Genomic DNA, 57,671 nt, shown 5'->3' on the forward strand with positions numbered 1-57,671 from the left:
AACAAAAAGTTCTTTAATTCTTCAATGATTTTTACATTTACAGACAGCATTGGGTTACAGATTTTGGTTTTAAGATTCGATACCTCAAAACTATAAATTCTGTAACCTTTGCTATTTTCTTAACTTAATGACATTGCTCTATGAGGCAAAAATATCTTCTGTTGAAATTTCTACAAAGCGATAGACCCTACGGGTCAGGTCATCAAAAGTTTCGGAGGACTTAAATACAATATCTGAGGAAACGATCACTTTAATACCAAATCACTACAGACAGGATAATGGTCCGATAAACGCTTCTCAATAATGGCATAATTTAGCACGTCAAATTGCTGACCTGCCATAATATAGTCGATCTGGTAATTTGGAAAGCTGCCGTTGTAAGTACGACCAAAGCCCGAGCCCTTTTCACGAAAGGCATTTTTCAGTCCTTTGCTCATTTGATTGACTGCAAATGATGTTGGCGTATCATTAAAATCACCCGAAATAATATATGGATAAGCACAGGAATCGGCATGTTGTTTGATTTTGAATACCTGTTCACTTCGTCTCTGGAAGGCGATCTTTAGCTTATAGCCCAATCGTTTGGCCGAGCCAACTTCCGGCTTGCCCTGCTGTGAAATATTATTCAGGTAACGGTAATCATCCGGATCAAAGCGGATAGACTGCAAATGCACGCTGTATACCCTGAATATTTTATCGCCCTTTTTTACATCAACATAAATACATTGGTTCTCATTTCTTCTATCAGTCAGTTGTATATAGCCATGAGCAACTATGGGTAGTTTGGAAAATAGTGCCAATCCAATAGCTTCTGTATTATTTTCAACCACCGATTCAAAGAAATAATTGTTGGACCTCAGTATTTTTTGAATGGAGTCGAGCATATTATACTGCCCTTTGTTTCGTGTATAAAACTCCTGGAAGCCGATAATATCAGGCTGCTGATCTGCTATGATGGACAATATTTCGTGTTTGGTGGGGATGTCATTCTTCGAGCCATAACGCTTAAAGTTGTGTACGTTGTAAGTCATTACCCTTATGGCTTCAGCCTTTTTTATACCATAGGCTGATGGAAAGCGCAAGCCGATATTCTTATTCAATATCCCCCATCCCAGGGCGATGACAATTATAGATAAGACCATCCATTTACTTCTTCGCAATAACCAATAAGCAATGAGTATAATGTTGGCGACTAATAAGAATGGATAAGCCAAACCAAAGAAGGCGATGGGCCAGAATTTTTCGGGGTTGACAACAGGTGCAAGGTAACTTATCAATAAACCAATGCAGCAGACCACGTTGACCCAAAGAAAAAGTTTATCAATAAAATTTAGTCCTTTTTTAGGCTTCATTGTCCTTGCTGGCCCTGGATAAAGTCTCTTTTTCCTGTTTGCTCAGGCTTTCATAGCCTGCTTCTGTAATCTTGTCTAATATACGGTCTATTTCATCCTGGCGGGGTTTCCCGCTTGTGTTTTTATCCGAATTCCGGGATACCACCTTCATTTTTGACCTTTTCCTGAAGATTCCGGTAATGGCGCCTATCCAATCGTTGCCACGTTGTAATTGCTTGACATAGATAAAGCCGAATAATGCGCCACCCAGGTGAGCAAATTCGCCGCCTGCGTTGGGGCCTGCAATGCTTAGGAAATCAAGGATAACATAAAATAAAGCTATCCATTTCAGCTTTATTGGACCTAAGAGGATCAGGTTCAAACTATAATCAGGCAACAACGTAGCTGTGGCAACAATAATTGCCATTACGCTGGCTGAAGCGCCTACAACCGTGCTGCTGGCTAGGACAGAAGCAAAAAATGGAAAAACATTATATGCCGCTACGAAAAAAATAGCCCCCGTCAATCCACCTAGAAGATACAGACCGATAGTTCGTTTATTGCCAAGATACTCCTCAAATATTTGCCCTATCCAGTATAACCAAAGCATATTGAACAGGATATGAAAAATACCTGCATGCATAAACATGTAGGTAAGCGGTGTCCAGAAATGGCTAGCTAAACGGGGCAGAAATGAAGGCAACAAAAGCAACTCGCTGGAGTAAAAATCTATAAAATCGCTACGGAAAACCAACCTGTCGATTACCCCGGCAATATTGACCAGTAAAAAAACAAGCACGTTGATGCCGATCAGCAGGTTTACCCTGCTGCCCGATCTGAGCATTTTATATTGAATTTGTTGCCAGGTATTCATAAATAATTTAACCTAATATCAGCATAACGCACCAACATCAGAAATAGTTGTTAGGTCTGTTCAATCTCCAGAATTTTACAACAAAGAAACCGAAAAGCGCACCACCTATATGTGCAAAGTGTGCGACATTATCGCCACTCTGCTGACCCACACCCGACCATATTTCTATTAATATATAACCAGGCACAATATATTTTGCTTTGATCGGAATGGGAAGAAACAATATCATCATTTCCATATTCGGATAAAGCATGGCAAATGCTACCAGTAATCCGAAAATAGCACCGGAAGCACCTACAACGGGGGCAAAATAAATATCAATAAGGCGTTGGGCATTAGCGCCGTATTCTATATATGATGACTTTAACTCGGGGTGCGAAATAACGAAACCACCGGTTAGACTGTGTACCTGGAAAGCCTGTACAGCCCATTGCAATAGTATAGCCCCGATCCCGCATATAAAATAGAGGTTCAGAAAGCGCTTAGGACCTACACTGTATTCCAGTATCGGTCCAAAGAAAAAGAGGGCAAGCATATTGAAAAGTATATGCATTATATTGGCGTGCATGAACATATAGGAAATGATCTGCCACAATTTAAATTCCGGCGAATTGAAGTAATATACCGCCAGCCACCTGTCCATGTCAAATACGTTACGCAGCAGGAAAGAGGCGACAAAGAAGATAACATTGATGATCAGCAGGTTTTTTACAACCGGTGTTATATTGGAAAATGGCGATTGCCTGTATGCACTCATAGGTAAAATTTAGTTCTTTTTATTTTTCAAACCGTTCGGCTAATTCATTCATGGTAAATGTACTGATTACAGGCTTACCGTTCAATGCCAGGTTTGGCATCTGGCAGGCAAAAAGCTGATCGATCAGTAAGTTCATTTCCTCCAACGACAACTTTGCACCCGTCTTGATCGCACCATTCCGGGCAAGCGACCGCGCCAGGTTATCGCGCTTATCCAACTTCACGATGGCGAGGTTGTTTTTAAAACCCTCCAATAAGTGTTCCAGCAAAGCATGTTCTGCTACATTACTCAAATCGGCGGGGATGCCTTCTACCACCACCGTATTTTTTCCAAACTCGCGTATATCAAATCCAAGTCCGCGGATATCCGGCAAAAGCTCTTTCAGCAATTCAAAGTCCCCGGCATTGAGTGTTACTGTTTGCGGGAACAGGCTTTGCTGACTGGTTCCTGAATGATTATCCAGCTGCTGCAAAAAACGCTCGTACAATACTCTTTCGTGTGCGGCCTGCTGATTGATCAGCATAAAACCCGACTTGATCTGCGAAAGAATGTACCGGTTATGTATCTGGAACAATTGCCGCTCGCTCGATTTGCTTACTTCCTGCTCCTGAACCGGAATAGTTACTTCCCCATGCATTTCCTGTTGAACGGATTCTTCACGTTTGGCTATCTCATACAATGTATCCCAGTTTTCCGGAACGGGCGTGCGACGATGATCGCTTACATCACGGGCATAGGAAGGCGACGATGATCGCTCGGCTTTAGGCCCTTGTGGTTCGTTTGCAAATGGGTTAAAATCCGGGTTGAACGAGATCGTCGGCTGAACGATCTGCTCCAGCGGTTTCTCGGTTATCAAATGCCCGATGCTGTTTTCCTGGTCGAAATCCAGTGTTGGTGTGATATTGTATTTCCCGAGGGAGCGTTTTACCGCCGAGCGGATGATGGCATAGATCGATTTCTCGTCCTGGTATTTTATTTCCGTTTTTGTCGGATGAACATTGATATCAATTTTGGATGGATCGATATCGATGAATAACACATACAAAGGATAACTCTCATCAGGCAGTAATTCTTCAAAGGCCGTCAGCACCGCATGATTCAGATAAGCATCCTTTATAAAGCGGTTGTTCACAAAAAAGAATTGCTCGCCGCGTGTCTTCTTGGCAAACTCAGGCTTGCCTACATAACCATGCAGTTTGATGATAGAGGTATCCTCCTCAACAGGAACCAACCGCTGGTTATAATTGTTCCCAAACAGGTGAATAATACGCTGCTTTAACGATGCCGCAGGCAAATGAAATACCTCCTGCCCGTTATGGTGCATTGAGAAAAATATATTCGGATTGGCCAGCACCACACGCTGAAATTCATCTACAATATGGCGCATTTCAACCGGGTCGCTTTTTAAAAAATTACGCCGGGCTGGTGTATTGTAAAACAAGTTTTTGACGCATATAGATGTGCCCGCAGTAGTTGAACAGGCTTGTTGACTTACTACATCTGAGCCTTCTATCAGCAGGCAGGTCCCCAGTTCATCCTCATGACGACGGGTTTTTAACTCCACCTGTGCTATAGCCGCTATGGAAGCCATCGCTTCGCCGCGGAAACCCATGGTACGAATGGCGAACAGGTCCTCAGCTTTTCGTATTTTGGAAGTAGCATGACGCTCAAAGCACATACGCGCGTCGGTCACACTCATGCCACAACCGTTGTCGATCACCTGTATCAGTGATTTCCCGGCATCTTTCAGTATCAGTTGTATCTTGTCTGCCCCGGCATCTATCGCATTCTCAATCAGTTCCTTTACTGCCGACGCGGGCCTCTGCACTACTTCTCCTGCTGCAATCTGGTTGGCTACCGAATCTGGTAAAAGCTGAATTATATCTGGCATTTAATCAATTTCCCTTCTCCGATCGTCCGCTAGCTAGCGGACGGATCATTTATGATGCTAAATTAAATATTTGAGCGCATAACTTTACCTTTTGAAGGCGGTATATATACGATATGGTAATAAGTCGCTCATTATTATATTGGTGTGACATTTTAGAAAGTCTTAAGCCAAAAGTCGCAAGTCTGAAGTCGTCTTTAAAATCAATGACTTATGACTTTCGACTAAAGACTTACGACTCAACTAATACTTTCTGCTTTAAAAAACAACATAATATGCAGATAATTGTATATCTGTAAAACCTACGCTTGCCAATGAAAAAACTTTTGCCTCTGCTGCTGTTTTTATTTGCCGCCTGTACAAAGCAGCAGGATTTCAATGCCGATCTGCTGGTAAAAAACGCGGTGGTTTACACTGTTGATGCTAAATTTTCTGTCGCGGATGCATTTGTGGTGAAGGGCGGAAAGATCATCGCAGTGGGCAAGGCGGATTCATTGGAAAACATCTACAAGGCTCATCAGGTGGTTGATGCCGGTGGCAAACCGGTTTACCCGGGCTTTATTGATGCCCACTCCCATTTTTATGAATATGGCCTGGGATTACAGGAAGTGAACCTGGACAGCACCAAAAGCTGGGATGAAATTGTCGATTCGGTGTTGGCAGGTGCAAAACGCAGCCCGGATGGCTGGTTAATTGGCCGGGGCTGGGATCAAAATAAATGGAAGGTTAAGCAGTTTCCTACTAAAGACAAGCTGGATAAATTATTTCCGGTAAGACCTGTTTTGCTTACACGTGTGGATGGACATGCAGCTATTGCTAACCAGGCCGCTTTAAACCTGGCCGGGGTAAAACCTGGGCAAACTATTACCGGCGGTGAGATTGAAACAGTGAAAGGAAAGCTTACAGGTATTTTGGTCGATAATGCCGTAGGAATTGTAACACGTAAAATACCCGCACCTACCGACCAGGAGACTGAAGATGCTTTCTTGTTCGCCCAAAGGAATTGTTTTGCCGATGGACTGACGACCGTTTCGGACTGTGGTCTCCCCTATACCATGGTTAACACCATCGCCCAATTACAGCATAAAGGTTCGCTGAAGATGCGCATGTATGTGCTGCTTTCAGACAGGCAGGAAAATTACGATTACTTGTTCAAGCGCGGCGTGTTTAAAACTCCTGGTTTGGATGTACGCGGCTTTAAGGTTTATGCCGACGGTGCGCTGGGTTCGAGAGGAGCGTGTTTATTGCAACCCTATGACGATCAGAAAAACTGGAAGGGTTTTTTGCTGAGTGATCAGAAACACTTCCAGGAGGTGGCAGAAAAGATTGCAGCTAAAGGATTTCAGATGTGTACGCATTGCATCGGTGATTCGGCTAACCGGGTCATCCTGAAAGTTTATGCAAGCGTTTTGAAAGGGAAAAATGATCACCGCTGGAGAATAGAACATGCTCAAGTAATAGCGCCGGAGGATTTTCATTATTTTGGCGATTATAATATCATTCCATCGGTACAGCCCACCCATGCCACATCAGACATGCGCTGGGCAGGAGCACGCTTAGGCGAAAAAAGATTAAAAACAGCTTATGCATATAATCAATTGCTACAGCAAAATGGCTGGCTGCCGCTGGGAACGGATTTCCCGGTAGAGAATATCAGTCCGATTTATACGTTCTATGCAGCTGTGGTGCGGCAAGACTTGAAAGGTTATCCCGAAGGGGGATTTCAACCAGAAAATGCGATAGGCCGCGCTGATGCGTTAAGAGGAATGACCATATGGGCCGCGAAGGCACAATTTGAAGAAAAAGAAAAAGGCAGTATTGAGCCTGGTAAATTCGCCGATTTTGTGATATTAGACAACGATATTATGAGGGTGAAAGGTTCGGACCTGCCAAATGTTAAAGTATTAAAAACCTACGTCAACGGAGAAAAAGTATATGAGAAAAAATAAATGGAGATTTTGTCTCCTTGCGCTTTCAGGATTTATTTTAGTTCATTCGGCCTGCGCACAAAATCCTCCTTTAATTGGTCAAGTCTTTGTTAATGAAGAAAAAGCTGTAGAAAAATCAACCGTCTTACTGAATAATGGTCAAAACCAGATCCCGCTAAAGGAGTTAGGGCAGCTTACCATTGCCAGTATCCATTTCTCGTATCCTCATTCCGCTGTATTTGATAGTCTTTTGAACAAGTATAGCGCGATCGAATCGTTTGACGGAATGGCCTATGTGGGTCTACCGGGACAGGGCGTGCTGGATTTCGATACCAAGCTATATAATACGCTGATCGTGCAAATCACTGATGCCGACATGGCTAATCCGCAGATCATAAGTTTTATTGGCGAAAACCGTCGTTCGAAAAACCTGGTGATCGCCTACTTTGGTGATGGCAGTTCGCTGGCGAAGCTGGAAAACATTAATTCGCCGATTATCTTTTCAAGTAAATCTTCACCCGTTTCAGCCATATTTAGCGCAGAGGCAATTTTTGGCGGGATAGCAGTTACTCAAAATCTGGATAAAACCTATTCGCAGAAATATCGTGCAGGTACAGGTTTTATCACTACCAAAACTCGTCTGCAATATACCGTTCCGGAAGAAGTGGGCATCAACTCCAACAATCTTACTGAGATTGATAAGATTGCTTATGAAGCCATTGCCAACCAGGCAACTCCCGGCTGCGTGGTGCTGGTGGCGAAGGATGGCAAAGTGATCTTCAACAAAGCCTACGGTTACCATACTTATGACCGGACCATACCTGATAAACTCACCGATATTTTTGATTTGGCTTCGGTAACTAAAATATCAGCCACTACCATCGAAAGCATGAGGCTAACGGAAGAAGGTCGCCTGAACATAGATTCGACCATCGGTACCTATATCCCGATGGCCCGTAAAACAAACAAAAACGATATAAAAATAAGCGAACTGCTGGAACACCAGGCAGGTTTGATCCCCGATATACAAACATATGAGAAACTGAAACCAACAGATATCAGTACGGATTCATCAGCAGCTTATCCTACTAAAGTTGCGTTGCACTTTTACCTGCGTAAGGATTATTTCCGCGATGTGATGTGGGCCGATATGCTCAACTCACCTTTAAATACCCGCGGGCAATATGTATATAGCGACCTCAGCATGTGTTTTATGAAGGAGATAGATGAGTCGATCACGGCAACACCGCTTAACGAATATGTTCAGGATAACTTTTATGAGCCGTTGGGCATGCAATTCGCCGGCTTTCTGCCTTATAAACGGTTCCCTACAAATCGTATAGTGCCTACCGAGGATGATGAAGTATTTCGTCATAGCTTATTAGATGGCTACGTACATGACCCGACTGCGGCTCTGCTGGGCGGTGTTTCGGGCAATGCAGGTTTGTTCGCCACAGCCAATGACCTGGCCATTTTATATCAAATGCTGCTGAACCGTGGCACTTACGGTGGTGATCAGTATTTCAAGCCTGAAACGGTAGATAAATTCACAGCCAAACAATCGGATGTAAGTCGCCGCGGTTTAGGCTTTGACCGTTGGGATCCGATTGCGGACCGCCATTACCCATCAAAACTGGCATCGCCAAAAACGTTCGGACATACAGGATATACCGGAATAGGCGTTTGGGTTGATCCGACCTACAACCTGGTTTATATCTTTCTATCAAACCGCGTAAACCCAAAGGTGACTGATAAGCTTTCCAGCCTGAACATCCGTCCACGGATACAGGATGCGGTTTACGAAGCGATAAAGAAAGGACTGTAGGATTTCGGAATGCGGATTTTCGATTTCGGAATTGGGATTGCGGATTTGTTTGTAATTTTAAATAATTCCGCATTCGAAAATCTGACTTCCGAAATCAAATGAAATACCTCACCATACCACCACCCGAAATACTTAAGCCCTATGTGCGGTGCTTTTGGGTGTACGAGTATGAGCTTTCATTAAATGAGCCATCATATGTGTATCGCTCAGTTGCGGATGGCTGTGCTGAGATCGTTTTTCATTACAAAGGTACTTTTGATGATTTAACCGGGAACGATCACCCGGCTAATTACCACTCAGGATTACATGCGCAAACCAACCAATTTTCGCGGTTTATAACCAATGAGGATTTCGGTATTTTCGGTGCTTATCTTTATCCCTATGCTATTCCGCGGCTATTTGGTTTGCCTGCTGAGGAAACCACTAATACACAGCTCGATCTGCAATTATTATTAGGCGACGAAGGTAAATTCCTGGAGGAACAGATCATGCTGGCTGTTGACAATAAGGAGCGCGTGACTATCCTTTCGGCATTTTTGGAAAAACAATTGCACAAAAGACAACTGCTCGAAAAAAGCATGATGATGGCCGTGCGGTATGCTGTTCATAATAATACAGGCTACAATGTGAATGACCTGGCATCAAAATTTGCACTCTCTACACGACAGTTCGATCGAAAGTTTAAGATTTATTCCGGCTTTAGTCCTAAGATGTATTTGCGACTTACCCGCCTGCAAAATGCATTGAAACAATACGGGCAAAACAAATCATTAACGCAGATTGCTTACGAATGCGGGTATTATGATCAATCGCATTTTATTCATGATGTGAAGGCGTTTACGGGCTATCATCCGGGTTTCTATTTTTCAGGTGATGCGGAGGGAACAGAATGGAAGAGCATCAATCAATAAATTGACCATCAGACTTAACTAATGATGAAATAATTTGGTGAACAAAAAACCTACTAACAGGAATGTTCCAAAGAATGTTATTGTGCAAATAACCAGCGTTAAAATGGTTATTCCAAGCCGTTGAATATAAACACGATTATCCGTATCAAAATAATAGTTTAACCATCTATATACCCAGATGTATTATATCCTGCAAGGAAAAGTAAAATGATTAATATTATAAAATACATTTAAAGGTTTTCCGAAGATACAAAACGTCATTAAATAATATAATTTCTTCTTTACCATCATCAGGAACGAAGCATATATTTCAATCTATTCTTTAACATTAATTACGGGCAAATGTCTCGTTTTTACAATTTCGTTATCCACATTCCACCCAATTTTGTTTAAAAACAAAACGTTATGGAAAATTTTAAAATCCCGGAAGGCTATCAACAGATCATGCCTTACCTCATAGTTGAGAACGCTGCTGAGTTTTTTGACTTTACAAAAAATGTGTTTGGCGCTGTAGAAAAGTACAAGGCCATGCGTACTGAAACATTGATTATGCACGCCGAACTCAGCATAGGCAGCAGTGTGATTATGTTTGCCGATGCTACTTCTGAGCACGCTAAACAAAACGCAGGTTTATTTATCTATGTAGACAATTGCGATAAGGTTTATGAGAAAGGATTGTCCCATGGTGCAACAACCAGGATGCCTCCTGCCGACCAGGGTTATGGCCGAAGCGCAGGTATCCTCGACCCGTTTGGCAATACCTGGTGGATCACAAGTGTTTGATTTCGGATTTCGGAAATTCGATTTCGGATTTATAATCGCTATTTCAAATTCCGACTTCCGAAATCATTTTACACAGCTATAACACTATTGACATAAATAGCTGTTAAACTTGCATCAGTGAAACTATTGCACGCACACCGGCGAGGTTTTAAGGCCGGCAACGTGCGATAGTTTCATTACTACTTAGCAAGAGAGAGAAACCAAATCAATGAAGATCGGAATAGTATGCTACCCCACATTTGGCGGTAGCGGGGTTGTTGCAACCGAACTGGGCAAGGCCCTTGCAGATAACGGTCACCAGGTGCATTTTGTCACCTATAACCAACCTGCCAGACTCGATTTCTTTTCAGAGAACCTCTTTTATCACGAGGTTGCTGTATCCAAATACCCGCTTTTTGAATACCCGCCCTACGAGCTGGCTTTAGCAAGCCGTTTGGTTGATGTGGTGCGATTCGAGAAGCTGGACATCCTGCATGTACATTACGCCATCCCGCATGCGTCGGCCGCGTTTATGGCCAAGCAGATATTGATGACCTATGGTATTTATATCCCGGTGGTAACCACGCTGCACGGTACGGATATTACATTAGTCGGTAAGGATAGAACCTATCAACCTGTCGTTACCTTCTCGATCAATAAATCGGACGGTGTTACCGCTGTATCTGAGAATCTGCGAAAAGACACCTTTGATTTCTTTGAGATAGAGAATGAGATCAGGGTGATCCCCAATTTTATCGATATGCAGCGCTTTAGTCTGAAAGCAAAAGATCATTTTAAAAAGGCTATTGCGCCTGCTGGAGAAAAAATATTGATCCACACCTCCAACTTCCGCAAGGTGAAGCGCACGATGGATGTAATTAAGATATTCGCCAAAGTGATCGAACGCATTCCATCAAAACTATTAATGGTAGGCGACGGCGGCGAGCGCTCGGAATGCGAACAGTTGGCGCGCGACTTAGGCGTAAGCGATAATGTGCGTTTCCTGGGTAAACAGGATGCGATAGAAGAAATTCTATCAGTATCCGACTTATTCCTGATGCCATCACAATCCGAAAGTTTTGGTTTAGCGGCATTAGAAGCTATGGCCTGCAAAGTCCCTGTAGTAAGCTCTAACGCCGGCGGTCTGCCAGAATTGAATGTGGATGGCGTAACCGGCTTCCTTAAAGATATAGGTGATGTAGATGGAATGGCCGAACGAGCGATCTACATTTTAGAAGACGAAAATCGCCTGAAAACATTTAAAGAAAATTCGCTGGCACGCGCCAAGGAATTCGATTTATCGATCATATTACCCGTTTACGAAAGCTATTATGCTGAAGTAATAGAGAAAAGCAGCGCACAAATTCTGTAAGAGGATAAAGGTGAAAGGCGAAAGGTAAGAGGCTTTTTTTAACACCTTTTACCTTTCGCCTTTTACCTTTCGCCTTTTAGCTTTCACCTTATTCTGCGGGAGTAAATTTCAAACAAACCGGGTTACCAACTTCGATTTTATTGCGGGTAAGGGATAGTTTGCCGGTAGCCTCGTCAATTTTGAAAACCAGTATATTGTCGCTGTCCTGGTTGGCTGCTAAAAGGAACTTACCCGATGGGTCGATAGCAAAATCACGCGGGTTTTTACCGTAAGTCAATTGGCGCTGAATAAAGCTAAGCTCTCCTGTTTCTTTGTTAATAGCATAAACCAGCAATGCACTTGCATCTAAGCGGTCTGATGCATACAGGAAACGGCCATCCGGCGAGATATGGATTGCTGCTGCACCATTAGTTCCTTTAAAACCTGCCGGCAACATATCTATACTTTGTACTTCTTTAGGATCTCCTCCATTAAATTTATACACGTTGATATTACTGCCCATTTCCTGCAACAGGTACAAGTATTTCTTATCCGGAGAAAACACAACATGCCGCGGACCTTTGCCTGGTTTTACACTTACCGAAGCAGGGTTAGCAGGTGATAACGGTTTTTCATCCAATGCATGGTAGCGACAAATATTCAGCTTATCGGTCCCCAGATCCGTGTATAACAAATATTTTTCATTAGGTGAGAAAAAGGCTGTATGTACGTGCGGCCCTTCCTGACGACTTGCATCAGGGCCTTTCCCCTGATCCTGTATATTTTGGGAAACCGGTTTCAATGATCCATCCTTGTTTACAGGAAGTACCACCAGGTTACCACTGGTATAGTTAGCCACGAATACATTTCTACGATCTTCGTCTACAGAAACATAACACGGATCATTCCCTTCAGACGATTGTTTATTTAAAAGCGTCAGTTTGCCCAGGTTCGGCTCGAAAGTAAATGAGCTTACACCACCGTCTTTGCCGTCTTCATTTACAGCATACACGAAATGATTATCTTTTGAAACGCATAAATAGCTTGGATTGCTTACGCCTTCAATTTGGCTCAGGTATGCCAGCTTTCCGGATTCAACATAAAAGCGGTAAACGAGTATGCCTTTGCTTTTCCCTTTGGTATAGGTACCTATCAGCAGATCATAAGTGGATGGCGTCTTGTCTTTCTTCTGTGCATAAAGCAACACCGGAAATGCCAAGGCGAGAATTAAGAGAAGTTTTTTCATTTTTAGGATGGTTAATAGTGCAAGTTAGTAATTAAGGCAGAAAAAGGCGAAGGGTGAAAGGTAAAAGGCGAAAGGCGCAGATAAGATCTTTAAATAATAAAGGTGAAAGATTTACAAAACCTTTCACCTTTATCCTTTCAGCTTTAACCTCCTTATATAAGGTGCTTTAATTGAATAATTTCTTTCTCATCCAAATAACGCCAGCGACCACGTGGCAGATCTTTCTTGGTCAGGTTGGCATATACTGCCCTGTCAAGTTTTACTACCTCATAACCCAAATGCTCGAATATACGGCGTACAATACGGTTTTTACCGCTGTGTATCTGTATACCTACTTCACGCTTGGTACCACCCTGAACATAGGAGATGGCATCTGGTTTAATTAACCCATCCTCCAGTTCCAAACCAAAAGATATCTTGTTCAGATCACCCTGGGTCAAACTTTTGCTCAGTTCAGCGTGATATAGCTTTACTATATTGTTTTTTGGGTGCGATAGTTTATCAGCCAGGTCGCCATCATTGGTCATCAACAACAAACCTGTAGTATTGCGATCGAGGCGGCCTACCGGATAGATACGCTCTCTGCTTGCTTTTTCAACCAACTGCATTACGGTGCGACGTTCCTGCGGATCGTCGGTAGTGGTGATATAATCTTTCGGTTTATTCAAAAGTACATACACCATCTTCTCGCGTTTCAGCAATTCACCGTTATAGCGTACGGAATCTTTATTTGGGTCGATTTTATAGCCCAGTTCCGATACTACTTCACCATTAACAGATATAACCCCTGCACTGATCAGTTCATCCGCTTTACGACGCGAACAAATGCCTGCATTAGATATATAACGGTTCAGGCGAATCAAACCTGCTTCTTCTGCTGATTTCTTTCTCGCACGTAATGGCTTATCTTCCGGACTGCGTTCTGTCTTGAATGATGGTTTATTATTATAAGATGAGTTAACCGATTTACGAAATGGCTTATATCCCGCATCTTCTGACGAACGGCTGCTGAATTTTCTATCCGAAGACCTTTCTCCGCTTTTGAAACTTGGTCTAGCAAAAGATTTTCTTTCGCCAGACTCACTTCCAAAACTTCTTTTTGGTTTGCCTTCTGACGTTGGTTTACCTGCGTAAGGAGTTTTTCCTCTTGAAGAATAGCTTCTTTTTTCGCCGGTCTGCTCGTCACCCCCAAAACTTCTTTTGGGTCTCCCCTCTGATGTAGGCTTATCTGAGTAAGGAGTTTTTCCTCTTGAAGAGTAGCTTTTTCTTTCGCCGGTCTGTTCATCTCCACCAAAACTTCTTTTCGGTCTGCCTTCTGAACTTCCGCGCGAAAATGAACTACCACCTGATGAGCGGCGTACCGGGGCATCACCGGATTCCGGTCTGCCCGAATAAGGCTTTCTTTTTGGTGAAGAAAAACTTTTTTGCGGATCACGTGTTTCACTTCCGTGGTTATTTCTCGCAGGTTTGTCTCCTGTTCTGTCGAAACCGGAATTTGATGATTTGCTGAGGCGGGAAGACCCCGATTTTTGGGGTCTGCTGTCCCCGGTTTTGCGCCTGTTTGGTGATCCGTTGGATCTGTCGTCGCGACTGTTCCCTGGTCTTTTAAATACCATAGTTTTTTGCTTTACGCTAGCTCTATAAGAGGGTCAAAGGTACGTTTTTCGGCCTGATTTTGCAATTTTTTTGAACGGTTCAAAAAGTTGGTTTAAATCATTTAAAGACGCTTTTTAGGGGTTATTTACACGATTTTCACACATGTGTGGAAATCCAAGTATTTGATAATCTGGCCTATTGGCCTTACTTTTGCACAACATTCACTTGAATAGATTATTTATTAACCAAAAAAAGAAATGATTAAAAAAGGCTTAATTACGTGCTCCGTAATATGGGTTTCTGTTGTCATTTCCGTGCTAACTGTTTACGGTAAAACCGACACCAAAAAGGTGAACAAAGACACCAAAAAGGTGGTTAAACGTAACACTGAATACAGATTTATTTACCCTAAAAACTATCGCAGCAGCGATTTTAGTTTTGCTGATGAATATGTTCCCGTTAACGATATCCGTGTTAACCGGAAAATGAAACACACATTAGTAAAAACCAGCTACACCACAGTACAATCGTATGTTCTGCAGGAAGAAGCGGCAAAAATATTCCCTGTTATTGTCCCGATCCTTCAATCATACGGCATTCCCGAAGACTTTAAATACCTTCCGTTGGTTGAGGCGGGCCTAAAATCAGGCGTTTCTAAAGCAGGTGCAGCAGGCTGGTGGCAATTTATGCCCGGCACGGCCCGCACTTATGGCCTGAAGGTTGGCGACGGAAAAGATGAGCGGTACAGTGTGCGAAAATCAACCATCGCGGCCTGCAAATACATCACGGAGTTGTATGCTCAATTTCACAGCTGGACACTGGCAGCAGCTGCCTACAATGTCGGCGAGATAAAAATGAGCAAAGCGCTCAGGGAACAAAGAGAGGCCAGAGCAAACTATTTCCGGATGCATTTTAACCCTGAAACGGGTGCCTATATGTACCGGATCATTGCCATGAAACAGGTGATAGAACAACCCGATCTATACGGTTACAAGATCAATAAACAATCATTGATCGCTAACCTGGAACCTACAGATTTAATGGCATTTGACAACTAAATCGTAATCATTTACGGAGCACTATAAGGGCCGGTTTTGCTTGGAGCAAACCGGCTTTTTTTATGTACCTTTGCACCATCAAAAAATGACCCGCTGACACAGCAATGTCATTATTGAATTTTACTCCTTATTCTGTCACAAATACTAATTAATTTAGTAAAATCATTAACTTAGCAGACCAGCTTTTTGGTCAATTAATTTATATATGATTACAAAACCTGTCGATCTGGGCGAGCAAAGTGAAGTGGAGGTGTACGGCGCCCGGGTACATAATTTAAAGAATATCGATGTTTCCTTTCCGCGCAACCAGCTGGTGGTAGTCACCGGGCTGAGTGGCAGCGGCAAATCATCACTGGCATTTGATACCATTTATGCCGAGGGGCAGCGCCGTTATATGGAAACGTTTTCGGCCTACTCGCGCCAGTTTATGGGTGGCATGGAGCGTCCGGATGTGGATAAGGTATCGGGGTTAAGCCCTGTAATTGCCATTGAGCAAAAAACGACCAGCAAAAACCCACGGTCTACTGTTGGTACCATTACGGAGATATATGATTTTATGCGTCTGCTATATGCCCGCGCAGGTGAAGCCTATTCTTATGTAACAGGCGAGAAGATGGAGCGCATGTCGGAAGACCAGATATTGAAGACGATAACTGAGAAATTCGATGGACAACCGGTAAATATTCTTGCTCCTGTTGTTAAAGGTCGTAAAGGGCATTATCGGGAATTATTTGAGCAGATACGCAAACAAGGATATCTGAAGGTTTGGATCGACGGTGCTATTGCCGATGTTGAGCCCAAAATGCAGGTTGACCGTTACAAAATTCACGATATCGATATTGTGGTTGATCGCCTGGTGATCAGTGATAAAGATCATAAACGGCTTCATACTTCCATTCAATCGGCCTTAAAGATTGCCAAGGGCATTATTCGCATTGCCGACAAGGATAACAATGTATTTTACTACAGCAAATACCTGATGGACCCGGTTTCGGGGATATCTTATGATGAGCCTCAGCCAAATACATTCTCATTCAACTCACCTTATGGCGCCTGCGAAAAATGCGACGGTTTGGGTTACATTTTTGAGGTAGATGAAAAATCGGTTATCCCTAATCCTAAGCTGAGCATTATGAATGGTGGGTTAGCCCCATTAGGCGAATACCGCGAAACATGGATATTTCAGGTGCTGAAAGCATTGGCCAAGAAATATGAATTTAATCTGTCTACACCCATAGAAAAACTTCCGAAAGAAACTTTGGATATAATTTTGAACGGTTCGCCTGAGATGATCACTGTGGCCGTAGAGTACAATAAATGGAATGTGCAAAACTACCAAATCAGTTTCGACGGTATTGTGCGCATGCTGGAAGAGCAGCAGGAACGCCGCGGCGAGGATGATCTGGACGACATGGAGAATTACCGCGTTCTGAAGACTTGCCCTGTTTGCGAGGGAGCCCGATTGAAAAAGGAATCACTGCACTTTAAGATCAACCATAAAAATATTTTCGAGCTGGCATGCATGGATATCCGCACGCTGGATGAATGGTTTACCAATCTGGAAGACCGGCTAAACGAGCGTCAGAATACAATCGCTAAAGAAATATTGAAAGAGATACGCGCACGTATAGTTTTCTTATTGGATGTAGGTTTAAGTTATTTAACACTCGACCGTACCGCAAGAACACTTTCCGGTGGCGAAGCTCAGCGTATCAGGTTGGCAACGCAAATTGGTTCGCAATTGATGAATGTGATGTACATTTTGGATGAGCCGAGTATTGGTTTACATCAACGTGATAATGAACGATTGATCAGCGCACTGAAAAACCTTCGCGACTTGGGTAATACGGTACTGGTCGTGGAACACGACAAAGATATGATCCTTGAAGCTGACCATGTAATCGATATGGGGCCGGCAGCAGGCGTGCATGGTGGAGAGATTGTAGCACAGGGCACGCCTCAGCAGTTGATGGCTGAACATACCTTAACTACCTCCTACCTGAATGGCGAAAAACAAATCGAAATACCGAAAAAGAGACGCGAGGGTAATGGTAAAATATTATCGCTCAAAAAAGCGACCGGGCATAATCTGAAAAAAGTGTCGGTTGATTTTCCTTTGGGTAAGTTGATTGGCATTACGGGAGTATCGGGCAGTGGTAAATCAAGTTTGATCACTGAGACCCTATATCCTATCTTGAATCATCATTTTTTCAGGGCGAAGAAACAGCCTTTGCCTTATGAAGCAATTGAGGGTTTGGAGAATATAGATAAAGTAATTGAGATCGACCAGACACCAATAGGACGTACACCGCGTTCCAATCCTGCTACTTACACTGGTGTATTTTCTGATATCCGTAATCTGTATGTACAGTTACCGGAATCGAAGATCAGGGGCTACAAGCCTGGGCGCTTTTCATTTAATGTAAAAGGCGGTCGTTGCGAAACCTGCCAGGGCGCAGGCATGAAAGTGATCGAAATGAATTTTTTGCCGGACGTACAGGTGCCTTGTGAAGAGTGCGGTGGCAGAAGATACAACCGAGAAACTTTGGAAGTACGCTATCGCGGAAAATCCATCAGTGATGTATTGGATATGAGTATCGAAACTGCTTGCGAGTTCTTTGAGCATATCCCATCCATCTACCGCAAAATAAAAACACTGTTTGATGTTGGCCTGGGATATATTACCCTCGGACAGGCATCAACAACTCTATCCGGCGGCGAAGCACAGCGTGTTAAACTGGCTACCGAACTTTCTAAAAAAGATACCGGTAATACCTTTTATATCCTGGATGAACCAACAACAGGTTTACATTTCGAAGATATCAATGTGCTGCTTGGCGTATTGAATCAATTAGTAGATAAAGGCAATACCGTATTGGTGATCGAGCATAATCTCGATGTGATCAAGGTGGTAGATCATGTAATTGATCTCGGTCCGGAAGGTGGCTCTGGCGGTGGTAAGATTTTATTCAGCGGCACACCGGAAGGATTGTGCAAAGTTAAAGAAAGCTTTACGGGACAGTTTTTGAAGAAGGAGATGGGAATAAAATAATTGTACAAAATCATGTACAATTATTTTATATTTCTTATCTTTACATAAAGAGTCATCATTATGCAGATTACCACATATTCCGCTTTCAGACAACAATTAAAGTCTTACCTGGATAAGGTACGTAACAGTCACTCGCCACTATATGTTACCACTGCCAATGGTGAAGATGTTGTCGTACTTTCAAAATCAGATTATGAAAGTATGGAAGAAACCTTCTATCTGCTAAAAAGTCCTGCTAATGCTTTACGGTTATTAAATGGTATCGAGGAGTATAAAAAAGGACTAGGAACAGAAAGAAATCTGATTGAAGAATGAAGATCATTTTTCTAAGTTCCGGTTGGGAAGATTATCTATACTGGCAAGGTACCGATAAATCCATGCTCAAAAAGATCAACTCATTAATAAAAGAAATTGAACGCGCCCCTTTTGAGGGTAATGGTAAACCTGAACCATTGAAACATAACCTTGCAGGCTGGTGGTCGAGAAGAATGAATCTTGAGCACCGATTGGTATATAAAGTCGAAGATAAGGCTATCATCATTTTGCAATGCAGATATCATTATTGATTAATATTCCTGCAAAACAAAAAGCATAAACATTACCTTTAGTCATTATGCTTCCTTTACTTGTTTCCTCACAGATCCGCGAGGCGGATGCCTATACTATTGAACACGAACCTATCGCTTCTATCGACCTGATGGAGCGGGCGTCCAAAGCTTTTGTGGGCTGGTTTGTTAACCATTTTCCGGATAAATTTCAAAGTATCTCTGTGTATTGCGGGACGGGCAATAATGGCGGCGATGGTTTAGCTATTGCACGAATGTTAAAGGATCACGGTTATCAGAAAATCGATGTTAAAATAGCCTTCTTCTCTTCCCGCTTATCGGATGATTTTAATACCAATTTGGATAGGCTATTTCCGTCAGGTATTGGCATTTTTGAAATTAAACCTGGCGAAGATCTGCCTGAAGAAAACAGCAGCATTATTATAGATGCACTATTAGGAACAGGCCTTAATAAACCTCTTGAAGGCGATTATAAACGATTGGTTAACTACCTCAACAATCTTCATAAAACCGTTGTGGCGGTAGATATACCTACTGGATTTTTCAGTGAAGGCGTAACCGATTCTGAAGCATCTGTTTTAAAAGCTGATCTGGCCATCACCTTTCAACAGCCTAAGATCAACTTCTTATTACCTGAATCAGGACCATATGTCCATTGCTGGGAAGCTGTTAACATTGGCCTTAACGAGGAATTTATACGGTCATTGGATTCACCATATCAGTTGGTGGAGGAAAAAGATATACGTAAAAGATTAAAACCACGCCATCGGTTTAGCAATAAAGGCACTTACGGGCATTCATTGATCATTGCAGGGGCAGCTGAAACTATGGGCGCGGCATTGTTGTGTGCATCTGCTTGTGCTTATGCCGGCTCGGGATTGACTACAGCCTGCATTCCGCAAAGTGGATTGGTTGCGCTCAACAGCTATCATCCCGAAATAATGGCCATCGTCAGAAACAAAGATGAGGAGCCGGAAATGGAGTGGGAAAAGTTCAGTACGGTTGCTATCGGACCAGGAATTGGTAAGGACAAGGATACATTGGCTTTATTGGTCAAACTTCTGCAAACGTATCAAAAGCCTATTGTAATGGATGCTGACGCGCTTAACCTGCTTTCAGTTCATTTTGGCTTATGGCGATATGTTCCGAAAGGAAGTATTATAACCCCGCATGTGAAAGAATTCGATCGTTTATTTGGCGAACATACCGGTTGGTGGCAGCGTTTGCAAACCGGCATCGATATGGCTCAGGAACACGGCATTTATATCGTTCTGAAAAATGATTACACGATGACCATTACTCCGCAGGGAAAGCTCTTTTTTAATTCCACCAGCAATGCAGCTATGGCCAGCGGCGGCATGGGCGATGTGCTAACCGGTGTCATTGCGGCATTGTTAGCTCAAAAATATTCTCCTGAAGATGCTTGTATTATCGGCAATTATATTCATGGTAAAGCGGGGGACGAATTGGCTTTGCCTAATCGCATGCATGTGGTGCTACCGGGGCGTTTGATTACTCAGTTACCCATTACCATTGCAAAATTAATGGCATAAAAAAAGCGACCGTAGTATTGCCCGGTCGCGTTTTTAATTAATATATTAACTGATCTTATAAAGAACGAATACTCTATTTGTTTATCTAAAAGACAAACCTAATACGCGTTTTGTTACAACATCGTATAGCGAATTTTTGTTTTTTAACAATAATTAACATTTCTATGGCATTTAACCTACCAATTCGTTAGAATAAGACAGGTTTGTTACGAAGAGAAAATATCAGAATTTGCCGATTACCATCATTTGATCCATTGTTGGCGTCAGGCTGCCGCCGCGGCGTTCGAGGGTTACAGCAAAGGCATCAGCAGAAGCAATAGATTTCATTTCCTTCATGCCTTTAGATGTGGTATCGGCATCAAATACACCCAAATCGACCGGTTTACCACTTACCATTGCCCACAGTTGGTATTGATGGTCCTTGTCATTAACAGGCATATCGGCATTGGTCATATCGATCATTACCTTTTTCTTTGCAGGGCTCCATGCCACCATTAATTTTGATGAAGGCGATTTTGGTGTACCCTGCAATTTGAGCATTTTGAAAGAAGGATCATGGAATATGCTTAGCTCATTATCCATCAGGCTGGCCTGGTTGGCAAACCGCTGATTTTGAGATTGTAGGGACGCTACCAGGTTATTTGATTCCTGCAACTTATTGTAAACGCTTATCAAAGCCACTATGCTCACTAGCAATAAGGCCAGGCAAGCCGCGAAAGCATATTTAAAGAAGGTATTTGAACGCGCGCGGGAAATTGGAATAACAACATTATCTTCCTCATTCGCTGCTGTTCTTGTTGAACTGAAAGTACGGTCATCGCCTAAATTAACAACAAGACTATTCAATACCCTGTTGCGCAGGTTTTCAGAAGGTTCAACAGCATTTTCTTCGGCATACAATTCCATTGAACGCCCGATCTCATCCAGTTCGGCTTTGATTGCCGGATGCTTTTGGGCCATGGCTTCCACCTGGGCCCGCTCTTCCGGCGTCACATCACCCAAAACATAGAGTTCGAGTATTCCTGATTCGATATATGCCTTAATATCTTCCAATTTCTAATTAAAATATTTCCTCAATTGTGTTATCGCCATCCTCAGTCTTGTTTTAATGGTACCCAAAGGCACGCCAAGTTCATCGGCAGCCTCCACATGGGTGTATCCCTTAAAGTAAACGAGGTCGAGTATGGATTTCTGTTCTGGCTTCAACTGCTCCACTAAATCCCTAACGCCAAGGAGTTCTGGCTTATAAACCGTATTTCTCTGTTCGTCAATGAAAGTTACGTTATTTTCAAGCTCCTGGTTTTTAGTCTGATTCTTAAAGTCTTTGGAGCGTATTTTATCGATAGCCAGGTTACGTGCAATATTCACCATCCAGGTAAACAGGCGGCCTTTTTCAGTACTGTAGCTGGAGAATGAATTCCATATCTTTACAAAAGTATCCTGTAAAATATCTTCAGCAAGGGCCTCGTCATTAACGATCCGCACGATCACACCAAAAAGCGATGAAGAATACATATCGTACAAAGCCTCTGCAGCAATCTTTTCCCGCCGCTGCAAAGCAAGTACAAGTTCTTCTTCAGAAAGGGATATTTTTCGCTTCTTACTCAAGGCTGAGTGAAGATAGAAAGTAATATTTAGATTTCAAACAGGTGTTTTTCGGCATGGTATGACGAGCGTACCAGCGGACCACTTTCCACATATTTGAAACCCATTTCCAGGCCAATTTCTTTGTAACGGGCAAATTGATCGGGATGTATCCAGTCAATTACCGGGTGGTGACTGCGGGTTGGCTGTAGGTATTGGCCAAGCGTAAGAATATGCACACCTGCATCAAACAGGTCCTGCATTGCTTCAATCACGTCTTCTTCTGTTTCACCCAAACCAAGCATAATGCCCGATTTGGTACGCAAGCCAGCTTTTGAGATATGTTTTAAACATTCCAGACTGCGGTCATATTTAGCCTGTATGCGAACTTCTTTAGTCAGTCGGCGAACAGTTTCCAGGTTATGAGATACAACTTCGGGGCGGACGGCTAACACACGTTCCAAATTTTCCCAAATGCCTTTAAAGTCAGGTAATAAAGTTTCCAGTGTAGTTTCAGGGCTTTCGCGGCGGATAGCGTTGATGGTTTCAGCCCAAATGATAGAACCTCCATCTTTTAAATCATCGCGGTCAACAGAAGTGATCACGCAATGCTTTACCTGCATTAGCTTTACTGAGTTGGCCACTCGGTTTGGTTCGTCTAAATCGACTGCTAATGGTCTACCAGTAGCAACGGCACAAAATGAGCATGAGCGGGTACAAATATTACCCAGGATCATGAAAGTCGCTGTACCTGCTCCCCAGCATTCACCCATGTTCGGACAATTGCCGCTTTCGCAAATGGTGTGCAGTTTATGGGTATCCACCAAATTACGTACATGCGCATACTCTTTTCCAACGGGAAGCTTCACCCTCAGCCAATCTGGCTTACGTTGCGTTTGGTTAGCAGGGACTACCGGCAATTCAATCATAAAAACAAAAGTAAGCAAAATCAACCTAACACCCTAAACGGGCATTTGGAATATTACAGTGGATTGATTTATTGATGTGCAGATGCGTGGATGTGCAGATGTGCAAATGAAAATCAATTAACTTCTTCGAGTGCTTCTTCGATAGAGATTGATTAATGTGCAGATGCGTGGATGTGCAGATGTGCAAATGAAAATCAATTGACCTCTGATAGTGCTTCTTCTATAGAGATGCCACTATGAGACTGGTCGAGGATGCACTCGCCGTCTTTTATCAATAATAACTGGGGTGATTCGTGGTGCACGTGGAAATCATGTGCTATCTGGTTGGATATATCGCGGTGTTTAATAAGGTCGAGGAAATAAACCGGCAGGGTTTCGGGCAAATGATCGCCATCTTTTTCGATGCGCCTTTTTGCCATCAGGCTGACGGCGCAGCGTGTGCTATGTTTATAAATAAGGCTATAACCCTGGTGATGTTTAATTCCGTTCAGCTGTTCTGCTGACTCCAACGATATCCAATTCATAAAAAGTTAAAATATACTAACCGACAAAAATACGGTTCGTAACCCAATTAGTTTTAACCAGGGAGAAAAATGACTTTTTGATGTTATCGGCTATGTTTAGGGTATGAAGCGTAAGCCGGGCATAATTTGTTTGAGCATGATGCGATGCTGCCTGCAAGAACTACGATGATGATAAAGTAAATTAATTTTTTCATGGTCTTAATATGTCTGTTAAACGAATTTTACGAATTTAAAGTTTCAGCCAAATTAGCCATTTTAATCGCAGTTACAGCCGCTTCGTCTCCTTTGTTTCCGTGCTTGCCGCCTGCTCTGTCGATGGCCTGTTGCTGGTTATCAGTGGTCAATACACCAAAAATAACCGGCTTTGAATATTTTATAGCTACGTTACTTATCCCGTTAGCTACGGCATCGCAAATAAAATCGAAATGCCTTGTTTCGCCTTGTATCACACATCCCAGGCAGATCACCGCATCTACGTGAAGATTCTTTAATAAGATATCCGCACCCGATGTCAGTTCAAAACTACCCGGAACTGAATAACTGAAGATATTATCCGGTAATGCGCCATTATTGATCAGGCTTTGATAGGCCCCTTCGTATAACGCATTGGTTATCTCCATGTTCCATTCGGCAACAACTATACCAAAGCGATAATTTATAGCTGATGGTATTTCTGTAGACGAAAAATCGGACAAGTTTTTTAGCTGAGTAGCCATTTTTTTAACGTTTAAGCAGATTTTTGAGTATAAATAAAAAATCCTAAAGGTTTATATCATATTACTATATAGGCCTTTAGGATTCAGTTAAATTGTGGAATATAATTCCCGAATTACATCTTAGCTTCCACACGTGCTATGTATGCATCCATGCTTTGTGCTTCGTTGCTTTCAGGATAATCTGATTTTATTTTCTTATAAGTTTCGTCGGCAGACTTGTAATCTTTCTGCTCTTCATATACCAATCCTAGCTTCTTCAAGTAGAAGGGCGACAGGAATTTGTTGCCTGCTTTGTCAGCTGCTTTCTTAAAGAAAGTAGACGCTTTGTCGTAATCTTTCAATTGGACATAAGCATCGCCTGTTCCGCCCAAAGCCTCTGCTGAAGCCATAGCATCGCTGCCGCGATAGTTGGTCAGGTCGTCGATTGCTTTTTTGTAATCGCCTTTATTAAGATAAGCGATACCTGCATAGAAATAAGCCAGGTTTGCAGCTTTAGTATTGCTGTAATCGCTGATAATCTTTTCAAAACCCGGATAACCTGCATCGCCTTTTAAAGCTTTATCCCAGTCTTTTTTAGCAAATGCATCCTGTGCAACATACATCTGGCTGGCAGCTTTTTCCTCACGTGGCGCGAGGTACATTTTCTGGTATGCAAAATAAATGATCACCATTGCAACAATGGCTCCTGCAATAAAAATTAAGCTTTTTTGGTTCTCGCGTACAAATTTACCGGTCTGTCCAAAATCGTTATCTTTCGCAATGACCTGGGTATTATTCGCCTGGGTTTTTGACATTTCTATTCTAAAATTAAGTTTGCAAAAATACAGTTTTCAATTTTGTAAGCAATAGGTTGATGGAAATATTTAATTAGTTGATTGAGTGAGTGGTTGATTATGTTAAATGGTTGATTGCGTTGAATAAATACGAACTGCTTAACCAATCAACTATTTAACCACTTAACCGCACAACAAAAACACTACCTTTGACAACCCTTATGTATCTGCAGCAATTATCCGTTATCAACTTTAAGAATTACAGCGAGGCTGAGCTGAATTTCAGCGAGGGTGTCAATGCTTTTACTGGTAATAACGGTGCCGGCAAAACTAATTTGCTGGATGCGATACATTACCTGTCGCTTTGCAAAAGCTATTTTAACCCGATTGACAGCCAGCAAATAAAAACCGGCACGGATATGTTTGTGATCAATGGCATGTTCAATAAGGACGGTCACAAAGAAACTATTGCATGCGGACTGAAGCGCAACCAGAAAAAGCAATTCAAGCGGAATAAGAAGGACTATCAACGCCTGGCGGATCATATTGGTTTGTTTCCACTGGTGATGATCTCGCCATATGATATCAGTATTATTATAGAAGGCAGCGAGGAACGCCGGAAATTTATCGATAACGTCATTTCTCAAACCGATAATAAATACCTGGACGAGCTCATCACCTATAATAAGGTATTGATCAACAGGAATGCATTGTTAAAACGCATTGCTGAAACCGGAAGATATGATCCTGAATTGCTGAATGTATTTGACGAACAATTGATCACTTCAGGCAACCTGATATTTGAAAAGCGTAAAGCTTTTATGGAGGCTATAACACCTGTATTTAATAAGCATTACCAGTTTTTGAGCGGTGATGCCGAGCAGGTTGAACTGGTTTACGAGTCGCAATTATTACAGGGAGATTTTGCTGATCTGCTGAAAAAAAGCACCGAAAAGGATCGTATATTAGAGCGGACCACAACCGGCATTCATAAAGACGAACTGCAGTTTGCTATTCATGGAATGCCGATGAAAAAATTTGGTTCGCAAGGACAGCAGAAGTCGTTTTTGATAGCATTGAAGCTGGCGCAGTATTCTTACCTGTATCAGCAAAAGGGGTTTAAGCCTTTGCTGTTATTGGATGATATATTTGATAAGCTGGATGACAACCGGGTAACCAAACTGATGCAGATGGTATCGAATCACGACTTCGGACAGGTATTCATTACTGATACCAGCGCCGCCAAAGTGGAAGGTATATTCGATAGACTAAATATCGACCTTAAACTATTTAATGTAACAGGAGGCGAGATTGATGGGCAGAACTAACGACAAGAGCCTGAAAGAAGCCATTGAGCAGATGCTGCAGGTGTACAAGATCAAGCGGAAGTATGACGAAACGGGCATCAAAGCTTCGTGGCCGCAACTGGTGGGCAAGTCGGTAGCTAATCGTACCAAGGAGATCTATATCCACGATAAGAAATTATTTCTGCGCATCGAATCGTCGGTCATTAAAAATGAGCTGATACTAATGCGTTCGCAAATAATAGAGAAGATCAATAACGAGACTAAGAGTGTATTGGTTGAAGATATTATCTTCCTCTAGACCATCTTGATCTGGCCAATGCTTTTTTCCTGAAATCGTCGCTGATGATCGAGTAACCTAATATCATAACTCCGGGAGTAATGAATACAAGCTGCACTTCAGGCGGGTGATGAAGGAAAAACAGGGAGTTAACAACAATGATTGCTGTTATCACCAGGGCGTACACTAAACATTTAATTAACAGTTTCATGGTGTATGTTTTTGCTGCTATTGTGCCAATAATCGTGCCATTTAATTTTACACGATCATAACTGCAACATTTCCAACTCCGTAAAACTATTACTTCAAGAGCAAAAAAGCAAGTAAAAAAGGGAAATATATCCCGGATATGGTTAGTGATACACACATCCGGGATGAAATAATTTAGAATTTCTCGAAAGCTGAGAAATAGAAGCTACCTTCAATTTGGGCGTTCTCGTCAGAGTCTGAACCGTGAACAGCATTTGCATCGATAGATTTTGCAAACAGGTTACGGATAGTTCCCGGCTCTGCTTTAGCTGGGTCGGTTGCGCCGATCAGCTTGCGGAAATCTTCAACGGCATTATCTTTTTCAAGAATAGCAGCAACGATCGGTCCTGAAGACATGAAAGTTACCAGGTCGTTGTAGAAAGGACGTGCTTTATGCACTGCGTAAAATTCGCCGGCTTTCTCAGGAGTAAGCCACAGGTATTTCATAGCGGTGATCTTAAAGCCACCTTTTATAATATGATCTAAAATAGCACCGATATGGCCGTTAGCCACCGCGTCGGGCTTAATCATAGTGAATGTTTTATTAGTTTCCATCGTATTTATTAAATTGCCGCAAAAGTAGCGTTTTAAACTTTATAAAATAAACCCTTTTCGCTTTATAATTAGATACTTCGTATTTAATTTATTTCTTTAGCTTTGCAGCTATTTTGAAAATTGATGCTGGATTTAGCTGCACTTAAAAATCTACTTAGCCAACCGCGTAAAATTGTGATCACCACCCATCATAAACCTGATGGTGATGCAATGGGTTCATCGCTCGGCTTATATAATTATCTGATACAGCAGGGGCATCATACACAAGTAATCACTCCTACAGATTATCCCGATTTTCTGGCCTGGATGCCAGGCAATGAGAATGTCATCATCTTTACGGAGCACCTGGAAGAATCAGCAGCTCTTGTTGCAGAGGCCGAGATCATATTCTGCCTCGACTTTAATACCCTGAGCCGGATAAATGAATTAGGCGAACTGGTTCGCGCCAGCAGCGCTGTTAAAGTGATGATCGACCATCACCTGGAGCCTGAGGATTTTGATGATTACCGTCATTGGGATATTAATGCCTGTGCAAGCGCGCAGCTGGTTTATGATTTCATCGTAAATCAATTACAGAACAAAGCGCTGGTGAATAAAGATGTGGCTACCTGTCTTTATACCGGCATCATGACCGACTCTGCGTCGTTCCGCTTGCCTAACACTACGCCTGCTGTACACCGCATTGCTGCAGACCTGATTGAAGCGGGCGCAGTAAACTGGCATATTCACGAATTGGTTTACAGCAACTCGTCTGAAATGCGCTTAAGATTCCTGGGACATTGCCTTAAAAATAAACTGGAAGTAATATACGAATACAATACTGCGTTTATCTCCGTTAATAGACAGGAATTAGAAGAGTATGATGTAATTACCGGTGATACAGAGGGAATTGTGAATTACGCATTGTCAATTACAGGGATCCGCTTAGCTGCTTTTATAGTGGAACGTCCGGATAAAGTAAAGCTTTCGTTAAGGTCGAGGGGTGAGTTTCCTGCGAACGAGATCTGTAAAAAATATTTTAATGGTGGCGGTCACCGCAATGCGGCGGGCGGCACATCAACCGATAGCCTGGAAGAGGTGGTCAATCAATTCAAACAAATTTTACCTGAATATAAAAAACTATTAATACAATAAATGATGAAGAAAAACTTAATGTTTTTAGCTCTTGCAGCGATTGGATTAGCAAGCTGTAACGGCGGATTTAAAAAGGGCAACGGCGGTATGCTATATGATATACACGTTGACAAAGGTGCGCCAAGAGTAAAAGAAGGCGACTTTGTTAGCCTTCAGCTTATCGCCAAAACCGATGGTGACTCCGTTTTGATGAGCACTTACGAGCAGGGACGCCCTATCCTTACCCTTTTGCAAAAAGCGCAAACCCCGGGTGATATTTTTGCCGGTGTTAAATTATTGGGTGAAGGCGATAGCGCGACTATCAAAACCAACATCGATTCGATCATGAAAAAAGGTATGCGCCGCCCTCCTTTAAAAGGCAAGTACATCGTTTATGAAGTAAAGATCGACAAGGTGATCCCGAAAGGTAAAATGGCCGATACTGCATTCAACAGCGCTATCACTGCATACCTGAAAGGCCAGGCTGAAGTTTTGAAAAAAGCCGAACCTGAAAAAATCAAAAAATATCTTGATGCTAATAAACTGACTGGCACAACTACTGCATCAGGTTTATTCTATACCATTACAAAACAAGGTGCTGGCGACAAACCTGCTACAGGCGATACTGTATATGTAAACTATGTAGGTAAATTTGTTACCGGCAAGTTATTTGAAACCAACGTGAAGGATGTTGCCCAGAAAGAAAAAACCTTCAACCCAATGATGCAGTACAAACCTATCCCGGTTGTGGTTGGTGTTAAAGCCGTTATACCTGGCTGGGATGAAGGCCTTCAGTTGATGAACAAAGGCGAGAAAGCTACTTTCGTTATCCCTTCTAAATTAGCTTATGGCGAACAAGGCAACCAGATCATTCAACCGTTTACACCATTGGTATTTGACGTTGAAGTGGTTAACATCGTTCACCCTGATCCAAATGCTAAGAAACCAACGCCGCCAGCGCCGTTAACCCTGCAGCAATTGCAGCAGCAGGCAAAACAACAGCAAGCGCCGGCTAAGAAATAACAACTAATACCTAGCCCTCTGCGTAAAACGGAGGGCTTTTATTTTAATACTATGATGAAGAAATTTGCTTTGTTAACTTTATTATCCTTAACTGCCGGAATTTGTGCAAACGCCCAGGATAATTCAGTGAAAACCCCAAAGGGGGCGCTTGTAAAAGTAGTAACCAGCAACCCTGGTGATAAGATCAAACTGAACGATGTAATCACTTTTGATGTGGTGCAAAAAACCGAAAAGGACTCCGTTCTTTTCAGCAGCTACATGCTTGGGCATCCGTTGAAAATACAAATACAAGCTAGCCAGAACGTAGGCGACCTGATGGACGCACTGCCTTTATTGGCTGCAAAAGATAGCGCTTATATAAAAGTACCTACCGATTCTGTTTTTAAAGACCATGAAGATCAACGCCCTCCTTTCCTGAAAAAAGGCAGCTGGCTGGTATTTAATGTAAAGATCGAAAAGATACAATCGCTACAGGAAGCTATGGACGAGAAAAATGCCGAGGCCGAAAAAGTAAAGGCATCAGAGGCTGCTGAACGTGATAAGTATATTGCAGGTCACAAGCTGATCGTTAAAACCACGCCGTCAGGGTTGAAATATGTAGTCACCCAGCCTTCCTTGAAGCCAAAACCACAATTGGGCGATACGGTGCTGGTTAATTATATCGGTCGTACAACCAATGACAAGGTATTCGATTCAAGCATACAGGCTGAAGCACAAAAGGCTGGACTGAACCAGCCTGGTCGCAATTATGAGCCTTTGCAAGTGATATTAGGTACTACCCCGATCATAAAGGGCTGGAACGAAGGCCTGTTATTATTAAATGAAGGATCAAAAGCAAAACTGATCATTCCGTCTGACCTGGGTTATGGCGCTGAAGGTGCCGGAGAGGATATAACACCATATAGCACATTAGTATTCGATGTGGAATTGGTAAAGGTTAAGCCGATAAAGCACGCGGCACCAAAGCCTGCTCCTAAAAAGGCTACGACGACGAAACACACCGTCGCAAAAAAGAAAAGCTAATATTTAGGCCCCGGTTCGCCGGGGCTTTTTATTTTTGCAGCATGATATTGACCGACACACATACCCATCAATATTACGAGACTGATCCGGCGAAAAGACAGGAATTGATGCAACGCTGTCTGGATAACGGTATCGGTCGTTTGTTTTTACCGAATGTTGATTCAGCATCTATCGATTTAGTGATGAGCCAGGTAGCCGCATTCCCTGAATACTGCTTCCCGATGCTTGGCTTGCACCCATGTGATGTAAAAGATAACTGGCAACAGGAGCTGGAAACCATTTTTAATGCTATTCCCAAATATGAGATATACGCTATCGGTGAAATAGGCATCGACCTCTATTGGGACAAAACCACGCTGGATAACCAAGTCGAAGCTTTTAAAATACAAATCAATTGGGCAAAGGAACTAAAATTACCTATCGTTATCCATTGCCGTGACTCCTTTGATGAAGTGCTTGCTGTTTTAGAAGATGAGAAAGATAACGACTTACGTGGCATTCTACATTGCTTTACCGGCAACCTTGAACAGGCAAATAAACTGGTTGATCTTGGCTTTTATCTTGGCATAGGTGGTGTACTTACCTACAAAAACTCCGGTTTAGACAAGGTAGTACAGGAAATTGACTTAAAACATATCGTTTTGGAAACAGATTCTCCCTATCTTACGCCCGTTCCGCATCGCGGCAAGCGCAATGAGAGCTCTTATCTGAAATATGTTGCTGAAAAGGTTGCCGATCTGCACCGGGTGAGCGTTGAAGAAGTTGCTGCCATAACCACCGCCAACTCAAAAATTGTGTTTGGCGTGTGAACATTTTATATTTACATTTTATTAGATTCCCCGATTCATGAACCAGATACTGATCATCTATACCGGAGGGACAATCGGTATGATGACCGACCCCAAAACCAAAGCGCTTAAGCCGATTAACTTCGAACAGATCATGGAGAATGTTCCTGAACTAGAGAAGTTAAACTGCAAGATACTGGTTCATTCTTTTGAGCACATCATCGATTCTTCCAACATGAACCCTGAGATTTGGTGCCAGCTGGCCCATCTGGTTAGGGACCACTATGATAGCGTAGATGGTTTTGTGATACTGCATGGCTCGGATACTATGGCCTTTACGGCATCGGCACTGAGCTTTATGCTCGAGAACCTCGCGAAACCGGTTATTTTCACAGGCTCCCAATTGCCTATCAGCGCTATCCGTACCGACGCCAAGGAAAACCTGATGACCGCCATCGAGATCGCCAAAGCAAAAAAACACGACCGTGCGCGCGTACCTGAAGTATGTATCTACTTTGATTATAAATTATTCAGGGGCAACCGGGCATTTAAGTATAACTCATCCAAATTCGAGGCATTCCGTTCGCCGAACTACCCTATTCTCGCCGAGTCTGGCGTGCACCTCAAATTTAGTTTGAACGATATAAGGCAACCGGTAGACGATCACTTTATAGTTCACAGCGATTTGGCCAATGATGTAGCAGTGTTGAAACTGTATCCGGGCATAAGTCCGAAGGTGGTAGAAAACATCTTATCCGCTGATGTTCGCGGCATTGTAATGGAAACCTTCGGTGCAGGTAATACCACTACCGACCAATGGTTTATTGATCTGCTTAAAAATGCCATCAACAGCGGCAAGGTGATATTGGACATCTCTCAATGTAAAGTAGGCACAGTAGAATTAGGTCGATATGAGACTAGTAAAGAGTTAAAAGACATGGGCGTTGCCAACGGTTACGACATGACCTACGAAGCGGCCATTACCAAAATGATGTACCTACTTGGTCAATACAAAGAACCTGCTGTTATCAAGGAATTGCTGGAGACGGATTTGCGCGGTGAGCTTACGATATCGTAGCGTTAAACTTTGTTAAATAAGTAGTACTGTAATGCTTATTTAATTCAAAGCTTCTATTTTTGAATGTAAACCTTCGCTTATGTTCAAAACCTATATCAAACTTGCGCTGCGCAACCTTTGGAAGCATAAAACTACTACGCTGATCAATGTATCCGGACTTGCCGTTGGCCTGGCTTGTTGTGCATTGGTATTTCTTTATTATCAGCACGAGACAAGCTTTGACAAAGGATTCGATAATGCGGAGAACATTTACAGGGTAACATCTACCTTTAGTGATGGCAGTAAGGCCCCTACCGTGGGTATGCCCTACGCTAAGCATCTGAAGGCTGAAATCCCAGAAGTAGAGGAAGTGGGCCGCCTGGATGCTACCAACGGTACGGTCATAGTACAGGCACAAAACACTGGTGTTTCCACTCCTTATGCAGAAGATTCCGGTTATTGGGTCGACCCGGAGTTTTTCAATGTACTATCATTCCACTTTTTATATGGTGACAGGAGTTCTGCTTTCAAAGCACCCAACACGGTTGTTTTATCACAAACACTCGCAAAAAAGCTTTATGGCAATACCTACCCAATTGGTAAAGCCGTAAAAGTCGGGCCTGTCATATATACAGTGTCAGGGGTCTTTAAGGAAGACTTTCTAAACCATATCCAGGCTGATTTTTTTGCATCAAACGACAGTGATGGTGCCCGGGAGCACATCGCTAATAATAACAGTTGGGTGGTTAACGACAATTTCTATACCTATGTAAAGCTGAAACCTAACAGCAACGTTCAGCATGTTATAAAAGAGTTGAATGATTATCTGCAGCGTCATGGTGGTGCTGAAATGAAGGAGCACAGCGACCATATCACCAACTCCTTGCAGGCTCTAAAAGATATCCATCTTAACTCCTCAAATTTCATGGATTACCTTGCCTATAAACAGGGCAATATTAAATATATCTTCTTGCTGGCCTCAGTTGCCTTTCTGATTTTATTGCTGGCCAGCATCAATTACATGAACCTGACTACAGCCCAGGCAATGAGTCGTGCTCGCGAGGCTGGGGTGCGCCGCGTTCTGGGTGCAGCTAAGTCTGCTATCCGATACCAGTTTTTAACAGAATCAAGCATCATCAGTATCTGTTCATTATTGATATCGGTTGCTTTAGCATTCCTGTTTTTACCTGAATTTAATAGTCTTACGGGGCAATCGTTATCCTTCTTTGCAAAAGAGAACAGCAGTCTTATTTTATGGATGGTGTTGATATCTGTAATAACCGGACTTGCATCAGGTTTGTATCCCGCATTTTATCTTTCAGGTTTCAATCCGGTTAAGGTATTAAAAGGTAAGATTACCGACTCTCCGGGTATGTTTAATATCCGAAAGGTCTTGATTGTTACGCAATTCATTATTTCAACCTGCCTGATATTTTCTACCATTGTGATCTGGAAACAACTGCATTTTATGATCAACGCCAAAACGGGCTTTGATCAGGACCAGCAATTGGTGATCAATCTTAACAGCTATCAATCGCAGAAAAACAGTGATATCCTGATGAAGCAAATGAGCGGCAATGCAAACTTTAAAACCATTACCCGCGCCACTGCACCGCTTATATCAGGCGATATGAATCTGTATTCAGCTACCAAAACGATCAGCGATAAGCAAATCGTTTTTATGGATTTTGCAGATGAGAATTATCTGAAAACTCTGGGCCTGCAACTGATTTCAGGCAGCAATATTAATCCCGAAACATTTACCAATACCAACATGCAGGAGGACATGGAACTGCATGATTTTGGCAAGGAAATTATATTAAACGAAGAAGCTACAAAGCTATTAGGCTTAGACCCCTATACCGCGCCGGGCAAATATGTTTCGCACTTACACAATGGCATTGTATACAATTATAAGATAGTCGGCGTAGTGAAAAATTATCATTATTTCTCGCTGCATGCCTCAATCGGACCATGCGGTATCATGGCTTGCAATCCTTTAAGGTGCACATCCATAGTTGCCAAAGTAAATGGCCATCAGGCTGCATCTGCCGTACAGTTTGTTTCCGACCAATGGAAGAAGCTGAATCCGGATACGCCATTCTCTTATGGATTCCTCGATGCTATTTTCCAAAGCGATTATTCGCGCGACCAAAGCACACAGAAAATGACCGGCATATTTGCAACAATGGCAATCTTTATTTCTTGCTTAGGTCTTTTGGGACTAATTACCTATAGCCTTACCCGCAAGGCCCGCGAAATAGGCATACGCAAAGTTCTTGGAGCAAGCGTAAGCAATATCGTGGTGTTGTTTTATAAACAATATTTCAGGCTAGTTCTTGTTGCTAATCTGATCGCCCTGCCATTAGGCTGGTATTTTATGCGCAGCTGGCTAAGCGATTTCCCGTATAAGGTTACCATCAGTTGGTGGGTATTTGCAATTTCTTTATTGTCTGGGTTGATCGTTGCTTTCTTCACCATTTCTTTCAAAACCATTAAAGCAGCGACTATTAACCCCGTTGAAAGCTTGAGAAACGAATAGATAAAACAAAGCGACAGGTATACAACCTGCCGCTTTATAATGTACCCAATTGTATCGGGCAGGTGCCTCACCGCACCGCCCTCAACAATACCGATACTCAGGGGTATTAGTCTCTTTTACATCCGGCCTATATTCCCTTCTTCGACACGCTTTTTGTAAGCGCCGTAGAATATGATCGGGAAGATGAACAGGTTAAATGTTGTATTGGTGATCAACCCGCCTATCACCACAATAGCCAGCGGTTTTGATGCTTCCGAACCAATGCCGTTTGACATAGCCGCTGGCAATAGACCAATAGCAGCCATAAGGGCTGTCATTACCACTGCACGTAGACGGTCTGCAACGCCTAATCGCAATGCATCTGAGAAGCGGCGGGCTGAATGGAATCTCAACTCTTTAATATTGCTCTTGAATTTGGTGATGAGGATCACCCCGTTTTGAACACATATCCCAAACAGGGCTATAAAGCCAATACCTGCCGAAATATTGAAGTTGACACCCGTTATCAGCAAGGCCAGGATACCACCGGCTATCGCGAACGGTACGTTGTTCAACACAAGCAGCGAGTCCTTCACATTACCAAACAGGATAAACAGGATAAAGAAGATAATAAGCAAACTGATTGGCACTACCTGCGCCAGTCGTTTTGAGGCACGTTGCTGGTTCTCGAAATCACCTGCCCATTCAAGGAAATAGCCTTTTGGTAATTTGATCCTGGCATTTACTTTATCCTGCGCTTCTTTGATAGTACTACCCATATCACGGCCGCGAATAGAGAACTTGATGGCCCCATAACGTTTATGGGCATCGCGGTAGATCATACTAATACCGGTAGTTTTGGTAATATCCGCAATTTCGCGAAGCGGAACTTTATTGCCGCTAATGGATGGCACGCGGAGGTCGCCGATGGATTGCGTATTATTTCTAAAATCTTCAGGATAACGGATACGTAGATCGAATTTCCGTTCACCTTCATATATCTGTGTGGCCGCTTTACCTCCAATGGCAGTTTCGATCACCGCATTGGCGTCCGCGGCGGTAACCCCATATTGGGCCATCTTTACCTGGTTCAGATTGATCTGCAATTCAGGCTGTCCCATATCGCGCAAAACTCCCAAATCTTCGATGCCTTTAACGCCTTTCAGGATATTAGAAATCGTGTCTTCTTTGCCTTCTATGAATTTGTAGTCATCACCAAATAGTTTTACAACTATAGAACCCTTTACACCTGATACAGCCTCTTCCACATTATCCGAGATCGGCTGCGAGAAGTTCAGATCGACCCCTGGGAAAAATTTTAGTTTCTCCTGCATCCTCTGAATTAATTCTTCCTTAGTTTCGCCCCTCGCCCATTTGTCCTGCGGGTATATATCAACGTGAAACTCGATGTTGTAAAAGCCAGTTGCATCCGTACCATCGTTCGGCCGACCAGTTTGTGAGAGCACCTGTTTTACTTCTGAAAAGCTCAGGAATATCTTACGCATCTCATTCGCCAGTTTTACCGATTCACCAAGTGAAGTGCTTAATGGACCGGTCGCTCTTACATATATTGCGCCCTCATTTAACTCTGGTAAGAACTCTGTTCCCAGCAATTCAAAACAGGCCAGGCAGATGAATAAAGTACCGATGGTAAACGGCAGCATCAATTTTCTGAATTTGAAGCACCATGAATAAATGCTCATGCAAAAACCACTGATAAACTCGACAAAGACATTGTGCTTTTCCTTTACATTTTTATTGAGCAGCACGCTTGCAAAAGCAGGCACAAAAGTGAAGGTCATGATCAAAGCGCCCAGCAATGCAAAGCCTAATGTCCAGGCCAGAGGCGAGAACATTTTGCCTTCTACCTTCTGGAAACTGAAGATTGGCAGTAATCCTGTTATGATTATGGCTTTGGCGAAGAATATACCTTTACCGTTAACCAGACAGGCTTCCTTGATCATGCCCAGTTTACTCAGACGGTTGTATTTCTCCATCCCCACTTCCCTGGCACGATGATCAAGCACCACGAATATTCCCTCCACCATCACCACAGCGCCGTCTATGATGATACCAAAGTCGATAGCACCCATTGAAAGCAGGTTGGCCGACATTCCTTTTAACTTAAGACAGATAAAGGCGAACAACAAAGCCAGCGGAATAATCAACGATACAATCAGCGTAGTACGCCAGTCGGCCATGAAAAGGAACACGATCACGGTTACGAAGATGATCCCCTCGAACATGTTGTGAAGTACCGTATGCGTAGCGAAGTTTACCAGGTCCTCGCGGTCGTAAAAGGTTTTGATCTTTACGTCGGATGGTAAAATATTGTAGTTCAGGTCGTGTATTTTCTCTTTCAGCGCCGCAATCACCAGGCTTGGATTTTCGCCTTTGCGCATCACTACGATACCTTCTACCACATCGGGGTCGCGGTCGCGACCTACTTGTCCTAGTCTTGGCAATGCGGATTCCGTTACTTCGGCAATAGTCTTCACATAAATAGGCGTACCTTTTACGTTATTGATGACCACGTTCTTGATCTCGTCGATATTGTTCAATAAGCCGATGCCACGCACTACGTAAGCCTGGCCGCTTTGCTCGATCACATCCCCGCCCACATTTACGTTGCTTTTCGATACCGCATCATAAAGCTCCAGTGCCGATACACCATATTGCAAAGCTTTCTGGGGGTCGACAGTGATCTGGTAAGTTTTTACTTCGCCGCCAAAACTGTTCACATCAGCTACACCGGGCACGGCGCGTATCTCGCGGTCAACTACCCAGTCTTCAATCGTTTTCAGATCGCGCACTGATCGTTTATTGCTGGTCAATGTAAAGCGGTAAATCTCACCTGTTGGGCCATAAGGCGGCTCGATGGATGGGTTGACCCCATCGGGCAGATTGGCATCGCCGATGTGGTTATTGATCTGCAGACGTGCAAAAGCATAGTCTACGTCATCATCAAAAGTTACTTTAACTACTGACAAACCAAACAAGGAAGACGACCGGATGCTGGTTTTCTTTTCTGCCGGGTTCATGGCAATTTCCAGCGGACGGGTTACAAATTTCTCCACCTCCTCAGCGCTGCGTCCCGGCCATTGTGAAATGATAGTCACCGAAGTATTGGTCACGTCCGGGAAAGCGTCGATACTGATATTTTTAAAGCTGATATACCCTCCGGCTGCAAGCAAGGCAGTCACGAAGAATATAAAATACTTATTTGTTAATGCAAATGATAAAACCCTTTTTATGAATCGATTCATGTTGTGATTTCGAATTTCGGATGTCCGATTTCGGATTTACTTTTTTATGTTCTATTTCAATTTATTCACGCCAACCACCTTGCGCCTCGCATCAATCCTTAAGCGATTCAAAAAGATACACTTGTCTTGACGCCACTATGCGGTCGCCGGGTTTTAAACCTGCGCGGATATAGGCGCGGTCTTCCACCCTTTTGGCAATGTCGACCTGCTGGATATGCACATGTGCCTTACCATCAACCACCACCACATAGTTTTTATCATTATCGAAAATCAAAGCACGGGTATTGATAACAGGCAAGTTTTCACCCGATTTAGCTTTGATAGTCACGCTGGCAAACATGCCCGGTTTTAGTTTATTGCCGGGGTTGTTAATTTTTACCCTCGCTTTGATTACCTTATCATCAGGATCAAGCATATCGTAGATCTTATCGATCTTACCATCAAAAACCTTATCAGGATAAGACAGCGTAGTGATCTTTACCGGGTCGCCGGTTTGAATATTGGCGATATCAGATTCATAAATATTGATGAGTACATACACATCTGACAGATCGGCAATCGTAAACAGGTTGGTACTGTTATCGGCTCTCACCTGGGTATTATCCGTCAGGTTTTTTTCGATGACATAACCCGAAATAGGTGACTTTACAACGTACCCTTCTGCATTGCTTTTGTTGATACCAACCACCTCGCTGGCACGTTTATTTTCGGCTACGGCCTTTTGGTAATCAGATTGTGCCTGTTCAAAATCCTTTTGAGAGGCCAAACCACTTTTATACAGATCCTGAGTGGATTCTAAAGTCCGCTTGGCACTTCTCAGATCAGCTTCGGCAGAAATATAATCCTTGGTAAAGGCGGCCATTTCAGCACTCTTCATAATGGCTAAGGTTTGGCCCTTGCTTACCACATCGCCTAATTGCACATTAACATCTTTTGCCACGCCGCTTACCATTGGGTAAATTTTAACTGATTTATTTTCATCAGGTGCAATGCTGCCGGTCAGTTTTATCTCAGATAGCGCGCTGGCCTCCTTTACGGTATCTATCAGCAGGCTTCTCAGGAGCGTATCCGTCACCTGGAATTTTTCGTCTTTCTCGCCGCCTGTATTTTCAGAACGGTGACAACTTTGCAGCATTAACACTGCAGAAACTGCTACGACAGCAGCCATAAGGTAGTATTGCGGTTTTAACATATCGCGTGGCGCTTTTATAAAATATATTTTATCCTTTATATGAGTCATTGCCGTGGCAAGTGCAGCTAATAGCTGCACCGCCTTTGGCAACCTTAATACGACTAGGGGTATTAAGTATCATTAGTAGGGGTATTTTGAAAATTAGTGTCCCTGTTATTCGCTCTTGTAAAAGGCTGATTGCCTGGCAGTGGTCTGCCAGGGCAATCGATCCGTTTTTTGCGAACATTTTTGTCATCGTTATTTTAATAGCAGGGGTATGCATCTATTTATTAAAAAATGATGTGCCTGTTGCGTAATTCAATTGCTCAAGCGAGAGTACACGGTTGAGTTGCAGGCTATTCATTTGCAGCGTGTTGGTTTTGTAGGAATCGTAAAAATCCAGGAACTCCAGCATGCTGATATTACGTTTCTCGTAATTCTTAAATACCTCCTGAATCAGGTGGGTAAAATCATCTTTAAACTGCGGATCGAAACTGTTGTATAGTTGTTCAAGGCGCAATGCACCTTTGTAATTGGTAGCCACGTCGCTCTCCACCTGGTCCTGTTGACTTTGCAGCTGTACCTTGCTTTGGTCGACAGCGATATGCGCTTGTTTGATAGCTCCCTGGTTGCGGTTAAAAAACGGCAGACTGAAAGCTATGCCAGCACTCATAAAGTTGTTGCCGTACGAGCCCAGTTTATCGTAGTTGAAGGAAAGCGACACATCAGGAATAGCCGTTGCTTTTTGCAGCTTCAGGTTCATATCGTTGTAATCAACAGTTGCTTTGCTTAACCTCAGGTCGTAACGATTGATGTAGGCTGAGTCCAGCAATTGCTGATAGGGCACCTGCGATACCATGTCTTTGCTGTCCAGTGTAACGAGGGGTTCTACATAAGTCTTGGGTGATACTTTGATCAGCAGTTTTAACTCGCTCTCAGTAGTATCGATACCGGCTAACAGGCTATTATACTCGGTTTGGAGTGAGTAAAGCTGTGATTGGATACGCAGCACCTCTTTTTGGGCTATATTACCTTTGGTATATTGTTCTTTAAAAACAGTCAGCGTTTTGGATAATGAGGTGATCTCCTCGTTATAAACTTTAGCTGATTGCTCGTTATAGTAAATAGTATAGAAATCATTTCTAAGCGTGAATTTTAGCGTACGCAACAGGTCGAAAAATTGGTATTTAGCCTGCTCCACACCAATCTTGGCTAACTGGATATTCTTATTTCGTTTACCGGCCGTATAAAAAAGCTGTGATACACTTGCCGATTGCTCGCTGAACGCATTAGGCACACCAGTAGCATGGATACCGTTAGAGAAACTGAAATCAGGATTTTGGAACAGTCGGGCAGTGATGATCTGTGCACTGGCATTGTCGATGTTGTATCGGGAAATGATCAGGCTCAGGTTATTCTTTATGAATTGATCCTCGGCTTGCCGTACTGTCAGCTTTAGGGTATCGCTAACCGGGGTTTGTGCAAACGCAAACACAGGGACCCCGGCAGCAACACATGCTATTTGCAGCAATACGATAGTCTGGATATATTTTAGAAGCATAGATTATTATTTGTGCAAAAATATCCGGGAGGTGTTAGAGGACAATTAAAGCCACATTAGAATGGGATTAGAATTTAAAATAGCAGGCAATAATGGCTTCAAATCAATGATTCTACTTTAATTTTCGGTGTTTGTTGCAACGGCCACTGCTAACTTTGGGGGCTTATTAGTAAAGTATCGGAGAATATTCTATACTTATTTTTTGAAAATATAATATGGGTAGTATTTACTGGCTGGCCTTTTCGTTAATTTCAAAAGTGATGGTAACAGTAGTGCCCATACCCGGTTCTGATTTAACATCAATATGGCCATTATACAATTGTATTATCTTGCCGGTAATGTATAACCCGATGCCGCTTCCGGGAAGGCTTTTCACATTTGTTGCTCTGTAAAAGGATTCAAAAACCCGTCCCTGCTCTTCGAGAGGTATACCAACACCTGAATCAATTATTGTGACAACTATCTGGCTATTATCAGCATACAAATCACATTGCACCCGTTGGTTATCAGAAAATTTATAGGCGTTACCAATGATATTATTAAAGGCAATAGTAAGCAGGGCTTTGTTAGCCGGGATTTGCAATCGCTCCGGTTCAGCAGGCAAATGTTTAACGCTTACTGCGAAAAGCCCCTTACCTAGCTTATTCGTCCAGTAGTCAGCCAGTTCCCATATCAGTTCGTCAATAGCAACCGGATCGAGAGCTGCCTGGGTGTAGCCCATATCTACTTGAGCCAATTCCATTAGTCCGGCGATGGTTTCATTCAGGTCTTCGGCATCGATCAATACCGATTTTAAAACCCTTTCATATTCTTCATTTGATCTCGCTTTATGTAAGGCCACCTCTATTTCACCAATAATACTCGTCACCGGCGTTTTTAGCTCGTGCGAAGCATTGGTAACATAAGTTTCCTGCACCTCAAAGGCATTCTCCAAATGCTTTAACAAACGGTTAAAGTTTTGGGCGAGCACGCTTATCTCATCTTTACCGTTGCCCTCGTTTACCCTGAAACTTAAGTTTCGGGCATTTACCAGCTGCATTTGGCCCACCACATCATCCAATGGTTCAAGGGACTTTTTGGCAAACCAGCGTCCTATAAAAAATAGGCCGGTAATTACGAGTACAAACATCCCCCCCATAATCTCGATCAGGTCATCGATACGCCTGCGTCCCTGTATATCCGAGGCCGACGTAAGGATTACAAAATTTCCCTGGTTATCATTATAGTAAATGCCTACGGTTTGGCGCGTTCCTTCAGCAAACTCTACCTCTTTTCGTTTCCTCACCATGTCGATCACATTGCTTCTCCAATATTGCTGCTTATCCCTGATGAATGAAGCTGCGTTTTTATCATTATAGAAGCGGGTTACTTCTCCCGGCAGTTGTTTCAGGTAACGTTCGCGGACACGGTTTAACGAATCCGGAGATATCTCATCCGCCTCAAGATATAACTGTGCTGCAACCTTGGCACGGTCAACCAGGCGGCTATAAAAATCGGCCTTAGCGAATGATTTGAATGTAATAAAGATGACTGAAAGTGCAATAAGCAGGATCACCGCGCTGATGATGGTAAAATACAATGCAAGGCGGTTCCTGATCTTCATTACTTACCCGATTGCTTTAAAATATACCCCATCCCAATCACTGTGTGGATCAGCTTGCTTTTGAAATCCTTCTCTATCTTTTTGCGCAGATAGTTTACATATACATCAATAAAATTTGTCCCGGTATCAAAACCTATTTCCCATACTTTTTCTGCAATGTATTCGCGCGATAATATCTTATTGGGGTTCTGCATAAACAGTTCCAGTAAGGTATATTCTTTCGCGGTAAGGGTAATCTTTTTGCCTGCACGTTCGGCGGTTTTGCTCCAGGTATCCAGGGTCAGATCATCAAATGTAAGCTGATGATTTTCTTCGGCGCTTTTGTTACGGCGCATCAGGGCCTCCATACGGGCCAGTAGTTCGCTGAAATGGAAAGGCTTTACAAGGTAGTCATCCGCCCCTGCTTTTAATCCGGATACCTTATCATGTACCTGGTTAAGCGCAGTAAGCATTAATATAGGCGTTTGCGTATCCTTTTGGCGAACACTGCGGCACAGATCAATACCGTTCGTATCGGGCAGCATCACATCCATTATCAAAAGGTCAAATTGTTCCTGCTGTAATAGCTTGTTGGCGCTTGCTCCGTCTCCGGCCGTTTTTACGTTGTAACCTTGTTCTTCCAGTCCTTTGGTAATAAAGGAGGCTACTTTTTGCTCGTCTTCAATTAAACAGATGCGATTCATAACTGGCAAATATGACAATATTAAATCAACGCCGATTTACAATTGATGATTATAATTGTATTCTAATGAAGATACGGATTTATGAATAAAATAACACCATTCCACGTAGCAGTACCGGTATACGACCTGGAGGCGGCACGCAAATTTTACCGCGAAGTGCTGGGTTGCACCGAAGGGCGTACTGATGAACTTTGGACCGACTTTGATCTATACGGTCACCAGTTTGTGATCCACTACAAACCAAAGCCACAAAATATTGAGGAGCACCATACCAACCCTGTTGACGGACATGATGTACCGGTACCGCATTATGGCGTAGTGCTGGAATGGGATGATTTTGAAAAACTGGCGGAAAGATTAAGAAAGCATGAAGTAAAATTTGTTATTGAGCCATACATCCGTTTTAAAGGATTGCCAGGGGAACAGGCGACCATGTTTTTCCTTGATCCGTCAGGGAATGCGTTGGAATTTAAGGCATTTAAGGATATCGGGCAGTTGTTTGCGAAGTAAATCTCAAATTCATCAACATAAAGAGCTGCCCTGTAAGGGCAACCGCTTTGTAGAACAGAAATACAAAAAAGGTAGTGCGCCGTAGGTGCACTACCATATAGGACTATGTTTTACCGTCATGCTGAATAAGGGTTGCACCTACGGCGCACAAATAACCTCTGTAAAACATTTCTACAAAGCGGTAACCCCTACGGGGTATTGAAAAAAACGGCAGGGCCTCAAAACATTCTCTGCTGTATCACCGCCATAAAATCGCCCTTGAATTTTTCGCTTACGGGGATTTGCTTACCTGCGATATAGATATGATTATCCTGAAATTTTTCCAGTTGTTTGGTATTGACGATATAGGAGTTATGCACCCTTACAAAAGGCAGCGGTAACTGCTCTTCTATATCTTTCAATCGGCGATAGATCAAAAGTTGGCCGGTATTAGTAACCAAACGCACATATTCTTTTTCTCCTTCAAAATAGAGAATATCTTCCAACCGTATTCGGCTTAGTGTTTTGCCGGATTTAACAAAGAAATATTCTTTATCCGGAGTAATGGGTGCAGGAGGTTGAATGGCTTCTTTGTTACCAAAATAAGCCTCTATTTTTTGTGTTGATGAGATAAATCGTTTTAGCGTGATCGGCTTGAGCAGGTAATCGATGGTTTGAAATGTATAGCTTTCGGCTGCATATTCGGAGTATGCAGTTGTAAATACGATCTTGGTTTCTTTTGGCAAAATGGCCGCCAGTTCCATGCCGGTCAGTTGCGGCATATTGATATCTAAAAAGATAAAATCGACTTTATTTTTCTTCAAAAATGCCATCGCCTCTAAAGCATCATAGCATTTGCCTTTTAACTCCCATTGCGTGGTCTGGTGGATCAGTATCTCCAGCAGGTTCACCGCATTGGGTTCATCATCGATAATTATACAACTTAAACTCATGATAGCGGCACTTTTAAAAAGGCGGTAAACTGGTCGCCCGAACAATCCACATTCAACTCAAATGCTGTTCCATACAATAGGTCAAGGCGCTTTCTCAGGTTTTGTATTCCAAAACCGTGTGAGGTTTCCTGTGGCTTTGGTATCTTTTTGTTACTCGTCTGGAAAAGCAAATAACCATTTTGATGCACTAAGGACAGATCGATCTTATTTTTCCTGCTCGATTTATCGATGCCGTGCTTAAAAATATTTTCTATGAAGGTCATCAATAGCATCGGTGGTATACGGGCATCCGGGTTATATTCTTTTATAAAATTGATCTCCGTATTATGGCGGATACGGATCTTTTCTAATGCAATATAGTTTTCGATAAACTGCACCTCGGTTTGTAAGGAAACTTCATCCTTCGGACTTTCATCTACAAAATACCGCATAATATCTGATAGACGCTCTATTAAGCCTGCCGTGCGCGGCGCCTCGCGGTAGGCTTCGTAATAAATGTTATTCAGTGTATTGAATAAAAAATGCGGTTGCACCTGCGATTTGAGCAGATTTAATTCGGCCTGGCTCTTTTGCAATAGTATTTCTTCTGCTTGTTGTTTCAGCTTAAAATAAGCGATGGCGATGCGGAAGATAAAGCTGAGCATATAAGTAAGCAAGCCCGCAACTAAAAATTGAGCGATACTTCCTACCGACATTTTTTCGGCATGATCAGCAAAATACTTGTTGTAAATAAACATGACCAGGAAGCCCCTGCCTAGTCCGGCCGCCGGCAACAGGATCACCACCAGTATCACATATAATGCTACCTGTCCCTTTTGGTAAAACTTTGGATACAAAAATTTAATGTTCCCATAGATGACCAGCACATAAAAAATAACATTGATACCGCTGAATATGCCCGCCTGGTAGGGGCCATCCTCGGGCAGGAAAGAAAAAAAGATAATAAAGTAAACCGCCACCCACACTAGCAACTGTAACTGGCCAATTGTTGCCTTCCCTTTTAAAAGATTCATTTTTAAAAATACAAAGCTTTTTGATTATGCATTGCCGCTTTCAATAAATAGGCGTATTTATTCAATCATTACCTCTCCAATCTCAATAAATACCGCAAAAAGCCCATATGAGCTCAATATCCTCTGCGATTGATAATTTTCGCTAAATAGTTAAAAACTAACCTGTTGAAGTTGAATATTCTTTTTTGACTAAAAGATAAAAATGAGATTTAGCCTGTAAAACTAATTATAAACCTCCTTTACCGGACATGAAACTACACCCCATAGCAGAGAAACTGGCGCCGATAATAGCGGGCATCTTATTGCTGCTCTCGCATTCAAAGAATGTGGTAAAGCAAGTGCAGACCATTGATTTACCGGGTGTAGTTTCTGTCTGGAAATAAGGAAATGACATTGAATCAATCATCAATTAAAAAACGCTCACAATGAAAAAGTTATTTACTGCCGGTTTATTACTGGCTCTCATCCACATCGTTTACATGCCGTCGGCGCATGCGCAGCTTACTTCCTTACCTGACGGTGGCAACAAAAGAGCCAGCGTTAGTGAAGGGATCGGCATTACCAATGTTACGATCAACTACAACCGTCCGGCTGTTAAAAAAAGGGACGGGCATATCTGGGGACAATTGGTTCCGGCAGGCTATGTTGACCAGGGCTTTGGACCTTCAAAATCGGCTCCCTGGCGTGCGGGGGCTAATGAGAATACTACTATTGAATTTACTACGGACGTAAAAATTGAAGGTCAGCCATTGGCAGCCGGAAAGTATGGTTTTTTCATCGCCTACGATCCGAACGAATGCACGCTGATCTTCTCAAAAAACAACGCCTCATGGGGTAGCTTTTTTTATAAGTCGGATGAGGATGTGCTTAGGGTAAAAGTAAAACCTGTCCCTGCCGACAAAAATGTGGAATGGTTGAAGTATGAATTTACCGATCAGACACCATCAAGCGCAGTAGTTACATTAGAATGGGAAAAATTAGTGATACCTTTTAAGATTGACGTTGATGTGGTGGGTACACAGCTGGCATCATTCCGCAAAGAATTGAGAAGCGAAAAAGGGTTCAATTGGGAAGCATGGAACCAGGCTGCACAATATTGTGCTCAAAACAAAACCAACCTGGATGAGGCATTAATGTGGGCCGATACTGCTACCAGTGTAAACTTTGGCGGCGACAAGAGCTTCACCGCATGGAGCACTAAAGCGATGGTACTGGATGGCCTTGGCCGCTCCAGCGAATCAGCCGACGTAATGAAAAAGGCGTATCCGTATGCCAGTTCTAATGAATTATATTTTTACGCAAGATCGCTTACACGTCAGAAAAAAGGGAAAGAAGCTTTCGAGGTATTTAAAATGAATTATGATAAACACCCGAATGAGTTTCTTCCCAATGCGGGCATGGCTAGGGGCTATTCAGCTATTGGCGATTACAAAAAGGCTTTAACATTCGCACAAAAAGCGCACGAACTGGCACCAGATAAACCAAACCGGGACATAACAGATAATTTTATTAAAACCCTTCAGGAAGGGAAAGACATCAACTAAATCAATATATGTTTTGGCCGGCGCTTTTTCCCATGCGACCGGCCATTTATTTACCGACCAATTCTATCTTATGTATACCTTATTAAAAAAATTCACGGTTTGTTCAATTGTCGTATTAGCCTCTGGACTGACTGCATCTTCTCAAAACATCGTTCCTACCGGTGCAAAGCCTGAAGTATTTACGCAGGAAGGTGTTGATTCTACCAGCAATCAATCGGTAGCTGCCTTTCTGCCCGATGGTAAAACCGCTTACCTGGCTGATGGAACGACCATTTACTTCACCAAGAAGGTTAATGGCAAATGGACAAAGCCTGTGCTTGCGCCATTCTCCGGTCGCTGGAAGGATTGGGACCCTACACTTCGCCCAGATGGTAAGCGACTGATATTTGTTTCAAATCGCCCCGTTGATACAGCTGCTGATCAAAGCAAGCCACAAAAAAATCACCACCTCTGGTATGTGGATCGCATTTCGGGAGATAAATGGACCGAACCAAAGCATTTTGATGCGCCAGTGAATATGCTGGGTTTTAACGACTACGGACCGTCCATCAGCAACAAAGGGACTGTTTGCTTTTGCTCACGCAATCGTGATGGGCATAAAGGCATGGGCGGTTATGCTGCCAGGCTGGTTAATGGACATTATGAGAAACCCGAACTGCTTGCATTAAACGGCGATAATGAAATATACGATCCGTTCATCGCGCCGAATGAACGTTATATCATATTTGTTAGTAACAACGAACTTTATATCAGCTACCGCAAGGGTGATAGCTGGACGCAAGGAGAAAAATTAGGTCCGGAGGTGAACAATAGCAAGGGCAATTTCGATCCTTATGTTTCACCAGACGGCAAAACACTATTTTATTCGCAGGACAAAGCGCCGGGCATTTTGATGATCCCGGTTAATATTCCTGCTTCATAGATTAATATTTTAAGTATGGATATCATGATCTTTACAGGGGTGCTGCTATTGGGTGGCCTGTTCAACTTCATCAAGGAAGTTGATACCAAAACGGTGATACGTATTTCGGGTATCTACATTTTTATTGCATGGGTGTCGGTGATATATACCTGGATATTTTACTTCACCGGCGTAAATGACGCCGACCTGCAAAAAGTACTCAGCATATTTTTGCAACTCATCAGCCTGATCATGTTTGGCACGCTGGGATACCTGGCAGCTTACATCGCATTAAACTTCCAGGAGTTAACAGCACGATCCGAAAATGCCGCTTTACAAAGGATCATCCATAAAACTTTGCGGGCTGTTTCTATAGCCATAGCTAATACATTTATGGTGGTGACGCTGGGTAAATCTATCCAGGAGCATAATATGCTGGTGTTTTTCCGACAATCCTGTTATGCTGTGTGGTTTTTGTATTTTATTATGGGTGCAGAACCGCTGGGTGCTATTGGTATCCTGTTTCATTCCAAATTAAAAACAGGTCCGTTGGCTACTTTGGGACTGATCATCGTAATGCTTGGCGCGGTAGCCACTCACCTGTATTATCATGATTCATTTTCAGATTCATACGAAGCGATCATCCAGCTTATTAATCTATCGTTGTTGTTGCTGATCTATCATTATGAAAGGCAGAGTAACAAAAATCACCCGCTTACACCCGCTTACGCAGCAACTAATGTTTGATTAATTCAGGCCACTTTTAAACCAATAATGGCACGATTCTTTGCCCGCGGAAGCTTTATATTTGGGGAACACAACCGATTATAAAACTTCCTTTTTTATGCTGATCACCCGCTGCAATACGCTTGCCGAATTGAACGAACTGGCTTCTGAAACTATCATTCATGAGTTGCAGCAAAACCCAAAATCGCTCATCTGTGCAGCTACCGGTAATTCGCCAACGGGTGTTTATCAAAAACTGGTTGATAAGAAGGAAAGCTTCGATACTTCTGATCTTCGTTTCATCAAACTAGATGAGTGGTACGGTTTAGGCATTAATGATGAAGGCTCATGCGAGAAGTATCTGCACGAACATTTGTTTAACCCGCTTGGTATATCCCATAATAAATATATTGCTTTTGATGGTAAAGCTTCCGATCCTGAAAAAGAGCTTCAGGATGTCGATAATTACCTGGACGAGCATGGGCCTATCGACCTGTGTATTTTAGGCCTGGGTAAAAACGGGCATATCGCCTTTAACGAACCGTCGGATACATTGCACCCGCACGCGCATTTAGCACCATTAAGCGCTACATCATTGCAACACACTATGATAAAAGGCACCGGCGAACAAATCAAATATGGTATGACGCTGGGTATGACTGACATCCTGCAATCTAAAAAGATCATCCTGCTGGTAAATGGCACATCTAAAAACGCCATTATGCAAAAGCTGATGGAACAAAAAATAAGTACGCAATTGCCGGCTTCGCTTCTTTGGCTGCATGCCGATGTGCAATGTTTTTACTGCGATAATGATAATTGAAAAATGAAGTATAGATTGTTTTCTCTTTTGATCCTGTTAATGATCTCTTTCAGTGTTCAGGCTCAGGTGCAGGTATGCAACGAGCCAAGACATAAGAATGTTATTGAGAATAAATATTTCAGGGTGCTGGATGTGAACATTCCGCCGCATGATACTACTTTGCAGCATATCCATTCTACGCCCTCGGTTATTTTGCTGTTCACCAATACCGTTACGGCGCAACAATTGAAAGGGCAAGATTGGGTGAAAGGACAAAGTGTGGCAGGCACAGTCGCTTACCGCGATTTTTCAAAAGATACTGTAATTCACAAAGTAAGTAATTGGGATACCGTGCCTTATCATGTTACAGATATCGAGTTGCTTTCCGCCTATCATCCAAACGATGGGCGCAAACCGCTGCAGTTTACACTGTTGTTCAATGAAGAAAAAGCATTTGCTTATCGATTGACTGATTCATCCATAAATAATAAACAGGTTATCAGCAACCGCGGGCCTATGATTGCAGGACTGGTAGCAGGTGATAATATAATACTCCACGACACAAAAAATAATAAATCAGTTGATATAAAGCCAGGCAAAGAAACCTACATAGCACCAGGTACTTCTTTTTACCTGACCGTAACCAGTAAGAAGGCAATCAACCTGGTTTTATTCGAAATCAAATAATTATGAGTAAAGGAACAGAGCAGCACACCTATGATGCTATTGTAGTAGGATCAGGCATAAGCGGCGGGTGGGCTGCCAAAGAGCTATGCGATCTGGGTATAAAAACGCTGGTATTGGAACGTGGGCGGAATATTGAGCACATTAAGGATTATCCTACTGCTACAAAAGGCCCCTGGGAGTTTCCTCATCGCATGGAAGAGCCTTTACAGGTAATAAAGGATAATCCCGTGATCAGCAAGTGCTACGCTTATGGCGAGGATACGCATCACTTTTTTGTGAAAGATAAAGAGCATCCTTATATACAGGAAAAACCTTTCGATTGGATACGCGGCTACCAGGTGGGCGGCAAATCCATTATGTGGGGACGAGCCTGCCAGCGATGGAGCAACTTTGAGTTTTCGGCGCCGCAGCGTTATGGCTATGCGGTCGACTGGCCGATACGCTATGAAGATATTGCTCCCTGGTATTCGCACGTAGAGCGATTTTCAGGTATCTGTGGCGATAAAGACGGCATGGAATCAATGCCTGACGGCGATTATCTGCCGCCGTTCGAGATGAGCTGCGTGGAGGATGCCATGGCTAAAAAGATCAATGCGCATTACAAAGACCGCCGTATGATCAAAACGCGCTGGGCGCATCTTACTAAACCCGAACCTATACATTTGCAGCAAGGTCGCGGACAATGCCAGGCGCGTGATCTATGTACACGAGGTTGTCCGTTTGGCGGGTATTTCAGTTCTGTTTCGTCAACCTTGCCATGGGCAAAGAAGACAGGCAATTTAACTATCCGGCCATTCTCTGTGGTTCATTCCATCATTTACGATGAGAAAAAAGGCAAAGCAACGGGCGTTCGGGTAGTCGATACCAATACTAAGGAAATGACCGAGTATTATGCCAAAGTGATCTTCATGAATGCGGCCTGCCTTAATACTAACCTGGTATTACTTAATTCTACTTCATCCCGTTTTCCGAACGGATTGGGAAATGATAGCGGTTTGTTGGGTAAATTCATGGCATTTCAAAACTACAGGGCAAGTGTTCATGGTAGGTATGAAGGCTTTGAAGACCATTATTATTTTGGCCGAAACCCTACTAACCCGATGATCCCGAACTACCGCAATCTGCATAAACAGGATACGGATTATATCGGCGGTTTTATGACCTTTGTTTATTCTAATCGTGGAAGACAAAACTGGGCCGACGGTGTTGGGGCTGACCTGAAAGCTTCTTTATCAGAACCGGGACCATGGCACGCGGGTATGTTCATTCAGGGTGAAACTATTCCAAAAGAGCATAACCATGTCCGGTTAAGTAAGGATCAAAAAGACCCATGGGGTATTCCACAACTCATCACGTCAGTTGGTTATGATGATAACGACGAGAAAATGATTAAAGATTTTTTGGATCAAAGCGCTGAAATGCTGGAGCTGGCTGGTGTAAAAGATGTCACCAAACACGATACCCACCAGGCACCAGGTCTGGATATCCACGAAATGGGCGGCTGCCGTATGGGGCATGATCCCAAAACTTCACTGCTAAATAAATGGAACCAGATGCATTTGTGCAACAATGTATACGTAACTGATGGCGCGTGCATGACCAGCACGGGGAATCAAAGTCCATCTATACTTTACATGGCTTTTGCAGCGCGCGCGGCTAATCATGCGGCGGAGGAGATGAAGAAGGGGAATATTTAACGCACTGTCATTCTGAGCGAGAGCGAAGAATCTATTGCTGCATATGTTTAGTACCCAACAGCTTCACGGAATAGATGCTTCACTACGTTCAGCATGACAAATCTTTTTTATTATTATGACCAACCGAAGAAACTTTATAAAAAACACAAGCCTTTTGGCCTTGAGCCTTCCTTTGTTTAGGAATGACCTATTTGCTGCTCCGCGCAAGCTTCCTGCACTGGGAATCCAACTTTATATGGTGAAGGAAGATATGGCGAAAGATACGCCCGGCACCTTGAAGCAATTGGGCGCGATGGGTTACACACAGATTGAAAGCTACGGCGGTGATAAGGGCATGTTTTGGGGAATGAGCAATAAGGAGTTTCAAAAACTGGCGAATGGTTTTGGGTTGACGCTGGTATCGAGTCATTATAATGATGAACCCGGTGGGTTTGAAAAACAGGTGGAGAAAGCTGCGGAAATCGGTATGAAATATTTGATCTGTCCATGGAAAGGGCCACAAAAGTCGATTGATAATTTTAAACGCTTTGCGGATGAGTTTAATCACAATGGCGGGATCTGCAAAAAGCATGGCATGCGCTTTGCCTATCACCCACATGATTATCCTTATAAAAAAATAGATGGGCAGCTACCTATCGACGTGTTATTAGCTGATACTGATAAGGATTTGGTCGACTTCCAGATGGATTATTATTATACAATAACCGAAGGTCAAAGTCCGGAAGAATATATCAGGAAAAATCCGCACCGTTTTAAGCTTTGCCACATGCGCGATATATTAAAACAGCGTTTACCCAAAGGCAGTGAAGAAGAATCAGCGTGCGATTTGGGGCAAGGGATTATCAATTACCCGCACCTGTTGTCGACTGCCCTTAACGATGGAATGAAATATTTCTTTGTAGAGCAAAGTCGCTTTTATCACGAGACGCCTTTGCAAAGCGCTAAGGTGAATATTGATTATTTGAAGAAACTGCAATTGCCTTAGTGTGCAGACTTACGAAGTTTTGAAAACTTCGTAAGTCTGATAAAGTTAAAACTTATGGTACGGTTTCTCAAAAAAGTCCTCAACCACCATATTGAATTCATCCCTGTGCTCCTGTAATGTTGGGTGTCCTGAGTTGGGCACCACCCATAAATAAGCCCGCGGAATAGCCTGGTAAATTTTGGTGGTATGTTCTATTGGTATCAGGTCATGGTCGCCGCAAATGATTAACGAAGGACATTTGATTGCTTTCAAAGCTGAGAATGGAATATTTGGCTGCGCATAATCCAGCATAAATATTTTCCAGTCGTTTTTCTCTTTATCAGTTGTACGCGGCTTGTTTTTATCCTGGTTATATTGTTTAACCATATCCCGCCATAAATAGGGTTGCAGAGCCGTTGAATCAGGTGTCAAGTTTGCGCCGGTAGAAGCAAATTTGATCACTTTTTCGGGATGACGCATTGCCATCACAATTGCATTAATACCGCCATCACTCCATCCGATCACATAAGCCGAATCAATATGCATTTTATCCAGCAGTGCCGCAAAATCATCGGCCATCATTTCAAAGCTAAGGGAATCTTTCTTATCAACAGATTTCCCATGCGCACGGCTATCGACCGCTATCACTTTATATTTTTTGGAGAAGTAGGGAATGTTTTGCGAAAAGGCACTGATGCTGCCCCCATTGCCGTGGATGAGTAATAAAGGTTTGCCCTGACCGTAAGTTTCGGCGTACATTTTTATGCCGCGCACATCATAGTATTTTCCGGCTGCAGGGTTATCGCCATAGTGGGTTTGCTGGCTGCAGGCCATTTGTCCCATCACCAGGGTAAATAGCAGGCATAATAAGGCTTTGTTCATATTTATTTTGATTATCAGGCGACTAAATATAAAAAGAAGTTTACAGTTGTCACAAGGTCAGAAAAATCGCTTTTAGAAAGGAGGCTCCGCTGGAGCCAAAAATCCATTTATTAATGTTCTATAAACCGGATACTCCTATGGAGTTTTTATAATTTGTTATTGTCCAGCTCCGCCAGGAGCTTCCTGTTTATAGAAAAATGTATTTTTTTATAGGCTCAGTATGTGCCTCCTTTCTGAAAGCGATTTGCCTTTATAAGTAATATAATTTGTAGCTGCTTTATTCAGAAAACATTACCTTTAAACGGTCGAAAAGCGCTTGCGTGAACGACAACACCCAATTATTTTATACCAATGGATTCAACAAATAATAAAGCCCCGGAGATTCAAACCACCTATGATGCGATCGTGATCGGCTCGGGCATCAGCGGAGGATGGGCGGCGAAAGAACTGTGCGAGAGGGGACTGAAAACTTTGGTTCTGGAACGCGGCCGGAATGTGGAACACATCAAGGATTATCCAACGGCTACCACGCCACCTTGGCAATTCAAGCACCGGCTCAGGATGACAACCGAGTTCCTGAAAGAAAACCCGCTAATCAGCAAAGCGGCTGGATATGGAGAGGATAATGCGCACTTTTTTGTAAAAGATAAAGACCACCCCTACATACAGGAAAAACCCTTCGACTGGATACGGGGTTATCAGGTTGGCGGCAAATCGCTTACCTGGGGGCGGGCCTGCCAGCGTTGGAGCAAATACGAATTTGAGAATCCTGAAAAGTTTGGCTATGGCATTGCCTGGCCTATCAGCTATGATGATGTAGCGCCATGGTATTCACATGTCGAAAAGTTCATCGGGGTTTGCGGTAATAAGGATGGCATTGAATCGATGCCCGATGGTGAGTTTTTACCACCCTTCGAGATGAACTGTGTGCAGGAAGTGATCAGCAAAAAGATCAGCGAGAATTATAAAGACCGCCATCTGGTGCACGCGCGCTGGGCACATCTAACTAAGCCAAACCAGATACATATTGACCAGGGTCGCGTGAAATGCCAGGCGAGGAATATGTGTATGCGAGGCTGCCCGTTTGGTGGGTACTTTAGTTCGAACAGTTCTACCCTGCCCTGGGCAAAAAAGACCGGGAATCTGACTATCAGACCGTTCTCGGTAGTGCATTCTATTATTTACGATGAGCAATCGGGCAAGGCATCGGGCGTGAGGGTAATCGATACCAATACTAAAGAACTGATGCAGTTTAAGGCAAAGGTGATCTTTATGAATGCATCAGCCTTAAATACCAACTTAGTGTTGCTTAATTCTACTTCTACGCGTTTCCCGAACGGTTTGGGCAACGATAACGGTTTGTTGGGGAAATATGTCGCTTTCCAAAACTATCGCGCATCGGTAACGGCTGATTGGGATGGCTTTCTGGATAAATATTATTTCGGGCGAAATCCTACGGAACTGATTCTGGCTAATTATAAAAACCTGCATAAACAGGAAACAGATTATCACGGTGGATATACCACTTTTATGGGTGCCTTCCGGGAATCAAGACCAGATACCGATCAAAACAGAATCGGTGCAGATTACAAGGATTCGTTGACAGAACCGGGACCATGGAAAGTGTACATGTACCTTCAGGGTGAGACTGTACCAAAGATAACCAATCATGTAAGACTGAGTAAAGAACATAAAGATCAATGGGGTATTCCACTGCTTGTTACCTCAGTTGAGTATGACGATAACGATGAGCGCATGATCCAGGATTTCCTGAAAGAAACAAAAGAGATGATGGAAAAAGCCGGTTGCAAAAACGTACAAACTCATGAGAACAAACAGGCTCCCGGACTGGATATTCACGAAATGGGCGGTTGCCGCATGGGTAAGGATCCACAAACGTCCTTGCTGAACAAATGGAACCAGATGCACTTGTGCAAGAATGTATTTGTGACAGATGGTGCTTGCATGACGAGTACCGGCAATCAAAGTCCATCTATTTTATATATGGCTTTGACTGCCCGCGCAGCAAATTATGCTGCTGACGAGATCAAAAAAGGAAACTTATAACTATATTCAATCGCCTTAAAAAGCAATGTCATTTCGACGAGCGGGGTGGGTAGTGCGCGAGAGCGAGGAGAAAACTTATACAACATGCATAGTTTGCATATCGCTTGTAGAAGATTTCTCCTCACCCGTTGCTTAAGTCTTGTCGGTTCGTCGAAATGACAGGGTGTTTTAATATAAAATATCGCAAAAATGAACAACCTGAACAAAAGACTGATTTGTTTCCTCCTTGCATTTTGCATCCTCTCCATTAACAATGGCTTCGCTCAACAGCAAACCGTCGACCAGAAAGTGGAAGCCTTGCTGGCTAAAATGACACTTGATGAAAAGATCGGTCAGCTTAATCAATACAATGGGGATTGGGAAGCAACAGGTCCGGTTACCAAGGATGTAGGCAATAAACTGGATGAGATAAAGCAAGGGCGTGTTGGGGCTGTGCTGAATATAATGGGTACTGATCATTGCCGTACTTTCCAGGATGCGGCGATGAAATCTCGTCTGAAAATTCCGCTACTGTTCGGTCAGGATGTGATACATGGTTACAGCATTACGTTTCCTATTCCATTGGCTGAGGCTGCCAGCTGGGATATGGGGGCTATTGAGAAGGCTGAACGCATTGCAGCAACTGAAGCCTCAGCATCAGGCATCAACTGGACTTTCGCCCCGATGGTGGATATTGCCCGTGACCCACGCTGGGGCCGGGTGATGGAAGGTGCAGGAGAAGATCCTTATCTGGGTTCGCAGATCGCGACAGCAAGAGTAAAAGGTTTCCAGGGGAATGGTATAGGCAGTGCAGATGCTGTTATGGCCACCGCCAAGCACTTTGCAGCTTATGGCGCTGCAATAGGTGGTCGGGATTATAATAGCGTCGATATGAGCCTGCGCACACTTTGGGAAATCTATCTGCCTCCATTCAAAGCTGCGGCGGATGCAGGTGTGGGTACCTTTATGAATTCGTTTAACGACCTGAATGGAACGCCAGCAACTGGAAATAGCTATTTGCAGCGCGACATTCTGAAAGGAGCATGGAAATTCAAAGGCTTTGTCGTGAGCGACTGGGGTTCTATTGGCGAAATGATCAACCATGGCTATGCAAAGGATAATTACGAAGCGGCACAGGAAGCAATCACCGCAGGTAGTGATATGGATATGGAAAGCCGCAGTTACATCAATAACCTGGCAAAACTGGTGGCTGATAAAAAGGTAACTGTTACGCTCATTGATGATGCGGTGCGCCGGATATTGAGAAAGAAATTTGAACTTGGGCTATTTGATGATCCCTATAAATTTATCAATCCCGACAGGGAAAAAACAGCATTGAACCGCCCTGAAAATTTGGAAGCTGCGAGGGATATGGCGCGCAAAAGCATGGTGTTATTGAAAAATGATAATAACCTGTTACCACTTTCCAAAAACTTAAAAACTGTTGCCTTGATCGGCCCATTAGTAAAGGCGGAGAAAGAATTGAAGGGCTTCTGGTCGCTTGATGTAGATCAAAACAAAGGTATTGTATCGTTGATGGAAGGCA

Annotated in this window: 51 protein-coding genes (1 of these 51 running past the window's edge); 29 read left to right on the forward strand and 22 right to left on the reverse strand. The window is 43.0% G+C overall.

The window, feature by feature from the left end; all coding sequences use genetic code 11:
* Positions 1 to 245: 245 nt before the first annotated feature.
* The 4 genes from VIM89_RS00410 to mutL are packed head-to-tail and all read right to left on the reverse strand — an operon-like array spanning position 246 to position 4,853.
* Positions 246 to 1,352, reverse strand: coding sequence for an endonuclease/exonuclease/phosphatase family protein (locus VIM89_RS00410; protein WP_488154135.1), 1,107 nt, complete (start codon positions 1,350 to 1,352; stop codon positions 246 to 248).
* The gene (locus VIM89_RS00415) at positions 1,342 to 2,205 is read right to left on the reverse strand and encodes a rhomboid family intramembrane serine protease (protein ID WP_488154136.1); all 864 of its coding nucleotides are present in this window, start codon (positions 2,203 to 2,205) and stop codon (positions 1,342 to 1,344) included. The genes VIM89_RS00410 and VIM89_RS00415 overlap by 11 nt, the downstream gene beginning before the upstream one ends.
* 37 nt (positions 2,206 to 2,242) lie before the next feature.
* Positions 2,243 to 2,962 carry a rhomboid family intramembrane serine protease gene (locus VIM89_RS00420; protein WP_488154137.1) on the reverse strand — a complete coding sequence of 240 codons (720 nt, stop codon included), beginning with the start codon at positions 2,960 to 2,962 and terminating at the stop codon, positions 2,243 to 2,245.
* A 19-nt stretch (positions 2,963 to 2,981) separates the two neighbouring features.
* Positions 2,982 to 4,853, reverse strand: coding sequence for a DNA mismatch repair endonuclease MutL (gene mutL / locus VIM89_RS00425; RefSeq protein ID WP_488154138.1), 1,872 nt, complete (start codon positions 4,851 to 4,853; stop codon positions 2,982 to 2,984).
* Between the two features lie 311 nt (positions 4,854 to 5,164).
* On the opposite strand from mutL, the gene VIM89_RS00430 reads away from it, so the two are divergent.
* The 5 genes from VIM89_RS00430 to bshA all read left to right on the forward strand — a co-directional run bounded on the left by VIM89_RS00430 (position 5,165) and on the right by bshA (position 11,648).
* On the forward strand, positions 5,165 to 6,799 hold the full coding sequence (locus tag VIM89_RS00430; RefSeq protein WP_488154139.1) for an amidohydrolase: 1,635 nt from the start codon (positions 5,165 to 5,167) through the stop codon (positions 6,797 to 6,799).
* On the forward strand, positions 6,786 to 8,603 hold the full coding sequence (locus tag VIM89_RS00435) for a serine hydrolase domain-containing protein (RefSeq protein WP_488154140.1): 1,818 nt from the start codon (positions 6,786 to 6,788) through the stop codon (positions 8,601 to 8,603). Before VIM89_RS00430 ends, VIM89_RS00435 begins: the two co-directional genes overlap by 14 nt.
* Positions 8,604 to 8,701: 98 nt before the next feature.
* On the forward strand, positions 8,702 to 9,514 hold the full coding sequence (locus VIM89_RS00440) for a DUF6597 domain-containing transcriptional factor (protein WP_488154141.1): 813 nt from the start codon (positions 8,702 to 8,704) through the stop codon (positions 9,512 to 9,514).
* A gap of 405 nt (positions 9,515 to 9,919) precedes the next feature.
* Positions 9,920 to 10,297 carry a VOC family protein gene (locus VIM89_RS00445; RefSeq protein ID WP_488154142.1) on the forward strand — a complete coding sequence of 126 codons (378 nt, stop codon included), beginning with the start codon at positions 9,920 to 9,922 and terminating at the stop codon, positions 10,295 to 10,297.
* A gap of 208 nt (positions 10,298 to 10,505) precedes the next feature.
* Complete coding sequence (bshA, locus tag VIM89_RS00450; RefSeq protein ID WP_488154143.1) at positions 10,506 to 11,648, forward strand: N-acetyl-alpha-D-glucosaminyl L-malate synthase BshA; 1,143 nt, start codon at positions 10,506 to 10,508, stop codon at positions 11,646 to 11,648.
* 88 nt (positions 11,649 to 11,736) lie between these two features.
* On the opposite strand, the gene VIM89_RS00455 is transcribed toward bshA, so the two are convergent.
* Together VIM89_RS00455 and VIM89_RS00460 are read right to left on the reverse strand one after the other, a co-directional pair.
* On the reverse strand, positions 11,737 to 12,873 hold the full coding sequence (locus tag VIM89_RS00455) for a lactonase family protein (protein ID WP_488154144.1): 1,137 nt from the start codon (positions 12,871 to 12,873) through the stop codon (positions 11,737 to 11,739).
* Positions 12,874 to 13,025: 152 nt separating this feature from the next.
* Entirely contained in the window at positions 13,026 to 14,489 is a 1,464-nt protein-coding gene (locus VIM89_RS00460) for a pseudouridine synthase (protein ID WP_488154145.1), read from the reverse strand.
* A gap of 237 nt (positions 14,490 to 14,726) precedes the next feature.
* Here VIM89_RS00460 and VIM89_RS00465 point away from each other — a divergent pair, with 237 nt between their 5' ends.
* The 5 genes from VIM89_RS00465 to VIM89_RS00485 all read left to right on the forward strand — a co-directional run bounded on the left by VIM89_RS00465 (position 14,727) and on the right by VIM89_RS00485 (position 20,698).
* Positions 14,727 to 15,527, forward strand: a complete 801-nt coding sequence (locus VIM89_RS00465) for a lytic transglycosylase domain-containing protein (protein WP_488154146.1) — start codon at positions 14,727 to 14,729, stop codon at positions 15,525 to 15,527.
* Between the two features lie 205 nt (positions 15,528 to 15,732).
* Complete coding sequence (uvrA, locus tag VIM89_RS00470) at positions 15,733 to 18,579, forward strand: excinuclease ABC subunit UvrA (RefSeq protein ID WP_488154147.1); 2,847 nt, start codon at positions 15,733 to 15,735, stop codon at positions 18,577 to 18,579.
* 60 nt (positions 18,580 to 18,639) lie between these two features.
* A complete protein-coding gene (locus tag VIM89_RS00475; RefSeq protein ID WP_488154148.1) occupies positions 18,640 to 18,894 on the forward strand; it encodes a type II toxin-antitoxin system Phd/YefM family antitoxin in 255 nt (84 codons plus the stop codon).
* Positions 18,891 to 19,145 carry a Txe/YoeB family addiction module toxin gene (locus VIM89_RS00480; protein WP_488154149.1) on the forward strand — a complete coding sequence of 85 codons (255 nt, stop codon included), beginning with the start codon at positions 18,891 to 18,893 and terminating at the stop codon, positions 19,143 to 19,145. The genes VIM89_RS00475 and VIM89_RS00480 overlap by 4 nt, the downstream gene beginning before the upstream one ends.
* Positions 19,146 to 19,192: 47 nt before the next feature.
* On the forward strand, positions 19,193 to 20,698 hold the full coding sequence (locus tag VIM89_RS00485) for an NAD(P)H-hydrate dehydratase (protein ID WP_488154150.1): 1,506 nt from the start codon (positions 19,193 to 19,195) through the stop codon (positions 20,696 to 20,698).
* A gap of 222 nt (positions 20,699 to 20,920) precedes the next feature.
* Here the strand turns inward: VIM89_RS00485 and VIM89_RS00490 are convergent, their stop codons facing one another.
* The 6 genes from VIM89_RS00490 to VIM89_RS00515 all read right to left on the reverse strand — a co-directional run bounded on the left by VIM89_RS00490 (position 20,921) and on the right by VIM89_RS00515 (position 25,245).
* Positions 20,921 to 21,751, reverse strand: a complete 831-nt coding sequence (locus VIM89_RS00490; RefSeq protein ID WP_488154151.1) for an anti-sigma factor — start codon at positions 21,749 to 21,751, stop codon at positions 20,921 to 20,923.
* A 3-nt stretch (positions 21,752 to 21,754) separates the two neighbouring features.
* The gene (locus VIM89_RS00495; RefSeq protein ID WP_488154152.1) at positions 21,755 to 22,306 is read right to left on the reverse strand and encodes an RNA polymerase sigma factor; all 552 of its coding nucleotides are present in this window, start codon (positions 22,304 to 22,306) and stop codon (positions 21,755 to 21,757) included.
* 26 nt (positions 22,307 to 22,332) lie between these two features.
* Positions 22,333 to 23,211, reverse strand: coding sequence for a lipoyl synthase (lipA, locus tag VIM89_RS00500; protein WP_488154153.1), 879 nt, complete (start codon positions 23,209 to 23,211; stop codon positions 22,333 to 22,335).
* Positions 23,212 to 23,405: 194 nt separating this feature from the next.
* Complete coding sequence (gene ytxJ / locus VIM89_RS00505) at positions 23,406 to 23,735, reverse strand: bacillithiol system redox-active protein YtxJ (protein ID WP_488154154.1); 330 nt, start codon at positions 23,733 to 23,735, stop codon at positions 23,406 to 23,408.
* Positions 23,736 to 23,956: 221 nt separating this feature from the next.
* Entirely contained in the window at positions 23,957 to 24,451 is a 495-nt protein-coding gene (gene ribH / locus VIM89_RS00510; RefSeq protein WP_488154155.1) for a 6,7-dimethyl-8-ribityllumazine synthase, read from the reverse strand.
* Between the two features lie 113 nt (positions 24,452 to 24,564).
* On the reverse strand, positions 24,565 to 25,245 hold the full coding sequence (locus tag VIM89_RS00515) for a tetratricopeptide repeat protein (protein WP_488154156.1): 681 nt from the start codon (positions 25,243 to 25,245) through the stop codon (positions 24,565 to 24,567).
* Between the two features lie 200 nt (positions 25,246 to 25,445).
* Here VIM89_RS00515 and recF point away from each other — a divergent pair, with 200 nt between their 5' ends.
* Positions 25,446 to 26,552 (forward strand): DNA replication/repair protein RecF, encoded by a 1,107-nt coding sequence (recF, locus tag VIM89_RS00520; protein ID WP_488154190.1) that lies wholly within the window; start codon positions 25,446 to 25,448, stop codon positions 26,550 to 26,552.
* Complete coding sequence (locus tag VIM89_RS00525) at positions 26,539 to 26,829, forward strand: DciA family protein (RefSeq protein ID WP_488154157.1); 291 nt, start codon at positions 26,539 to 26,541, stop codon at positions 26,827 to 26,829. Before recF ends, VIM89_RS00525 begins: the two co-directional genes overlap by 14 nt.
* On the opposite strand, the gene VIM89_RS00530 is transcribed toward VIM89_RS00525, so the two are convergent.
* A complete protein-coding gene (locus VIM89_RS00530; RefSeq protein WP_302900025.1) occupies positions 26,816 to 27,019 on the reverse strand; it encodes a hypothetical protein in 204 nt (67 codons plus the stop codon). The genes VIM89_RS00525 and VIM89_RS00530 overlap by 14 nt on opposite strands.
* A gap of 173 nt (positions 27,020 to 27,192) precedes the next feature.
* Positions 27,193 to 27,612, reverse strand: a complete 420-nt coding sequence (locus tag VIM89_RS00535) for a nucleoside-diphosphate kinase (protein WP_488154158.1) — start codon at positions 27,610 to 27,612, stop codon at positions 27,193 to 27,195.
* A gap of 123 nt (positions 27,613 to 27,735) precedes the next feature.
* On the opposite strand from VIM89_RS00535, the gene VIM89_RS00540 reads away from it, so the two are divergent.
* The 6 genes from VIM89_RS00540 to VIM89_RS00565 all read left to right on the forward strand — a co-directional run bounded on the left by VIM89_RS00540 (position 27,736) and on the right by VIM89_RS00565 (position 35,158).
* The gene (locus VIM89_RS00540) at positions 27,736 to 28,746 is read left to right on the forward strand and encodes a DHH family phosphoesterase (RefSeq protein WP_488154159.1); all 1,011 of its coding nucleotides are present in this window, start codon (positions 27,736 to 27,738) and stop codon (positions 28,744 to 28,746) included.
* Positions 28,747 to 29,748, forward strand: a complete 1,002-nt coding sequence (locus tag VIM89_RS00545) for an FKBP-type peptidyl-prolyl cis-trans isomerase (RefSeq protein WP_488154160.1) — start codon at positions 28,747 to 28,749, stop codon at positions 29,746 to 29,748.
* 51 nt (positions 29,749 to 29,799) lie between these two features.
* The gene (locus VIM89_RS00550) at positions 29,800 to 30,771 is read left to right on the forward strand and encodes an FKBP-type peptidyl-prolyl cis-trans isomerase (protein WP_488154161.1); all 972 of its coding nucleotides are present in this window, start codon (positions 29,800 to 29,802) and stop codon (positions 30,769 to 30,771) included.
* Positions 30,772 to 30,812: 41 nt separating this feature from the next.
* Complete coding sequence (locus tag VIM89_RS00555) at positions 30,813 to 31,580, forward strand: TatD family hydrolase (protein WP_488154162.1); 768 nt, start codon at positions 30,813 to 30,815, stop codon at positions 31,578 to 31,580.
* 37 nt (positions 31,581 to 31,617) lie between these two features.
* Entirely contained in the window at positions 31,618 to 32,637 is a 1,020-nt protein-coding gene (locus VIM89_RS00560; protein ID WP_488154163.1) for an asparaginase, read from the forward strand.
* Positions 32,638 to 32,716: 79 nt separating this feature from the next.
* Positions 32,717 to 35,158 (forward strand): ABC transporter permease, encoded by a 2,442-nt coding sequence (locus VIM89_RS00565; protein WP_488154164.1) that lies wholly within the window; start codon positions 32,717 to 32,719, stop codon positions 35,156 to 35,158.
* A gap of 116 nt (positions 35,159 to 35,274) precedes the next feature.
* On the opposite strand, the gene VIM89_RS00570 is transcribed toward VIM89_RS00565, so the two are convergent.
* The 5 genes from VIM89_RS00570 to VIM89_RS00590 form a co-directional block, all read right to left on the reverse strand.
* A complete protein-coding gene (locus VIM89_RS00570; RefSeq protein ID WP_488154165.1) occupies positions 35,275 to 38,403 on the reverse strand; it encodes an efflux RND transporter permease subunit in 3,129 nt (1,042 codons plus the stop codon).
* A 91-nt stretch (positions 38,404 to 38,494) separates the two neighbouring features.
* On the reverse strand, positions 38,495 to 39,643 hold the full coding sequence (locus VIM89_RS00575; protein ID WP_488154166.1) for an efflux RND transporter periplasmic adaptor subunit: 1,149 nt from the start codon (positions 39,641 to 39,643) through the stop codon (positions 38,495 to 38,497).
* 214 nt (positions 39,644 to 39,857) lie between these two features.
* Positions 39,858 to 41,135, reverse strand: a complete 1,278-nt coding sequence (locus tag VIM89_RS00580) for a TolC family protein (RefSeq protein WP_488154167.1) — start codon at positions 41,133 to 41,135, stop codon at positions 39,858 to 39,860.
* Between the two features lie 226 nt (positions 41,136 to 41,361).
* Entirely contained in the window at positions 41,362 to 42,738 is a 1,377-nt protein-coding gene (locus VIM89_RS00585) for a HAMP domain-containing sensor histidine kinase (RefSeq protein ID WP_488154168.1), read from the reverse strand.
* On the reverse strand, positions 42,738 to 43,421 hold the full coding sequence (locus VIM89_RS00590; protein WP_488154169.1) for a response regulator transcription factor: 684 nt from the start codon (positions 43,419 to 43,421) through the stop codon (positions 42,738 to 42,740). Before VIM89_RS00590 ends, VIM89_RS00585 begins: the two co-directional genes overlap by 1 nt.
* A gap of 81 nt (positions 43,422 to 43,502) precedes the next feature.
* Here VIM89_RS00590 and VIM89_RS00595 point away from each other — a divergent pair, with 81 nt between their 5' ends.
* Entirely contained in the window at positions 43,503 to 43,931 is a 429-nt protein-coding gene (locus tag VIM89_RS00595; protein WP_488154170.1) for a VOC family protein, read from the forward strand.
* Between the two features lie 218 nt (positions 43,932 to 44,149).
* On the opposite strand, the gene VIM89_RS00600 is transcribed toward VIM89_RS00595, so the two are convergent.
* Positions 44,150 to 44,863, reverse strand: coding sequence for a LytR/AlgR family response regulator transcription factor (locus VIM89_RS00600; protein WP_488154171.1), 714 nt, complete (start codon positions 44,861 to 44,863; stop codon positions 44,150 to 44,152).
* Positions 44,860 to 45,876 (reverse strand): sensor histidine kinase, encoded by a 1,017-nt coding sequence (locus VIM89_RS00605; protein WP_488154172.1) that lies wholly within the window; start codon positions 45,874 to 45,876, stop codon positions 44,860 to 44,862. Before VIM89_RS00605 ends, VIM89_RS00600 begins: the two co-directional genes overlap by 4 nt.
* Before the next feature lie 248 nt (positions 45,877 to 46,124).
* On the opposite strand from VIM89_RS00605, the gene VIM89_RS00610 reads away from it, so the two are divergent.
* From VIM89_RS00610 to VIM89_RS00645, 8 genes are all read left to right on the forward strand, one after another.
* Complete coding sequence (locus VIM89_RS00610; protein WP_488154173.1) at positions 46,125 to 46,259, forward strand: hypothetical protein; 135 nt, start codon at positions 46,125 to 46,127, stop codon at positions 46,257 to 46,259.
* A 42-nt stretch (positions 46,260 to 46,301) separates the two neighbouring features.
* Positions 46,302 to 47,420 carry a DUF2911 domain-containing protein gene (locus VIM89_RS00615; protein ID WP_488154174.1) on the forward strand — a complete coding sequence of 373 codons (1,119 nt, stop codon included), beginning with the start codon at positions 46,302 to 46,304 and terminating at the stop codon, positions 47,418 to 47,420.
* Between the two features lie 70 nt (positions 47,421 to 47,490).
* Positions 47,491 to 48,342, forward strand: coding sequence for a TolB family protein (locus VIM89_RS00620; protein WP_488154175.1), 852 nt, complete (start codon positions 47,491 to 47,493; stop codon positions 48,340 to 48,342).
* Positions 48,343 to 48,357: 15 nt separating this feature from the next.
* Complete coding sequence (locus VIM89_RS00625) at positions 48,358 to 49,068, forward strand: DoxX family protein (protein WP_488154176.1); 711 nt, start codon at positions 48,358 to 48,360, stop codon at positions 49,066 to 49,068.
* Positions 49,069 to 49,165: 97 nt separating this feature from the next.
* The gene (locus VIM89_RS00630; RefSeq protein ID WP_488154177.1) at positions 49,166 to 49,870 is read left to right on the forward strand and encodes a galactosamine-6-phosphate isomerase; all 705 of its coding nucleotides are present in this window, start codon (positions 49,166 to 49,168) and stop codon (positions 49,868 to 49,870) included.
* Positions 49,871 to 49,873: 3 nt separating this feature from the next.
* Entirely contained in the window at positions 49,874 to 50,536 is a 663-nt protein-coding gene (locus tag VIM89_RS00635) for a hypothetical protein (RefSeq protein ID WP_488154178.1), read from the forward strand.
* Between the two features lie 2 nt (positions 50,537 to 50,538).
* Positions 50,539 to 52,233, forward strand: a complete 1,695-nt coding sequence (locus VIM89_RS00640) for a GMC oxidoreductase (RefSeq protein WP_488154179.1) — start codon at positions 50,539 to 50,541, stop codon at positions 52,231 to 52,233.
* Between the two features lie 115 nt (positions 52,234 to 52,348).
* Positions 52,349 to 53,218, forward strand: coding sequence for a sugar phosphate isomerase/epimerase family protein (locus VIM89_RS00645; RefSeq protein ID WP_488154180.1), 870 nt, complete (start codon positions 52,349 to 52,351; stop codon positions 53,216 to 53,218).
* Between the two features lie 45 nt (positions 53,219 to 53,263).
* Here the strand turns inward: VIM89_RS00645 and VIM89_RS00650 are convergent, their stop codons facing one another.
* The gene (locus VIM89_RS00650; RefSeq protein ID WP_488154181.1) at positions 53,264 to 54,079 is read right to left on the reverse strand and encodes an alpha/beta fold hydrolase; all 816 of its coding nucleotides are present in this window, start codon (positions 54,077 to 54,079) and stop codon (positions 53,264 to 53,266) included.
* 351 nt (positions 54,080 to 54,430) lie between these two features.
* Here VIM89_RS00650 and VIM89_RS00655 point away from each other — a divergent pair, with 351 nt between their 5' ends.
* On the forward strand, positions 54,431 to 56,146 hold the full coding sequence (locus VIM89_RS00655) for a GMC oxidoreductase (RefSeq protein WP_488154182.1): 1,716 nt from the start codon (positions 54,431 to 54,433) through the stop codon (positions 56,144 to 56,146).
* A gap of 189 nt (positions 56,147 to 56,335) precedes the next feature.
* On the forward strand, positions 56,336 to 57,671 hold the 5' portion of the coding sequence (locus VIM89_RS00660) for a glycoside hydrolase family 3 N-terminal domain-containing protein (RefSeq protein ID WP_488154183.1). It continues 911 nt past the right edge of the window; the window shows 1,336 of its 2,247 coding nt (coding positions 1-1,336); its start codon is at positions 56,336 to 56,338; its stop codon lies beyond the right edge, outside the window.

The sequence above is a fragment of the Mucilaginibacter sp. genome (genome assembly GCF_036568825.1).
Taxonomy (GTDB): domain Bacteria; phylum Bacteroidota; class Bacteroidia; order Sphingobacteriales; family Sphingobacteriaceae; genus Mucilaginibacter.

Bases quoted from the DNA above. Each gene is read 5' to 3' on its own strand.
- VIM89_RS00550 (WP_488154161.1), top strand. From the start codon at position 29,800: ATGATGAAGAAATTTGCTTTGTTAACTTTATTATCCTTAACTGCCGGA.
- VIM89_RS00420 (WP_488154137.1), bottom strand. From the start codon at position 2,962: ATGAGTGCATACAGGCAATCGCCATTTTCCAATATAACACCGGTTGTA.
- VIM89_RS00430 (WP_488154139.1), top strand. From the start codon at position 5,165: ATGAAAAAACTTTTGCCTCTGCTGCTGTTTTTATTTGCCGCCTGTACA.
- VIM89_RS00615 (WP_488154174.1), top strand. From the start codon at position 46,302: ATGAAAAAGTTATTTACTGCCGGTTTATTACTGGCTCTCATCCACATC.
- VIM89_RS00460 (WP_488154145.1), bottom strand. From the start codon at position 14,489: ATGGTATTTAAAAGACCAGGGAACAGTCGCGACGACAGATCCAACGGA.
- VIM89_RS00555 (WP_488154162.1), top strand. From the start codon at position 30,813: ATGATATTGACCGACACACATACCCATCAATATTACGAGACTGATCCG.
- VIM89_RS00585 (WP_488154168.1), bottom strand. From the start codon at position 42,738: ATGAAGATCAGGAACCGCCTTGCATTGTATTTTACCATCATCAGCGCG.
- VIM89_RS00575 (WP_488154166.1), bottom strand. From the start codon at position 39,643: ATGACTCATATAAAGGATAAAATATATTTTATAAAAGCGCCACGCGAT.
- VIM89_RS00610 (WP_488154173.1), top strand. From the start codon at position 46,125: ATGAAACTACACCCCATAGCAGAGAAACTGGCGCCGATAATAGCGGGC.
- VIM89_RS00485 (WP_488154150.1), top strand. From the start codon at position 19,193: ATGCTTCCTTTACTTGTTTCCTCACAGATCCGCGAGGCGGATGCCTAT.
- VIM89_RS00440 (WP_488154141.1), top strand. From the start codon at position 8,702: ATGAAATACCTCACCATACCACCACCCGAAATACTTAAGCCCTATGTG.
- ytxJ (WP_488154154.1), bottom strand. From the start codon at position 23,735: ATGAATTGGATATCGTTGGAGTCAGCAGAACAGCTGAACGGAATTAAA.
- lipA (WP_488154153.1), bottom strand. From the start codon at position 23,211: ATGATTGAATTGCCGGTAGTCCCTGCTAACCAAACGCAACGTAAGCCA.
- VIM89_RS00635 (WP_488154178.1), top strand. From the start codon at position 49,874: ATGAAGTATAGATTGTTTTCTCTTTTGATCCTGTTAATGATCTCTTTC.
- VIM89_RS00600 (WP_488154171.1), bottom strand. From the start codon at position 44,863: ATGAGTTTAAGTTGTATAATTATCGATGATGAACCCAATGCGGTGAAC.
- VIM89_RS00455 (WP_488154144.1), bottom strand. From the start codon at position 12,873: ATGAAAAAACTTCTCTTAATTCTCGCCTTGGCATTTCCGGTGTTGCTT.
- VIM89_RS00655 (WP_488154182.1), top strand. From the start codon at position 54,431: ATGGATTCAACAAATAATAAAGCCCCGGAGATTCAAACCACCTATGAT.
- recF (WP_488154190.1), top strand. From the start codon at position 25,446: ATGTATCTGCAGCAATTATCCGTTATCAACTTTAAGAATTACAGCGAG.
- VIM89_RS00410 (WP_488154135.1), bottom strand. From the start codon at position 1,352: ATGAAGCCTAAAAAAGGACTAAATTTTATTGATAAACTTTTTCTTTGG.
- VIM89_RS00580 (WP_488154167.1), bottom strand. From the start codon at position 41,135: ATGCTTCTAAAATATATCCAGACTATCGTATTGCTGCAAATAGCATGT.
- VIM89_RS00540 (WP_488154159.1), top strand. From the start codon at position 27,736: ATGCTGGATTTAGCTGCACTTAAAAATCTACTTAGCCAACCGCGTAAA.
- uvrA (WP_488154147.1), top strand. From the start codon at position 15,733: ATGATTACAAAACCTGTCGATCTGGGCGAGCAAAGTGAAGTGGAGGTG.
- VIM89_RS00570 (WP_488154165.1), bottom strand. From the start codon at position 38,403: ATGAATCGATTCATAAAAAGGGTTTTATCATTTGCATTAACAAATAAG.
- VIM89_RS00480 (WP_488154149.1), top strand. From the start codon at position 18,891: ATGAAGATCATTTTTCTAAGTTCCGGTTGGGAAGATTATCTATACTGG.
- VIM89_RS00645 (WP_488154180.1), top strand. From the start codon at position 52,349: ATGACCAACCGAAGAAACTTTATAAAAAACACAAGCCTTTTGGCCTTG.
- VIM89_RS00515 (WP_488154156.1), bottom strand. From the start codon at position 25,245: ATGTCAAAAACCCAGGCGAATAATACCCAGGTCATTGCGAAAGATAAC.
- VIM89_RS00465 (WP_488154146.1), top strand. From the start codon at position 14,727: ATGATTAAAAAAGGCTTAATTACGTGCTCCGTAATATGGGTTTCTGTT.
- bshA (WP_488154143.1), top strand. From the start codon at position 10,506: ATGAAGATCGGAATAGTATGCTACCCCACATTTGGCGGTAGCGGGGTT.
- VIM89_RS00650 (WP_488154181.1), bottom strand. From the start codon at position 54,079: ATGAACAAAGCCTTATTATGCCTGCTATTTACCCTGGTGATGGGACAA.
- VIM89_RS00565 (WP_488154164.1), top strand. From the start codon at position 32,717: ATGTTCAAAACCTATATCAAACTTGCGCTGCGCAACCTTTGGAAGCAT.
- VIM89_RS00605 (WP_488154172.1), bottom strand. From the start codon at position 45,876: ATGAATCTTTTAAAAGGGAAGGCAACAATTGGCCAGTTACAGTTGCTA.
- VIM89_RS00525 (WP_488154157.1), top strand. From the start codon at position 26,539: ATGGGCAGAACTAACGACAAGAGCCTGAAAGAAGCCATTGAGCAGATG.
- VIM89_RS00475 (WP_488154148.1), top strand. From the start codon at position 18,640: ATGCAGATTACCACATATTCCGCTTTCAGACAACAATTAAAGTCTTAC.
- VIM89_RS00445 (WP_488154142.1), top strand. From the start codon at position 9,920: ATGGAAAATTTTAAAATCCCGGAAGGCTATCAACAGATCATGCCTTAC.
- VIM89_RS00640 (WP_488154179.1), top strand. From the start codon at position 50,539: ATGAGTAAAGGAACAGAGCAGCACACCTATGATGCTATTGTAGTAGGA.
- VIM89_RS00530 (WP_302900025.1), bottom strand. From the start codon at position 27,019: ATGAAACTGTTAATTAAATGTTTAGTGTACGCCCTGGTGATAACAGCA.
- VIM89_RS00630 (WP_488154177.1), top strand. From the start codon at position 49,166: ATGCTGATCACCCGCTGCAATACGCTTGCCGAATTGAACGAACTGGCT.
- VIM89_RS00590 (WP_488154169.1), bottom strand. From the start codon at position 43,421: ATGAATCGCATCTGTTTAATTGAAGACGAGCAAAAAGTAGCCTCCTTT.
- VIM89_RS00545 (WP_488154160.1), top strand. From the start codon at position 28,747: ATGATGAAGAAAAACTTAATGTTTTTAGCTCTTGCAGCGATTGGATTA.
- mutL (WP_488154138.1), bottom strand. From the start codon at position 4,853: ATGCCAGATATAATTCAGCTTTTACCAGATTCGGTAGCCAACCAGATT.
- ribH (WP_488154155.1), bottom strand. From the start codon at position 24,451: ATGGCTACTCAGCTAAAAAACTTGTCCGATTTTTCGTCTACAGAAATA.
- VIM89_RS00625 (WP_488154176.1), top strand. From the start codon at position 48,358: ATGGATATCATGATCTTTACAGGGGTGCTGCTATTGGGTGGCCTGTTC.
- VIM89_RS00560 (WP_488154163.1), top strand. From the start codon at position 31,618: ATGAACCAGATACTGATCATCTATACCGGAGGGACAATCGGTATGATG.
- VIM89_RS00620 (WP_488154175.1), top strand. From the start codon at position 47,491: ATGTATACCTTATTAAAAAAATTCACGGTTTGTTCAATTGTCGTATTA.
- VIM89_RS00435 (WP_488154140.1), top strand. From the start codon at position 6,786: ATGAGAAAAAATAAATGGAGATTTTGTCTCCTTGCGCTTTCAGGATTT.
- VIM89_RS00415 (WP_488154136.1), bottom strand. From the start codon at position 2,205: ATGAATACCTGGCAACAAATTCAATATAAAATGCTCAGATCGGGCAGC.
- VIM89_RS00595 (WP_488154170.1), top strand. From the start codon at position 43,503: ATGAATAAAATAACACCATTCCACGTAGCAGTACCGGTATACGACCTG.
- VIM89_RS00535 (WP_488154158.1), bottom strand. From the start codon at position 27,612: ATGGAAACTAATAAAACATTCACTATGATTAAGCCCGACGCGGTGGCT.